We start from the raw sequence: 56,212 nt of genomic DNA, 5'->3' as shown, positions 1-56,212 counted from the left end.
GGCCCGAGCGGCAGCTTGTCGCCCGCCATGCCGTCCTGGCCGGTATTCCACACGTGCCATGTCTTTCCATAGCTGTTCATCTTTGATTTCATCAGCGACTTTTCCGCCGCTTCGGGAATGCCGGGCGCGACCAGTTGCCCGGACAGGATTTCGCCGTTGTGCGGGTGCCAGTACTTCCTTTCCTCTTCCGGCAGGCTCTCGAAGAGCTTCTCGGAGATGATGAACTCGATGCCGTTCAGGTTCGCATTCTTTTTGTTACTGTCGAACAAGGCACATTGTGCGAAATCCTCGTTCACCTGATGGCAGTAATGGTGCGCCGTCACCTGCATGTCGGGCTGATCCTTCATCGGATGAAAACCCGACAGGTACACGTCGAAGGGCTCCAGCGGCGCGTTGCCTTGCAACACTTTCGCGCCGGCCTCTAGTGCCTGCGTCTTGCCCGACTTCTCCTGTCCGGCGGGTGCTGTCTTGGGCGGTGTCTGCTGGGCCGGTACGGCGGGGACGAACAGGATCGCGGCCACCATACCCGCCCACGCGATGGCAAAGGCTGATTGTTTGCGGGGGAGCGTCATTTCGTACCTTTTCCTTTCCGGTGATCCGGGACAGGAACATTACGAGCCTGCCCCCTGTCGCAACAAATTTGGAGGTTGACATGAACAGCAACATGAAGCGCGGTACTGACACAAAGCAAGGCAAGGACGACGGCGTGCTGGAGAAGATTGCCAACACCATCGATCCTTCCGGCCAGGACGTCAGCGATGAGGAACTGAGCGATCCGGGCGCAAACATCAGGGATGAAACGCCCAAGCGCGAGCGCATCGAACGGAAGCCGCCCGATACACATTAAAGCTGCGACTAAAGCTGCGCAGCGAGTCTGCTCATCGAATCCCGGCCTGCAGCGCAGGCTTGCAGCACCTCGGCGTTGCAAGCCTGCATGCTTACATGACGAAAAAGATAAAACCCAGGCCGGTCAGCATCGCAATGACCAGTGCCGTGACAAGTACGGGAATCTTCACAGTGGCACCTCTACTGTAAAAGTGGCAATGCCTTTTTGAGGCAGGACGCGCGGATTTGTTCAACAGCAGAGAACACGAAACAGGCGCTGTCCCCTGTCGTGATTTGTCGTGACCTGTCGTAACTTGTCGTGACGATCGCCATGACGATCAATGCAGCTTCACGCGCGGCTCGCCGCGACGCATCAGGAGGCGTGCGAGCGCGAGCAGCATGGTGCGCGCCGTGCCGAGGAATGCCTGGTGGTGCAGCAGGTGCAGGCTCATGTACATCAGGCGCCCGACGATGCCATGCACAAAGAACTTCCTTCCCGACAGGACACCCATCAGGCTGCCGACACCCTGGCTGGTGCCGATCGATACCAGCGAGCCGCGGTCATGGAACTGGAAACGCCGCGGCGTCACCGGCCTGCCCTGTATGCGCTCGGCAAGCATCGGGACGAGGAATGATGCCTGCTGGTGCGCCACCTGCGCGCGTGCCGGCAGGGTCTTGCCCTCGTCGCCCCAGGGCGCGGCCGCACAGTCGCCGAATGCATACACGGCCGGGTCGTTCGTGCGCAGCGATGCATCCACCACCAGCTGGTTGACGCGGTTGGTCTCCAGCCCGAGCTGCGCCAATAATGCGGGCGCTTCGATGCCCGCGGCCCACACGCACAGGTCCGCCGGATAGCGATTGCCCTTGTCGTCGTACAGTGCCTCCCCGGTCACTTTCGCAACGCGCACCGACGTCCTGACCGCCACACCGCGCGCGGCAAGCAGGCCGTGCGCTGCAGCGGACAGCTTCTCCGGCAGCGGCGGCAGGATGCGCGGACCGCCTTCCAGGATCGTGATGCGGATGTCCTTCTTCGGGTCAAGATGCGTCAGGCCGTAATAAGCAAGGTCGACAAAAGCTTCCGTCAGTTCTGCGGCGAGCTCCACGCCGGTGGCGCCGCCGCCGACGATCGCCAGGTTCAGCACTCGCTCCGGACTGCCGGCTTTCTGCCGGTCCGCTTCCGACAGCTCGCGCAGCAGCTTCAGGCGAAAGCGCTCGGCCTGTTCGGTGGAATCGAGCGCAACGGCATGCTCGGCGGCACCGGGCGTGCCGAAGAAGTTCGCCTTGCTGCCGATCGCAAGCACCAGCGTGTCGTAACGCACGGTGCGCTTGGGCAGAATTTCCTCGCCGCCTTCGACGAGTGGCCCGAGCCGGATCAGTTTTTGCCCCCGGTCGATGTCATCGACCTCGCCGGGGATAAAGGTAAACCCGCTGTCCTTCGCCAGCATCGCGTAGGACAGGCCCTCGCGGTGCACGTCCAGCGTGCCGGCAGCGACCTCATGCAGCGAGGGCTTCCAGATGTGATACGTCTGCCTGTCCACCAGCGTGACATGCGCGGGTCCGAAGCGACGGCCGAGCTTGGCGGCGAGCTCCAGTCCGCCTGCGCCACCGCCGACAATGACCACCTTGTGAGAGGCGGGATCCATGTTCCGCTCCTTTCTGCTTGTTGTTATCGGGAATCTGATCAGGCACGCCAGTAAGCACTGCGGCATCGGCAGCAATGTGGCGTCGTTCTGTGAGTTGAGAATGCCTGGCACGCCGGAAATTGCATGCCCTATCAGGCTGGATACGCGGGGATGGGATTAGTTCCTGTCGCGGCGCGCGCCGATGTCGAGACGGCGGCTGCGCAATGAAGCTGGCTGTTCTCGTGGGGAGCAGCGATGTGATTACCCATCGGTACGACAACCGCGCCCGGGAGGATCTCCGGGGCGCGGCATGGTGATGCTTACGATGGTGTGGTTGCCGGCTCCGTCGGTGCCGGAATGTCGGACTCCGCAGGCGTCGTCGTGTCGGTTACCGGCGGTGTTGTGGGCGTCGTTGTACCGGTTGGCGTCGTCGTGTCGGTCGGCGTCGTCGTATCGGTCGGCGTCGTCGTGTCGGTCGCTGGCGGTGTCACCGGGGTTGTTGTACCGGTCGGTGGCGTGGTTCCTGTTCCTGTACCAAGGCTGTCCCGCAACTGCGTCGCCGATTGCAGGTGCGCCTCCAAGGTGGGTCGTGTCGCCGTTGCGAAGGCCCGGATCTCCGGATCCTGCTCGGACGTAGAGGCCGTCCGGAAGCGATCCACCGCTCTGGTATGCACCTCGACGTTGTGCTGCATGTAGGCGGCGTCGAACTCGGCGCCGGTCAGCTGTGCACCGGCCACATAGGCAAGCAGGTGTTCGGCAGCCACTTCGCGCGGGAGCACGATGTTCTCCGACTGCGCCAGCTGCGTGACCGTGGCATTGACAGCGGTGTGGTCGGTGATCATCTGCTGCGCGTACTGTTGCACGCTGGTGTTTGTCGATTGCTGCAGCGCCAGTTTCGACAGCATGATCTCGCCCGTGCCATCCTGGAAGGCAGCAAACAGCAGGCTCGGCTGCAATGCAGTGTAGATGTCGCCGGCATCCTCACGGTGCTCGACCAGTTCGGGAAGGACTCTTATCGCGAATAGTTGGATGTCGCTGTCGGAGGAATCGGTCGCCTGTTCCCTTGCCTGCTGCACGGCTGCTTCATGCACCAGCACATTGTGGTTCATGTAGGCCTTGTCGAAGTCTGCGCCCGACATGCGCGTGATGTCGTCCAGAACAGTCTGGTGTTCCGGCGGGAGCTGGCTCGGCAACGTGATGCTCTCGTCGGCGGCGAGACTGACAAGATCCTCATTGCTGTCCTCATGGTCATCGATCATGCGCTGTGCGAACGCCCGCACCTCGGGATTCGTCGACTTCTGCAAGGCCAGCGTCGACGTCTGGACCTCGGCCAGTCCGTCCAGATAGGCATTGACGACGTAGGCATCCGAATCAATCATGCCCTGGATCATCTTTGCCACGAGCAGATGTGTCTGCAGTGTGGGCAAGGCATTGGCGGCGAACGCGCTGATCTCGGGATCGACGGTTGCACCGGTACCGGCTGCCGGCGTCGTGCCTGGTGCTGCCGGTGTCGATCCGGGTGCCGTGCCCGGCGTCGTGCCGGTGGTACCGCCCGTGCCGGTACCGGTTCCTGTACCCGTGCCGGTCCCCGTTCCTGTTCCGGTGTCCGTTCCAGTACCAGTGCCAGTGCCCGTTCCGGTATCCGTTCCAGTTCCAGTTCCAGTTCCAGTTCCAGTTCCAGTGCCCGTACCTGTACCAGTGTCCGTACCTGTACCAGTGTCCGTTCCTGTACCAGTGCCAGTGCCGGTACCAGTACCCGTTCCCGTGCCTGTCCCGCTGGCTGTTGCCGGGAACGCCTGTCCTCGGAACAAAGTGAGCATGGCCCGGTGTGCCGTGACGTTATGCCCCATGTAAGCGCGGTCGAATTCTTCGCCGCTCAGGTTCGTCATGGTCGCCACGGCGGTGTTGTACTCCTCGGAAAGCCCCGAGGGCAACGTGACATTCTCCTGCGCGGCCAGCTGCGTGATCTCTGCATTGGCCTGTGTGTGGTGGTCAATGATTCTTTGTGCAAACTCTTTCACGTCATCGTCGTTGGCCCGTTGCAGTGCGAGCTGCGACAGTGCAATCTCGCCTGCGCCCCGCTGGTACGCACTCGCAAGGAAGGTCTGGCTGTCGACACCGGCGCCCGGGGCGTTCGGTTCAGCGCCAGGCGTCGTTGGTGTAGCACCAGGCGTTGTTGGCGTCGTCGGTGTAGCACCAGGCGTTGTTGGCGTCGTCGGGGTTGCACCAGGCGACTCCGCGCCGGGCGTGCCGGTATCGACTGCAACATTGTCGTCGTCTCCGTCGCCACCACCGCAGGCTGTCAGCAAGGCAATACAGGAAGCTACAAGGATTCTTTTCTTCATCGCATCACTCCAGTACAAAGCAGGTTGTTCATTGCCCGTGCACGCTTGAATTCCGGACGGGGAAGCCTGGATAGGGACGGCGCCCATGGAATGGCGCGTGCGCAGGCTGCAGGAAACGTCAGTAAAGAGGACGAACTGAACTGTCGGACGAAGTAGGAGCCACCTATGCACTGCCTCGTTCCATAAACGCCGTCTATTCGTTTTGATGCCCCTCAAAACCGGTGCGGGCTTTTTCGGGAACTTGCTTTTGCTTCGCGCTAAATCAAACGGGAAATGGCGGCCCGGGATCGGGCGGCTGCCGCTTGCAGGCAGGGCCTCCGTGACGGTAGAAAGACGATGGGAACCTCAACACAGCAAATGGAGACTTAGAGGTATTTCACTAGGTAAAAAGGAGAATGCGATGCCCAAATCCACCCTTGCCGGTCACCCGCTGCACCCGATACTCGTCGTCGCCCCTGCTGCGCTGATTCCTTTCGGCTTCATTCTTGACGCCATGCATCGTTCCACCGGCAAGGAGTCGTATGCGAATGCCGCCTACTACAGCATGGTGGGTGGACTGATTGGCGGCGTTGCTGCCGCAGCAGCGGGTGCGGCGGATTACCTGTCGATCGAGGCGGATACCGAGGTCAAGCGCACCGCCAACCTGCACGCCGCGCTCAACAGCGGCGTGCTGGCATTGACCACGGCCAACGTGCTGGCAAGGCGTCGCACGCCGGAGCACCATGGCGGTTCGATCGTCGCCTCGGCGCTTGCCGCGATCGGCGTGCTGGTATCCGGCTGGTTCGGCGGACGCATGGTGTATGAACAGGGCATGCGCGTGCGCGGCGTCAGCCCGGTCGAAGCTGCGCCGGAGCACAAGCTGCCCGGCGATGCGCGCCTCGAAAAGGCGATGCTGGAAGCCGAGAAGTTCATGCCGTCGCGCGGGCCGACGCTGCACTGATCATCCGTCGGCAAGCAGCCTGCTCCGAAACTGCAGCACGCGGATCAGGCCGATGCTGCAGGTTCGGTCGGCGCAATAGTTTTTCAACAGCCTGCCAAGACGTCGCGGCAAGCCTGCGCCAAGGCCTTACCAGGCTGCGTGCGCGTTGTTATGGCTGCGATAGACACCGGACACGTCCGTGCTGACCGGCCTGCGCCGCACGCGGCTCATCACGAACCGGCTCGCCGGTATGGCCGGCATCCGCGCCAGGTCGACTTGCAAGTCCTGCTGCGGCACGTCGTATTCCATTGCCGACACGAGCAGCCGCACCGCGGTTTTCATCACCTCGATCGTGAGCCATTCCCCGGCACAGCGATGGCCGAGCTCGAAATCGCCGCCGCCCTGCGGAATGAAGTTGAACGGGCTGCGTTTCCATCCGCGGAAACGCTCGGGCCGGAACACTTCCGGATCGCCCCAGATACGCGGGTCGTGGTTGGTACCGTACAGGTCGAGCAGCACCCACGTGCCGCGTGCGAAGTGCATGCCGCGCCAGTCGAATTCTTCCAGCACGCGCCCGCCGAGCATCGGGAAGAAGGGATAGAAGCGCCGCACCTCGTGCACAAACCATCCGAGGTAATCCTCTTCGCGGTCCTCCAGCTTTTCCCTGCATTCCGGATACTGGTGCAGCGCGAGCGCCGCAAACGTCACGTAGCGCGCGACCGCAACGGTCGGCCGTAACAGGTTCGTCAGTTCCACCCCGGCCACCCTCGTATCGAGCAAATGCCCGTTCTCATCCCGGTGCCAGGCGATCACGTGGATCGGGCTGTTCTCCGGCACGCTCATGTGCCCTGCGCGCACACCATCTATGATGCTGCGCACCCAGACCTCGGTATGCCGGCGCAGCAGCAGGCCGCGCCAGTTGCGCAGTCCGACGGAACCGGCGCCGTCGATCATCGCGGCAAACTCGTCGGCGCGCTGGCGCACGGCCGCCTCCGTCAGCGTCACGCCGGCCCATTGGCACACTGCGCTGCACAGCAGGCGTTCCATTTCCTCGTGCAGCGTCATTTCTCCCATATCCGTCCACTTGTTGATGCGTGCCAGCCACCGATCTTTCAGGATCGTCGTCATCTGCTGCAGGCGCTCCGGCGTCATCAGGGACATGAACATCCGCTTGCGCCAGTGATGTGCCGCGCCATCGAGCAGTTGCACGCTGCCAAAATCCTGCAGCAGCACCAGCGCGTTGGGTGGCAATGCCTTCACGCGGGTAAAGCGGCCCGGATGGAAAAACATTTCCGATGCCTCCTCGCCCATGGCGCAGATCGCCTTGCGCAACATCAGGCGGGTCTCGAAGACGTCGGTTTGCAGCTGCGCACAGCGCCTGGAAATGAAGGTGTAGCCGTCGTGCAGCAGCGCAAACGTGCTGTCGGCCGTCTTTTCATGTGGAATCGGGTTCATGGCAGAAGCGAGCATAAGCGGGCATAAGCGGACATAAGCGGTTGGTATCGCAGGCATCCTCGGCGCTTCAGAATGGGCTGCACAACAGGGCCGTACAACAGGGCCGTACAACAGGGCTGTACAACGGGGCTGCACAACGAACGGGGCGAACATGGCGCCGCATCATCATGCGATAGCACAATGCACCTAAAGTTCAGCATCCCTGGCTGACACTTGGTCACACGAGCCGTGGCGCTTTTCTTCCCATGCCATTGATTCTTGATGCGGGCTTGCCCTGCAAGCCGAGCCAGAAGTCTTCCGGCATGCTGGTGCGTTTCTGGTAAGCATCGATGGCGTTGTTTGCCGACTCGCAGCCCTGCTGCATCAGGCGCTCGATGTAGTGCGGCGAATAGTCGAAGTCACGCGAGATGTGCTCATACGCAAACGGCGTGCGGCCGATTTGCATGAACGCCATTTGCGCCGGGCGCCGGGCAAGCGTGCGGCGGTATTCCTCATCCACTGCCACGGAGAGCGGCGACCGTGCCTCGCCGTCGGACAGCGTCTTCAAGCGCTGCATGGCCCGCAGGTGCGCGTCGTCCGTTTCCGACGCACGCAAGTCATTCTTCAGCTTGCCGCCAAGAATAATGTTCAGGAAGCGGTACTGCGACTGCAGCGTGCTGGTCGGCAGGCGCTGCGCTTCCATGCGAAACATGTCCACCATGATGAACAGGAAGTCGTCGTCCTCCTCCAGCGGCAAGGTATTGCGGACCAGCGCCATGACGTCGGGCAGCAGACCATTGCTGCGCATCTCCCCATCCCAGTAGTAGCGGCCGTCAATCTCGACTGGAGAGAACAGGATGGGAATGGCAATGCTGGCGGAAAACATCTCCGGCGTGACCGCACCGCGCGCGCTGTCGAACAGCACCGCATCACCGCTTTGCACGTCTGTTGCGCACACTGCAAGCAGCGGCTGATATTCGCGGTATGTACCCACTGTGCGTGCCATGGTGTCGGTTGCGTTCCGCGTCAGGTACATCGGCATGTGGAAACGAAACATCTCGCCGACCGGATTCCAGTTCTGATAGGCAGGAGTAAACAGCGCGCGGTTGCCAAGCAGGAGACTGGTCAGCAAACCGTTCCATGCCCGCGCGTATTCGCCCGGCAGTGGCAGAAAAGCTGCAGGCGGCGTCGCAAGCGTGCACCGCCAGAATGCCTCGAGCGCACCCGCGCCGCCATCCTCGTCCTTGCAATGACGCACGATCACACCGGCGTTGATGGCGCCGATCGATGCCCCGACCACCGCCGCCAGCTCGAATCCGTTATCCCGGATAAACGGTGCCAGCACCTTCCACGCGCCGCACTGGAACGCACCCAGCGCACCGCCGCCCTGCAATATCACCACGACCTTTTTTGCCATTGCATATCCTCTGAATCCCGTGCGGAAATAGCCGCTGACTTCATTGGCCGCTGACTCCATTGCACCTGCCAAGTTGCAGCATGGAGCCGAACAATGCAGGCAACAGGAACCGGAAAGGAAGCAAGAATCGCTGCATCTTTTTGCGGCGCGCGTTTGAGCAGCGTCAAACCGGCGCCTGCAATGCTGTCCGAAAAAATCTGCCGAAGCTGAATCGGGTCCGCTTGTGCGGATTCGCCGCCACTTTCGCCACATTCCGGGAGCGTCAGATGGATACCGTTACGACCGCAGGGCATCCCCATGGTCATGGTCATGCGCACGACCATGGACATGCGCACCCGCATGGCTGGCAACGTTGGCTCTACGCAACCAACCACAAGGACATCGGCACCTTGTATCTGTGGTTCTCGTTCGTGATGTTCATGTCCGGCGGCGTGCTGGCGCTGCTGATCCGTGCCGAGCTGTTCCAGCCCGGGCTGCAACTGTTCCAGCCGGAGCTGTACAACCAGTTCGTCTCCATGCACGGCTTGATCATGGTGTTCGGCGCGATCATGCCGGCCTTCGTCGGCTTCGCCAACTGGATGATCCCGTTGCAGGTCGGCGCCTCCGACATGGCGTTCGCGCGCATGAACAACTTCTCGTTCTGGCTGCTGCCGCCGGCTGCGATCCTGCTGATCGGTTCCTTCTTCGTCGGCGGTGGCGCGGCAGCCGCAGGCTGGACGCTGTACCCGCCGCTGTCCACGCAGATGGGCATGGGGATGGACTTTGCGATCTTTGCGATCCACATCATGGGCGCGTCTTCCATCATGGGCGCGATCAACATCATCACGACCATCCTCAATATGCGCGCACCCGGCATGACGCTGATGAAGATGCCGATGTTCTGCTGGACCTGGCTGATTACCGCCTACCTGCTGATCGCAGTGATGCCGGTGCTCGCCAGCGCGGTGACGATGCTGCTCGCGGACCGGCATTTCGGCACATCCTTCTTCAATGCGGCCGGCGGCGGCGACCCGGTGATGTTCCAGCACATCTTCTGGTTCTTTGGCCATCCCGAGGTGTACATCATGATCCTGCCGGCCTTCGGCATCATTTCCCAGATCATCCCCGCCTTCTCGCGCAAGCCGCTGTTCGGTTATGCGTCGATGGTGTACGCGACCGCATCGATTGCGATCCTGTCCTTCATCGTCTGGGCCCACCACATGTTCACCACCGGCATGCCGGTCACCGCGCAGCTGTTCTTCATGTACGCAACGATGCTGATCTCGGTTCCCACCGGCGTGAAGGTGTTCAACTGGGTCGCGACGATGTGGAAAGGCGCGCTGAGTTTCGAAACGCCGATGCTGTTTGCGGTGGGTTTCATCCTCGTCTTCACCATCGGCGGTTTTTCCGGCCTGATCCTGGCCGTAGCCCCCATTGATATCCAGGTGCAGGACACCTATTACGTGATCGCGCATTTCCATTACGTGCTGGTGGCCGGCTCGCTGTTTGCACTGTTTGCCGGCTTCTATTACTGGGCACCGAAGTGGACCGGCTTCATGTACAACGAGCGGAACGGACAGATCCATTTCTGGGTGACGCTGATTTCCTTCAATGTCGCGTTCTTCCCGATGCACTTCCTCGGGCTGGCCGGCATGCCGCGGCGCTATGCGGACTATCCGGCGCAGTTCACCGACTTCAACATGATTGCGTCGGTATCGGCATTCGTGTTCGGGCTGGCGCAGGTCTACTTCCTGTTCGCCGTGCTGCTGCCCGTCATCAGGGGCGGCAAGCCCGCGCCGGCAAAACCCTGGGAAGGCGCGGAAGGCCTGGAATGGACCGTGCCGAGCCCCGCTCCCTTCCATACCTTCGAGACGCCGCCCATCCTCAAGTGAGCGACCGTACAGTGCGAGGCATGACATGTGCAGGCATGAATGGAACCTGAAGCGGAACTGCTCTCTTTCTCCATGCCAGCTGGCGATGGCCTATGCGGTTTTGTTCATCTTGTCGTTCGCGGTTGCCGCCGCGTTCATGGCGCTGGGTGCATGGCATGTGTTCGCCTTCACCATCCTGGAAATGGTCGCCGTCGCCCTCGCCTTCCTGCACTATGCGCGGCATGCGACCGATCACGAGCGCATCGCCTTGATGGACGATTGCCTGCTGGTGGAACAGGTCCTGGCCGGAGAAACCCGGCAGGTCCGGCTTGATCCGTATTGGACGCGCATTGCCTTGCCCAGGCATGCGCGGGAATTGATCGCCCTTGAGGCGCGCGGCGTCAAGGTCGAGGTCGGCGGCTTTGTCACGGAGGCGCGCCGCAGACAGTTTGCACAAGAACTGCGGCAAGAGCTGCACAGCAGCCGCGCACCGCCCGCCGCCGGTTAGCGTTGCGTCCATGCGGCGTCCATACACCGCCCGCAGAATTTAATGGGGTCGAAACCTCGCCTCCCCCACTGGACGACGCTCCCCCGTTCGTTCAACACACCATCCTGGAAACGCAGTCTGTGCCTTGAGTCGGCATGTTTTCCGGCGCGTTTTCGGGTGTCCGTTTCAGCGTTCATTTCGGCAGCACTAGCCGGATTAACTTGAGGATACAATCGCCGTACTGAAGAAAAAGTTCAGGTTTCTCTAGATTGGCGGTCGAAATATGCCGGGTCCCACTGTCATCCGTTGCCATGCTGCTGCATGCCACAGGCCGTTCCAGCTGAACCGCTTCCGGGAAGGCCTGGCGGCAGTGACCCGTGGCGTCATTACCTGCCCCCACTGCGGCGCCACGACATCCGGCGACCCCCACATCATCTACATCGCCCATTCCCTTCTTCCCGAGGAAGAAGAGAAGTTTGAAAGCGCGCTGCCGCGCTAGGCTGTGTATGACAAGCGTAGCGAGCGGTTCGGAGTGGTGTCGAGGAGCGCACGCGTACGACTGGTACGCCGAGCACCGCAGACATCAATCCGGGTCGCGCAGTAGCTTGTCAAACACGGCCTAGTGTCAGTACTTTTGAGGCTCACACTTGAGCCATTCCCTGTCTTCACTTCACAAGACGCTCTGCACAGATAGCCATTCCCCATCGCGTTGGCGGGATGCTCTTTCGCCCGACGTTCTCCGTCCGAGCCCGCTCCCCCAACGCCACACTGTTCGATACGGCTGATCCCTGGCCGCTTCTGCCGGGTTCGAGTTTCCTGACATCCGCTCACTTCCAGGGTGGAGGATGTGCACGAACACGTTTCAAACAATTATTTACAATAAATCTTATAATTCGTTTCCGTATCACACTTATCTGTCTTTTCAAATAACACAGATCAAGTAAATAGAAGTTCATCCAGGCGAGGACGTCCGTCCTTCCCGCCCACCTTTTCATTCTGTCTATGGATACTGTCAACATACTGCTGTCCTCTTTTGTCCTGTCCATCATCGGATTGTTCTTTTTCATCTGGTCGTTGAGGAAAAAACTATTCGATGAAAGTCCTTCGGCGGCCAATGTGATCTTTTCTCCCGGCGAGATCGGGCACGTGGAAGACCCTGCTGCGGAGCCTGCCCAGCGCGCGGGCCTGCAGCAGGCCGCCACACCGCCCGGCAAAGCGCCCCCCGGGGAGATCAGCGACAGCGTCCTCCTGCGTGAATTAAAGGAGCGCGTCGCCGCCGACAAATCGACCGCATTTGTCGCGTTCGTATTCCTGTCCTGCGCCGTCGTCTGGCTGCTGGTTGCTTCCGCGGCAGGACTGGTCAGCTCCATCAAGCTGCACGAACCCGACTGGCTGGTGAACCAGGCCTGGCTGACATTCGGCCGCATACGCACGATCCATTTGAATGCGGTGGCCTATGGCTGGGCACCGATGGCCGCGCTCGGCGTCGCCACCTGGATGCTTCCGCGCCTGCTGAAGACGCCGCTGATCGGCGCGCGTTTCGCGGTGCTCGGGGCGATGATCTGGAATGCGGGACTGATTGCCGGGCTTGGCTGCATTGCGGTAGGCCTGAACGACGGCATGGAGTGGCTCGAAATACCGTGGCAGGTGGATATCCTGCTGGTGATCGGAGGATTGCTCGTGGCGCTTCCGTTGGTGTTCACGCTGCAGAACCGGCGTGTCGAGCACCTTTATGTATCGATCTGGTACATGGGCGCAGCACTGTTCTGGTTCCCGACGCTGTTCTTGATCGGCAATGTCCCGGGGCTGCATATCGGCGTCGAGCAAGCCACGATGAACTGGTGGTTCGGCCATAACGTACTCGGCCTGTTCTACACGCCGATGGCGCTTGCGGCGGTGTATTACTTCCTGCCCAAGGTCATCGGCCGTCCGGTCCAGTCCTACAACCTGTCGCTGCTCGGCTTCTGGACGCTCGCGTTCTTCTACGGACAGGTCGGCGGACATCACCTGATCGGTGGTCCGGTGCCCGGCTGGCTAATCACGTTATCGATCGTGCAAAGCGTGATGATGGTCATCCCGGTCATTTCGTTTTCGGTCAACCAGCACCTGACCATGCGCGGGCACTTCAAGACCCTGCTGTACTCGCCGACGCTGCGCTTTGTCGTCCTTGGCGGGATGATGTACACCGTCAGCTCGATCCAGGGTTCGCTGGAAGCCCTGCGCACCGTCAATACGGTGACGCATTTCACGCATTACACGGTCGCCCATGCGCACCTCGGGCTGTACGGCTTCTTCAGCATGGTGATGTTTGGTGCGATCTATTTCCTGATGCCGCGCGTGATGTCCTGGGAATGGCCTTATCCGAAACTGATCGCCGCCCACTTCTGGCTGGTCGTTGCCGGTTTCTCGATCTATGTCGTCGGCCTGACGATCGGCGGCTGGCTGCAAGGCACCGCCATGCTTGATGCGGCGCGGCCGTTCATGGATTCAGTGGCCGTCACGCTGCCGTACCTGCAGAGCCGCTCGGTGGGCGGAGCGCTCATGACCCTCGGCCATGTCGTGTTTGCCGTTCACTTTATCGCGATGGCGCTGCGCCATGGCCCGCGCCGTGTCGGCGCCGCGCTGCTGCACACGCCTGCCCCCACTCCTTCGCTGCCACAGGAATACGCATGGAAAACGAACTGAAACTGTTATCGGGCGCAATGGTGACATTGGCTCTCGCCACGTCGGTACTGGTCGTGGTGCCGTACCTGCAACTGTCCGACGTGAAGCCGGCGGCAGGCCTGAAGGCTTACACATCGGCGCAATTGCGCGGGCGCGAGGAATACATCCGCAACGGCTGCCTCTACTGCCATTCGCAGCAGCCGCGCGACAAGGCCCAGGCGCCCGACTTCCAGCGTGGTTGGGGACGCGCCTCGGTGGCGGCGGATTACGTCTATGACAGTCCGCATCTGCTCGGCACGATGCGCACCGGCCCGGACCTCTTCAATATCGGTGCGCGGCAGCCGAGCGCCGACTGGCATCTCGGCCATCTCTACCAGCCACGGGCTTATGTACAAGGCAGCATCATGCCTTCCTATCCCTATCTTTTCGACATCAAGGACAAAGCCGATAGCGGCGACAAGGTTCTTGCATTGCCGCCGGGCGTCGCGCCGGCAGGAAAGGTCGTGGTGGCAAAGCCGGAAGCGCTTGACATGGTGGCGTACCTGCTCGGGCTCGACCATACCTATCCCGCGCTGACGGCTTCTGCCGTGGCCAAGTAAGAAACGTACTGCAAGGAAAACACATGATCGAGCATAGTCAACAACTCGACGCGCAGAAACGCGAGAACCCGGACCCGCATGAAAGCAGCACGCCGATTCCCCGCAGGGTCATCGCCCTCGTCAGCCTTGCGCTGTTATGGGCCGTCGGCTACATCTTCACTGCGCAACCCGACGATGCACCCGCGCTCGGCGACAACCGCACGCACGCGGATTTGCTTGCCACTGCGGGAAGCGCTGCCGGCGCCGTGGACGGTGCGCAGATTTATGCCGCACAGTGCGCTGCGTGCCATCAGGCGAGCGGCGCCGGTTTGCCCGGCGTCTTCCCTCCCTTGGCGGCATCGGAATGGGTGTTGGGCAAGGAGGCTCTGCTGGCCGACATCCTGCTGCATGGCATATCCGGCAAGCTCACCGTCAACGGCACGAGCTACAACGGGGCCATGCCGGCATTCGGAGAAAAACTGGGCGATGCCGAAATCGCCGCGGTGCTGAGCCATATCCGCACGAGCTTCGGCAATGCCGCCGGCAAGATCGATGCATCGATCGTGAAGGCCGCACGCGAGGCCAGCAAGGACCGCAAGTCTCCATGGAACGGGGACGAAGACCTGAGCAGCCGGAAATGACCCCGCACTGGCAAAGCGACCTGTGAAAACGCTGATTGCAATCGTACTGGTGTCCGTCATGGGCGTGGCGGCAGGCTGGGATCTGACAGCGGGTTTTCGTGCATTTACCACGGAAGATGCGCGCCGGCTCAGTATCGCAGAGCGCCCCCTGGCGCTGCCCGACGCCATGCTGGAACACGCGGACGGGCGCACCGTCTCGCTGGCCACGTCCCTGCGGGAGGACACCCGGGCGACCATCATGGTGTTCTTTTATGCGAGATGCAACAGCGTCTGCTCCGTCCTTGGATCGCAATTCCAGCAACTGCAGGACGCCATCCGGGCACGCGGCCTGCACACCCGGATCCGTCTTCTGGCAATCAGCTTCGACCACCGCGATGATCTGGGCGCGCTGCAGGAGTATGCCCAGCGCATGCATGCGGACCAAACAATCTGGCAAGTCGCGCGCTTTACCAATGACGCAGAAAGAGACCGGTTACTGGCTGCAAGCGGCATCACGGTCATTCCAGCCCCGCTGGGCGAGTTTGAACACAATGCGGCATTCCATATCGTTTCACCGGAGGGGCGATTGATGCGCATCGTCGACTACGATCAGCTCGAAGACGCGTTGGCACATGCGCTGGCCGTACTGCCCGGGGCCGTTGATGGCGATGGAGGTGCGATGTGATGACGGCATTGCTTCTGCGCCGGCAAGGCCTTGTGCCGGCAATCGCCGGCATGGCATTGGTCATGCTCGCCATGGCGGCACGGCAGCCTCTTGAGCTGACGATGGCTCGGCACATGCTCGTGCAGATCCCGATGCTGGTTGCCGGAGGCTTTTTATTGGGATGCTTCTGCCGTACTGCTGCCAGCCAGGAAACCGGACGCCGTTTCGCCGCCTTCAATGAAAACGGGCTTTCCGGCTTGTCTGTTTTCCTGCTCGTATCCGCCTACTGGATGATCCCCAAAGCGCTCGACGACGCGACTGCATCATCGTCGGTAGAACAAGCGAAGTTCCTTACACTCGTTCTTGCGGGATTTTTTCTCCCGCTGTCGCTGGCACGCGCAAATACCGTGATCCAGCTGTTCTTCGTCGGTAATTTCTCGTCGATGACGGCTGTCGTGGGGCTGCTTTACCAGGACGCCCCGGTTCGCCTCTGCAATGCCTACCTTCAGGACGACCAACAGCATGCCGGTGTCGGCCTTGTCATCATTGCCCTGACTGTTCCCGTGCTTTGGTATTTGTTTTACAAACGGAATCGATGACGCGATTGCACGAACATCCGCTTGAACGAAGCATTAATCGCAAACCAGCGACGGTGTGAACTGACTGCAATCAGTTCACACCTTGCGCAAGTCCGACTGCCGTCAGTCTAGAACTCTTCCCAGTCGTCACCGGTCACCGGCCGCGTGCCCGCAATCTGGCGCGGAGCGGGTGCGGCAACGGTGTTGCCGGCCTTGGGCAAGGTGCTCGGGGTTGCCGGGCTCCCGATTTTCGGCTCGCGCCGGGCGGGTGCCGTTGCTGCGGGCGCGGCTGCTCTCACTGTCGTCGCCCCGTCCAGCTTGAAGATGCTGACGGCGTCGGCGAGGTGGCTGGCTTGTTCCTGCATGGATGCCGCGGCGGATGCGGCCTCCTCCACCAGCGCGGCATTCTGCTGCGTGACCTGATCCATCTGCGTAATCGCCTGGTTGACCTGCTCGATGCCGGCGGTCTGTTCGGCGCTGGCGGCGGCGATCTCGCCCATGATGTCGGTCACGCGGCGGATGCTGTCGACGATTTCCTGCATCGTTGCGCCGGCCTGGTCCACCAGCTTGGCGCCGGTATCCACCTTGTCCACGGAATCGTCGATCAGTGCCTTGATTTCCTTGGCTGCCGCGGCCGAACGCTGGGCCAGGCTGCGCACCTCGGAGGCGACCACCGCAAAGCCGCGGCCCTGCTCGCCGGCGCGGGCGGCTTCTACCGCCGCATTCAATGCCAGGATGTTGGTCTGGAATGCGATGCCGTCGATGACGCCGATGATGTCGACGATCTTCCGCGACGAATCGTTGATCGCGCTCATCGTGTCAACCACCTGCGACACCACCATGCCGCCCTTGGTCGCGACTTCGGACGCCGAGCCGGCCAGCTGGTTGGCCTGGCGCGCGTTGTCGGCGTTCTGCTTGACGGTCGAGGTCAGTTCCTCCATCGACGACGCGGTTTCCTCCAGCGAGCTGGCCTGCTGTTCGGTACGTGAGGACAGATCCATGTTGCCGGCGGCGATCTCGCGCGACGCGGTGACCACGCTTTCCGCGCCGCCGCGCACCTGACCGACCACCTTGCTCAATTCGGCATTCATCTTCATGAGGGCGCGCATCATGTCGCCGAATTCATCCTTACGGTCCGTGTCCAGGCGGGTGGTCAGGTCGCCCTGCGCGATCCTATTCGCGACGTCGACTGCATGCTGCAGCGGCTCGCGGATCGAGCGGATCAGCGCGCCGGAGCCGCCGATCACGCACAGCACGATCAGGGCCACCAGTCCTGCGGCCATCTTCACCGTGTTCAGGCGCGCTTCCGACAGCTGCGTGCGCACCGTCTCGGCATTGGCTTCCTGCATGCTCACGAAGTCGCGCAGCGACTGCAGGTAGGTCTTCAGCGCCGGATTGAAATCGCGGTCGAAGACGGCGCGTGCGCCCTCGGCATCGCCGTTCGCGCGCAATTCCCGCAGTTTTGTCAGGTGCTGGATCGCTATCTTGCGTTCGCTCGCCACCTTTTCCATCTGCCGGCGCTCGTCATCCGCCAGCTGCATGTCCTCGAGGCTCTTCTGCAACTCGGTGATCCGGGCCTGGTCGGCACTGTTGGCTTCCTTGAAGATGGCGTCGACATCCGGATTATTGGCCAGTACCGAGGCCTGCGTGCGGGCGGTCACGGTCTCGGCCAGTCCGGACCATTGCGTCACGGCGCGTACCTTCGCATTGCTCACCGCGGTCAATGCGTCGCCTTTCGCCTGCCATTGCGACGATCGCCAGCCGGAAAACCCGACCACGGAGAACACCGCAACGATGAAAAGGAAAACCGACAACCAGAGCTTTGCGCCAATGCGCAGGTTTTGGAATTTCATAGTGAAAGGCTAGAAAAATTTAGGAAACGATGCATCAAGCAGAGATTGCAGTCCGAGCTTGGCGAACACCGCGACCGGCCACGCTGGCCGGCACATATGCCGCGGCGGACCCGCATTATATTGCTATACAGAAACAAATTCTAAAAAATAGAACACTTTCAAGATCGAATATTCATCGGCGCAACACCGAATTAACAGAATATTCATACCGTCACGTTGCCTTCCGCCTTCTGGAGCAGATTTTCAACCTGCCGAGCCGGCAGCGGCACGCTGAACAGGAAGCCCTGCATTTCCATGCAGCCGCATGCGCGCAGGAAAGCCTCCTGTCGCGGCGTCTCCACGCCTTCGCCGATCACGTCCAGACCGAGGTTGTGCGCGAGCGAGACGATCGCCTTGACGATCGGGCTGTCCGGCTCCTGTTCGGTGATGTCCTTGACGAAGGAACGATCGATCTTGAGCTTATTCACCGGAAAGTGACGCAGATAGCTGAGGCTGGAATAACCGGTGCCGAAATCGTCGATCGCCAGGCTGATGCCCAGGCCGCGCAGCTCGGACAGCGTCCCGATCACCGCTTCCTCGTTGTTCAACGCAATGTTCTCGGTGATCTCCAGCTCCAGGAAGCGCGGATCCAGCCCAGTCTCGACCAGCACCCGCCGCACCATGGGCACCAGTTCGGCCTGGCGGAACTGCACCGCGGACAGGTTGACCGCGACCCGGATCGGCGCATGGCCTGCCTGCTGCCACTGCAGGTTCTGCAGGCAGGCGGTGCGCAGCACCCACTCGCCGACCGGCACGATGAGGCCGGTTTCTTCCAGCACCGGAATGAAGGCGCCTGGCGACACCGGCGCGCCGCCCGGCGGCTGCCAGCGCAGCAGCGCCTCGACACCGACAAGGCGGCCGTTGCGCGCATCGTATTGCGGCTGGTAATGCAGCACGAATTCATCCTGCTTGAGCGCCCGGTGCAGCGCGTGCTCGAGGCGCAAGCGATCCTGTCCGTCTTCGCTCATGCCCGGCGCAAAGAAGTGATGGTTGCATGCGCCGCCGGCAGGCACATGGCTCATCGCGATCTCGGCATTGACCACCAGCCGGTGGAAGTCCCGCCCGTCGCGCGGATAGACGCTCAGCCCGATGCGATGCGTCAGGAACAGTTCATGCCCGGCAATCGGCAGCGGCCGCGCCACTTCCTCGTTCATCCGCTCGATGACATCCGCCGGTTCCGCGCCGGTACGGATGTCCGCCAGCAGCACGGCGAACCGGTCGCCGCCGAGACTGGCCACCAGCCCGTGTGCGCCGACGCTGCTGCTCAGCCGTTCACCCACCAGGCGCAGCGCCTGCTCGGCGGCTTCCATGCCAAGCGTGCGGGTCACCAGCGAGAAACGGCTGATATTGACAACCATGAGCACCAGCGTCTCGGCCGCATCCGGAGCGGCGGTCAGCTGCAGCATTCTCTCCGCAAGGAATTCCCGGTTCGGCAAGCCGGTCAGCGCATCGGTATAGGCCATCTGCCGCAGGTGCTCGCGCTCCTCGCGCAGGTTGGAGATGGTCGAGGATTTCAGCAGCTCGCGCCTGACGGCCGGCACCAGCCGGTTGAGGTGGTCCTTGCCGATCATGTCGGCCGCGCCGGCCATCATCATGGCGACCGCCATGTCGTCAGTGATGGAGCCCGACACGACGATGAACGGCGTATCGCTGCCGTTCTCCTGGGCGATGCGCAAGGCGGACGGCGCATCCAGCGACGGCAGAGTGTGGTCGCAGATGATCACGTCCCACCACTGCTGCAGCAGTGCATGGCGCAGCGTGGCACCGGTTTCGACCCGCTCGTGCACGATGTCGGCAAACTCGCCGCCGAGCGTATTGAGGAGAAGCTCCATGTCATCCTCGGAGTCTTCCACGAAGAGAACGCGCAGTGTCTTGTTGGTATGCATTTCCCGCTTTCGATACGTTCGTGGTTGCAAGCCGGCGCCACTGCACCGGCAAAAAATCCCGGCCCTCAGCAATGCGCAGTCGCGGGCCCGGCCACCCCCAGGGTGACCAGGCACTGCTTCAGGCGCTCGAAATCACGCGACTTGTCGAGAAAAAGGTCGGCACCCAGTCCCATGCACTTCCTGCGATACGGCTCCTCGCTGCGGTTGGTCAGCACGACCACCTTCACGTCCGGCTGCCGCTGCTTGACCTGCCGCAGGACCTCGATGCCGCTACCACTCGCGAGCGTCAGGTCCAGGATTGCGACATCGGGACGCAACGCGGCGATGCCCGCAATTGCCGCATCTTCGCTATTCGCTTCCGCCAGCACTTCAGCGCCGGCCATCTCCGCCACGACGCCGCGCAGATGCCCGAGGATGACTTCGCTGTCTTCGACAAGAAAGATTTTCATTACTGCAATTAATCCAGCCTCACTTCCATGGCTAGATGATGTTGCCTTGCCGAAAAAAACGAAATCGGCGCAGGCTTAATGTGACGTGGGAAGAGTGGAAAGCGTGGTAGGAGAATTCCCACCCGGGGAGGGTTCATCCTGGGGCGGTGCCGCAACTCGTCTGGTGCTGCACACGGACAGTTGCAAAATCAATGCGTTGCGGCGGGAACTGCCATTCAAATCTGGGTCCGCTGCGGCTTTATCTGCGCTTTTACGGATTCTGTTCACTTGTCTCTGAAACTTGGGGACGGTCGGTCGGATTTGATGAACGCCTGCAGTGCAGCGAACGTGGACAATGCCTACGGTGTCACCTTGAAAGTTCAAGGTTTACGGATGAACCGATTGCCTTCTATTGATAGCGCCCCGTCATCCTGCATCCGCCTGAGTGCACGGTAAAGAGCCTCGTGGGTCAGTCCAAGTTCGGCAGCCCATGATTTGCGCGACTGCTTGAGTGTTACTACTCCGTCCTCTCCCTCTGACTCTATGTAGTGCGTGATACGGTCAGCTGCGTTATGCAAGCTCAACCTCTCACACCGTGCGCGGAGCCTGCGGACTTCTTTGGCAAGTTGTGACTGCCATGCTTTACAAAATGCGGGGTCATTCTCCAACGCTGCGCGGAACGCTACGACAGGAAACAGCAACAACGTCGTAGGCTCGGCAGTGACCGCGTCACAGTGGTAAGTCTTGCTGTCAAGGCTGGCTTCGGCGATGAATCCACCGCGAGAGCGCTGCAATATGACTTCACCGCCACGACACTCCAATCGAACGAGACGCGCTTCCCCGCGAATTACCAGATAGATATGGCGAACCTGGTCACCAGTCCGAAAGAGCGTTCCACGGGAATCCGACTGGACCTGCGTTGCTACTTCTCGAAGATCTTTGGGGACAAGAGCAGCTGATGCCTGCATCCCGACAAGGGCGTTCCAGTCAAGAATATTTTTATCTTTGCTCATATGATCCGAATCATATCTCTTGGATCGCCGCTAGTCCTAGCATTTATGCGGCAACGTAACCGGAGAACAAGCATGCGCAAATTAATCGTCATTCCTTTCATTTTTTCTGCTTTGATCGCCTTCGCACAAGCCCAGAATATGGACCCGTCGATGATGGGCCACTCCAGAACGAACCATGCGGCTCACACGGAAAGGTTGTCTGATACACAACGGCAAGCGGAGGTTTCGCAGCGGAGCAAAGATGTAATGCCCTTCAGCTTGCCAGCCACGACCCATATCTTCACCAAGAGTGCGGAAGGGGGAGTTCAGCGTGTAGTGGCGAAGAATTCGTCCGATGCTGCCCAAGTCACACTGATCCGGCAGCACTTGCAGGAAATCCGAGAACAGTTTTTGAAGGGAGACTTCTCAGGCCCGAGCCACATCCATGGTCAAGACATGCCCGGCCTGCGTGAATTAACGCAAGCCAAGCCTGGGCAACTCGACATCGCCTACAAGGACGTTAAGGGTGGAGCGCAGCTGACTTACAAAACGAAAGAGACCGTCTTGGTGGCCGCGTTGCACAGGTGGTTTGACGCCCAGCTTTCTGACCATGGCAAGGATGCCGTCGAAGAGCATGAGGCTCATTAACTGACTGTTACCAGCTCGGCAGGCCGGAAATGCGGTAGAGCTGGTGACTCGATAGCACATGCGGCGGAAGGCGCTTCGCTTTTCCGCGCTACGACGCGGATCTACAGAGCATCTCGCGTGAAGCCAATACATCGACGGATCAGAACGTTGGCTGTCCGGATAGTGAATGGATGACGTTGGCACCGGCCCGCTTCATTGCCCACAGCCCGAATCGCTTCTTCCACGACGCGTTGCTGGCAACTGCGTTAGCCAGAACATGCACAACGTAGCCGCGACGTCGCGCATCTAGAACCGTGGATCGTACACAGCCCTCTGCATACACTCCCATTACATAGAGATCAGTAACTTTCTCCGTCTGAAGATAGCGGTCGAGTTCCGGGTTGGTGAATGCACTTGGGCTCGATTTTGCAAATACCCTGTATGCGTCATCGTTCCTGACTCGGTCGTCAAATTCTGCACCTGGCGTTCCCGCAACCGCTGCGCCTTTACGAAGCATATTTCCGATGCGGTCCGTTGCGGGAAAGCGATTGACGATCAGAACAGGCAGCGCATCTTCGAGAATTTCCTTGCTGAGGATGGCATTTGCAGTGTTGATGATTGGGTCAACACTAGTTGGCTCCACAGGCATTCGACTGCCCTCTGCACCAAGGAAATCTTTTTGAAGATCCATGAGTAGGACGGCGCTGCGGGTCATTGCTGTTTCCAATGGAGGGTAAAGGGAGTCTACCGGCATGTTGCCACGTCGATCATGCGATCACGATAACGAGGCGATGGTAAATGTGAGAGCACCAGTGAGACGTTGCGAGCAGAACTCGCGGGAAATCGCAGGGCTTGGCAACGTAGTTTACGCCAGTGCGCGGTCCGAAATCGAACGGGATTGCGGACTCACTCAACTATCACATACCGAGTTTTTCGGGGTTTCCCTGTGCCCAGTCGAGACCAAAGTCGCAATTGCTTGCACCTTCATCACATACTGCACCAATGCCATCCGCTTTGTACAAAGACCTGCAGACATCCTTCTTCAGGACGACGCTGTATTCGCAGACCATATCACGCTCAATGCGCCATGTGCTCTTATGTTCTTGCCCCCTGATCCTCACATATCTAGTCCCGTCCGGGAGATACAGAAGTGGTACACGAAAACCGTTCTTCGGGACGACATGGTAGAGGGTATTGTTGGTCAGGAGTTTTTTTAACTCTTCAGAGGATAGCGGTTTCGCCCCCATGGCTTCCAGCTCCGCGCGTGACGGGACTACGATGCTTTGCGCCAGTGCTGCGTGCGTTAGGCAAGCGGTCGCGCCCGTCAACAGAATGGTTCTAACAAAAGCCATGGACTCCTCCTTGCAGGATTGGTTTAGCGCGATGTTACCGGGAAATATGTCGTATAGGTTGGGTTGCGATCTCTTCCAGCGGAGGTCTTCGCCTGGTACAGCTCTTTAAGAGCCTGTTCAGTATCTTTTTGGCATGCGCGTTCGAGCGAGAAGGGATGCAGTGCAAGGCGCGGCGCGCCGCTCAAGGTGGCCCCTTGAGCAAGCGACGCAACGCCGCAATGCGCACTTCTCGCTCGAACCCTACGGGCAACCCCGGAAACCGGCCGCCTGCTGTGTTGCATCTCCTTGCCGTGGCCCCGCCACGACGCGTCGCCGCGCCTTGCATTCGACCGGTTTCCGGGGCTGCGCGCATGCCAAAAAGATACTGAACAGGCTCTAAGATCAAGTCGCCGATGATTTCAACCTACGGAAATCTGCGGGAACCCGGACCATGCCCGCTCCGCATGAGCTCGCGGTCGAGCGCATTGGCAAAGTTCTGGCGGTCAGCATGGCTAAACGCGGCCGGGCCGCCAGTGTCGACACCACTGCTGCGCAACTCTTCCATGAAAGAGCGCATCGTCAGTTGCTGGGCAATGGTGTCTTTGGTGTACCACTCGCCGCGTGGATTGAGCGGCAACCCGCCCTTGTCCAGCACCAGGGAGGCTAAAGGGATGTCACCGGTCACGACGATGTCGCCGGGGCTGACGCGGGCAACAATTTCGGCGTCGGCCGCGTCCGCACCAAACGGGACCTGGAGCGTGCGGATGAAGCGCGAGCCCGGCACACGGATCAACCGGTTGGCGACCAGCGTGACGTTGAGTTGCAGGCGTTCGGCCACCCGAAACAGGATGTCTTTAATGACGGCGGGACAGGCGTCGGCGTCGACCCAGATATGCATGGCAACTTGGATAAGATCAGCAGGAAGTCGCATTGTAAATGCAAGCTGCGTGGCAGATGCCCTACGGAACCGTTCCCTCTCCCACAAGCGGGAGAGGGGAGCGGGAGTGCGGTAGATCCATGCCGGATCAGTAACGCCGCAATCACGCTGCTGCTGCGCTAATCCAGCGGCTGCCCCGCTTCGTCGATCAGTCCGTGCGTGATCGCATAGCGGATCAGGTCGGTGGTGGTGGTGAAGTTCATCTTCTGCATGATGCGGGTCTTGTGCGTGCTGATGGTTTTCACGCTCAGGTGCAGGCTGTCGCCGATGGCGGTGATTCCCATGCCGGAGGCGATCAGCCGGAACACCTGGTATTCGCGGTCGGTGAGCAGCGTATGCGGCAGCGACTCGTTGTTGGTGGTCAGCCCCATCGCGAGATTTTCTGCCACGGCGGTGCTGATGAACATGCCGCCGGCGGCGACCTTGCGGATGGCCTTGACCAGGTCGGCAGAGGCGCTGTCCTTGCACAGGTAGCCGGCGGCGCCGGCCTTGAGCGTGCGCACTGCGTACTGGTTCTCCTTCTGCATGCTGAGGATCAGCACCGGCAGCTTCGGCTTCTCGCTCTTGACCTGCTTGAGCAGGTCGATGCCACTCTTGCCCGGCATTGCCATGTCCAGCACCAGCACATCCCAGTCCTGTTCACGCACCCTGGCCAGCACGTCGAAGCCGTTGTCGGCCTCGCCGGCGACCTGCATGTCGGCGCATTCCGACAGGATCTGCTTCAGCCCATCGCGCAGGATCGTGTGATCGTCCGCGATCAGTATCTTGATCATGCTTGTGTCTCCGCGTTAAATGGAATGCTCGCTTCGATGCGCGTACCCTTGCCCGGCGAGCTGGAAATGTCGAGCAAGCCGCCCAGCAGCTTGACGCGCTCGTGCATGCCCAAGAGGCCATAGGTTTTCTTGCGGCCGGCCGCCGGCTCCGGCAGGCCGCGGCCATCGTCCCTGACGATCAGCAGCATCTCGTCGCGCAGGTCCTGCAGCTGCACGGTCACCTTGCTCGCCTGCGCATGGCGCGCCACGTTCGTCAGCGACTCCTGCAGCACGCGGAACAGTGCTGTCGCCATCCGTTCGTCGAGCTCGTAGTGATCGCGGCTCATGGACAGCTCGCAGGCGATGCCGGTCTGCTCGGCGAACTTGCTGACATGGTGCTCGATCGCGGCCGCCAGGCCGAGGTCGTCCAGCATCCCCGGCCGCAGGTCTTCCGAGATGCGGCGCACCGCATCGACCGTCTTTTCGACCAGCGCAAGCATGGCTGCGAGCTTGTCGTCCACCTTCTTCTCGCGCTGTGGCAGCTTGTCGTTGAGCCAGACCAGGTCGATCCGCAGCGCCGTAAGCGCCTGGCCGAGCTCGTCATGCAGCTCGCGCGCGATGCGCGTGCGTTCGTCCTCACGCACCTGCTGCAGGAATGCGGAGAGCTCCTCCAGCCGGCGCCGCGACTCGCGCACCTCGTGCTCTGCCCGCTTGCGCTCGGTAATGTCCTGAAAGGCAGTGACGGTTCCGACTACCTCGCCATCTTCGAACACCGGTGATGCGACGTAGGTGACCGGGAACGTCGAGCCGTCCTTGCGCACCAGCACATCGTCTTCCGCGCGCCAGCTCTGGCCGGAGCAGACGGTGCGAAACACCTGGCATTCCTCGCGCGTCAGCGGCGAGCAGTCCGGATGCCGGCAATGGATGGTGTCGTGCACCGGCCGCTCGGCGAGCTCCTCGCGGGTCCAGCCGAGCAGGCGCTCGGCTTCCGCATTCATCATGAGCAGGCGGCTCTTGGTGTCCAGCACCAGCAAGCCCTCGCCGAGGGATTCGGTAATGTTTTCCAGCAGTCGGCGGTTTGCGGCCAGTTGCTGGTCTGCCAGCCGGCGCTGTGCGCGGCTGGCGGTTTCCTTGATCTCGCGCTCGATCGCCGGCACCAGGCGTACCAAGCTGTCCTTCATCACGTAGTCGTGGGCACCGGCCTTCATCAGCGCAACTGCGCCGACTTCGCCGATGAAGCCCGACACCACGATCAGCGGAATGTCCTGTCCGCTCGCCTGCAGCAGGCGCAGCGCGTCATAGGCATTGAATGCAGGCAGGTTGAAGTCGGACAGCACCACGTCCCAGCGGTCCTGTGCCAGCGCCGCCTGCATCTGCGCCGCCGTGTCCACGCGCAGGTAATGCAGCGCATAGCCGGCGGCTTCCAGCTCGAGACGGATCAGTGCTGCGTCATCCTCGGAGTCTTCGACGTGAAGGATGCGAAGAGACTGCATCAGCGCCGCTCCCACGTCGGCGGCGGCTCGTTGAGCATCAGCCAGTACATGCCGAGCTGGCGCACCGCGTCGATGAAATCGCCAAACACGACCGGCTTGCGGATATAGCTGTTGCAGCCGAGCTGGTAGCTGCTGATCAGGTCGCTTTCCTCTTTCGAGGTGGTCAGCACGACCACCGGCACCATGCGCGTGCGCGGTTCCTCGCGCATGCGCCTGAGCACTTCGAGCCCGTCGACCTTGGGCAGTTTCAGGTCGAGCAGGACCAGGTTCGGCACTTCATGCCCCTTGCCGTGGGGGTCGAGCAGGTAGTCGAGCGCTTCTGCGCCGTCGCGCGCCACCACGACCTCGTTGAGCAGCTTGCTCTCTTCGAAGGCGATCCGCGTCAGTTCCTCGTCGTCCGGATTGTCCTCGACCAGAAGGATCACCATTTTCTTCATCATGTCATGTCCCTGTCTGCATTTCGGCGGATTGCTGTGCCCCGCAAGAGAAATAAAATGTCGCGCCCTCACCCTCGACACCTTCCGCCCAGGCGCGGCCGCCATGCTGGTGCACGATGCGCTGCACAGTCGCCAGCCCGATGCCGGTGCCCTCGAACTCGCTGCTGGAATGCAGCCGCTGGAACGGGCTGAACAGCTTGTGCGCGTATTCCATGCTGAATCCGGCGCCGTTGTCACGCACGTGGACCGCCGGCACGCCGTCGTGCATGCTGCAGCCGACCTCGATCCTCGCCTGCGGTTTCTTTGCGGTGAACTTCCAGGCGTTGCCCATCAGGTTTTCCAGCACGATGCGGACCAGCTTGGCGTCGGCGTCGATCGTCATTCCCGGCGCGATCGATACCTCGACGTGGCGTGCGGGATCCGTCTGGCGCAATGCGGTGGCGACATCCTGCGCCAGCTGCGAAACGTCCACCTCGCCGCGCACCACCTGCCGCCGGCCGATCTGCGACAGATGCAGGATGTCGTCGATCAGTTCGCCCATGCGCTGGCTGGCGCGCCGCACCCGGCCCAGGTAGTCCTTGCCGCGCTCGTCGAACTGCTGCTCGTAGCTCCTGGCCAGGATCTGGCTGAAGCCGTCGATGGCGCGCAGCGGCGCGCGCAGGTCGTGCGACACCGAGTAACTGAACGCCTCCAGCTCCTTGTTGGCGCGCTCGAGCTGCTGCGTGCGCTGCGCCACGCGCTGCTCCAGCGTCTGGTTCAACTCCTGCAGCGCCTGTTCGGCGCGCTTGCGTTCAGCCACTTCGATGCGCAACTGGTGGAACGGCTCGCGCACGCTGGCCACGAACGCCGCACGGTAAAGGAAAAGGTAGGCGGCAACCTTGAGCAGGTGGCCGAGCAGGTTGAAGACGTCGGCCACGCGGACGTAGGCGGTAAAGCAGAGTTCGCTCAGGATGCTGATCGCGGCGACGGCAAAGAAACCGGCGCTCTCGTGGCTGCGGTCGTGATGCGCGCGCCGGTAATGCAGTACGGCGGCAACGACCAGCACGGCGATGATGCTCCATTCGGCGGCAACCTTGAAGCCGGTCAGCCCCTGGCCTTCGATGAAGGTCGCGGGCCACAGCTGAGGATGAAACAGGACCAGCCAGTAGATCAGCGCGCTGGCCGCGAGGCTCGCTCCGAGCAAGAGGTAGCGCGTGTGTCCGCCGGCCAGCGGCCTGCGCTCGCGCAGGGCAACTGCGAGCATCGCCAGCGCCGCGACGGTGCGCGCCGCCAGCCAGAAGTCAATGGCCTTCTCCGGGCCGGACGGCGTAATGAAATCCGGCATGCCCTGGTACGACAGCATGTGCGCGAGGTCGAGCAGTGCGACCGCAAGGAAGGCACAGCCGAGGATCACGAGATTGCCCGACCGCTCCTTGCTGTCGGCATTCCACACCACGCCAAACAGCAGCAGCGCCACGGCGACGGCGAACACTTCGACCATCGAATGCACCCACAACGGCATCAGGTCGACGCCTTGCAGGATTTTCAGTGCCGGCATCTGCCAGACGGCGATGCAGACTGCACCAAGGAAAAACAGCAGAAGCCGTACCGCCGCCAGCGGATGGGCCGGCACTCCAGCGAGACTTGATTCGGCACTCATCTAGAGGAAACACACTAAAAATTGCGTTGCGGAAATTCTACTCCTGATTCCCCTACTCGAGGTACTGATATAGAAAAAAGCGCGGCGTTTTTCAGTCTGACGCGATGCAAGTCAAGGTCGGGCGAGCGAGCCGGATTTGACAAGCGCAGGCACAAGGTTGCCCGCGTATGGTCAGGACGAAAACGCTCTGCCCCCCGGTTCCGGCTGTCAGCAAGGTAGGAGTCCTCCTACCCGTTTTTCATGTGTTCCCACCCCAAGATAAGCATCCGCTGATTCTTCAAATTGTTTCTCCACGGCATCATTCGTTCCAATCTCACGCATTCTGTGGAAGGAATCGCCATGCATCACACAGACACGTCCGGCGCAGCGCCGTCGGAATTTCTTGCCTTCACCCTCGGCACGGAGGAATACGGCATCGACATCCAGAAGGTGCAGGAACTGCGCGGCTATGAAACGCCGACCCAGATCGCCAACGCGCCCGACTTCATCAAGGGTGTGGTCAACCTGCGCGGCATCATCGTGCCGATCGTCGACATGCGCATCAAGCTCAAGCTCGGCACGCCGACCTACGACCAGTTCACCGTGGTCATCATCCTCAATGTCGCCGGCCGCACCATCGGCATGGTGGTCGACAGCGTGTCCGACGTGACCACCCTCGCGCCCGGGCAGATCAAGCCGGCGCCGGAGATGGGCACTGCGCTCAAGACCGATTACCTGATCGGCATCGGCACCATCGAGCAGCGCATGCTGATCCTCGTCGACATCGACAGGCTGATGGCCGGCGACGACATGGGGCTGATCGAACGCGCCGCCATGAATCGCGCCACGAATCGCGCCACGGCTGCCGCTTGAGTTGGCTTGCGTTGACCGGTGACCTGCCTGGGCACCAGCACCATTTTTAAAACGTTTTCAATGCATTGGAATAAACGAACATGTCTTTCGCAGATTTAAAAGTAGGAACCCGTCTGACAGCCGCATTCGGCCTGGTGGTCGCGCTGCTGGTCGGCATCACCATCCTCGGCGTCACCCGCTTAGCCGCGCTCGATCAGGCTACCGCCCTGATCGTCAGCGACAGCTATCCGAAGGTCGCGCTGTCGAACAAGGTCTTGGAAGGGATCAGCGAGGCGGCAATCCGCATGCGCAACCTGCTTGTAATCCACGACCCCGACAAGGTGGCACACGAACTCGCCGAGATCGCCCGGATCCGCAAGGATGTCGGCGGCTATATCGACGACATCGGCAAGCGGCTGTACTCGCCAAAGGGTCAAGCGATGTTCCGGGAAATTCAGGAAGCGCGCACGCAATACCGCGTGCAGCAGGATGAATTCCTGCGACTGATCGCCGAGGGCAAGCAAGAAGAAGCGGCGGTACATCTGCTCGACAATCTCATCCACGCCCAACAGGTGTACTTCGGCAAGGTGAAAGGCCTGGTGGACCTGGTCGCCACGATCATGGAGCAGAGCGGAGCCGACGCGAGCGCCCAGTACCACAGTGCCGCGACGCTCATGATCGGACTGGCCGCCCTCGCCTTCGCGCTGGCGACCGCGCTCGCCCTGTGGGTTACCCGCAGCATCACCCGCCCGCTCGACCAGGCAGTCCAGGTCGCACGCACGGTGGCGGCCGGCGACCTGACCAGCCGCATCGAGGTCAAGTCGAAGGATGAAACCGGACAGCTAATGCATTCGCTGAAAGACATGAACGACAGTTTGGTGAAGATCGTCGCCCAGGTGCGCGGCGGCACCGGCTCCATCGCCGCCGCCTCGAGCGAAATCGCCGCCGGCAACCTCGACCTGTCCTCGCGCACCGAAGAACAGGCCAGCTCGCTGGAAGAAACCGCGTCGTCGATGGAAGAGCTGACCTCGACCGTCAGGCAGAACGCCGACAATGCGCGCCAGGCCAACCAGCTGGCTGCATCGGCATCCGACGTCGCGGCCAAAGGCGGCGCGGTCGTGTCGCAGGTGGTCGATACGATGGGCGCGATCAATGCCTCGTCAAGCAAAATCGTCGACATCATCGGCGTGATTGACGGCATTGCGTTCCAGACCAACATCCTGGCGTTGAATGCGGCGGTGGAAGCCGCGCGCGCCGGCGAGCAGGGTCGCGGCTTTGCAGTGGTGGCAAGCGAGGTGCGCAGCCTGGCGCAGCGTTCGGCCGCAGCAGCCAAGGAAATCAAGTCGCTGATCGACGACTCGGTACACAAAGTGCATGTCGGCACCGATCTGGTCAACCAGGCCGGCGCGACGATGCAGGAAATCGTCGACAGCGTGCGGCGCGTGACCGACATCATGGCCGAGATCGCCGCTGCCAGCGCCGAGCAGACCGCCGGCATCGAGCAGGTCAACCAGGCAATCGCGCAGATGGACGAAGTCACGCAGCAGAACGCGTCGCTAGTCGAGGAAGCAGCAGCGGCGGCCGAATCGCTGAACGAGCAGGCAGGCAAGCTCAACGAGGTGGTGACGCTGTTCAAGCTGGACGCGACAGCGGCAATCCCAGCCGCGCAGCCACGGCCGGCCGTTGCCACCCGCGCGGCGAAGCCTGCCCTTTCACACGCCCAGCACGCCCAGCACGCCAAGCACGCCCAGCGCGCCGCCATCTCGCCGGAGCCGATGGAAAGAATCGTTGCCAGCAAACCGGATAGCAGCGACGACTGGGAACAGTTTTAAAGTGCGATCGAAGCCTCGCCGCAGAGCAGGCCTATTGAAATCAATAAAGGGGGAGCGACCATGCGCATCAACCAGCCGGTCAGCAATACTGAGTATCCATTGAGGGATGGCGAATCGATCGTCTCGAAAACCGACCTCAAGGGCAGGATCACCTACGTCAATCCCTGTTTCATCGAGGTCAGCGGCTTTACCGAGGAGGAGCTGATCGGCGCGCCGCACAATATCGTGCGGCACCCGGACATGCCGCCGGAGGCCTTCGCCGACCTGTGGCGCACGCTGAAGGAAGGCACGCCATGGACCGGCATGGTGAAGAACCGTCGCAAGAACGGCGACTACTACTGGGTGCTGGCGAATGTCACGCCGATCCGCGAAGGCGGCCGCGTGGTCGGCTACATGTCGGTGCGGATCAAGCCGGACCGCGCGCAGATCGACGCCGCCGACGCGCTTTACCGCTGCATGCGCGAAGGCCGCGCCAAGGGCATCCGGATCCGCTACGGTGCCGCGGTGCGCACCGGAATCGCCGGCTGGCTGCGCGCCGCGCAGGACATCCCGCTGTCCTGGCGGCTCGGCCTCAACCTCGGCCTTGTCAGCTTCCTGATGCTGGGGCTGGGCACATACGCCCTGCTCTCTTCTGCGGCGCCCGGCTGGACTGGCGCTTTTATGCTGGCCGGCGCCGTGCTGCTGCTCAAGCTCTGGCACTCGCTGCACAGCAACGTGGTGCGACCGCTGAAGGAAGCCATTGATTTCGCGCGCACCATCGCCAGCGGCGACCTGACGCGCCGCTGCACGTCCCAGCGCCATGACGAGGCAGGCCAACTGCTGCGCGCGCTGCAGCAGATGAACGTCAACCTCGTGGCCGCGATCGGCGACGTGCGGCGCAGCGTGGACACCATCCGCACCGGCACCCATGAAATCGCCGCGGGCAACCGCGACCTGTCGCGGCGCACGGAGTCGCAGGCGGCCAGTCTGGAAGAAACCGCCTCGAGCATGGAGGAGTTTGCCTCCACCGTAAAGCGCAATGCCGACAATGCGGAACAGGCGGACCGCTTTGCCGCCTCCACCAGCACCGTGGCTCTGCGCAGCGGCGACGTGGTGGCCAAAGTCGGCGAGACCATGTCGGACATCAGCGAGTCGGCAAGGCAGATTACCGAGATCATCGGCCTGATCGACGGCATTGCCTTCCAGACCAATATCCTGGCGCTCAATGCCGCCGTGGAAGCGGCACGCGCCGGCGAGCAAGGCAAGGGATTCGCCGTGGTCGCCGCGGAAGTGCGCCAGCTGGCGCAACGCTCTGCCGGCGCTGCCAAGGAGATCCGCACACTGATCGGCGAATCGGTGTCGAAAGTCGCCGCCGGCTGCGAGCTCGTCGAGCAGGCCACGGCGACCATGGACGAAGTGGTCGGTTCCGTGCGGCAGGTCACCTCCCTGATGGGCGAAATCCGCGTCGCCAGCGATGAACAGAACCTGGGCGTGAACCAGGTCAACAGCGCGATCTCGCACATCGACAAGATCACGCAGCAGAATGCCGCGCTGGTGGAACAAGCGGCAAAGGCTGCGGACGGCCTTGAGGAGCAGGTGATCAGGCTGTCGCAGGCGGTATCGGTCTTCGGGCTGCCCCGCGAAACGCAGCCGGTTGCGCTGCGCCCGGCTCCTGTCCCGGTCCCTGCCGCCGCGCGTGTATCGGACGCCGCGCCGGAGGACAGGCCCCAACCGGTGCTGCGGCTGGTGACGACGCCGCAGGTGTCAAAACATCCGTACCGGCTTCAGAAGAGCTGAATACCGGCATTCAGGCATGACAACAGCGCGACGACTTCGTTGAGGCCTGCCTGCATTGCACGGGGATCAAATCCTGGCGACCGGGCGTTCATATAGCCATGCCGTGTCCCCGGCATCACGACAGCATCAAGTCCCTGCGCGCGCAGGCGCGCCACCACCGGCGCCACATCGAAGGCTTTTTCCTGCTCGGCGAAGATCAGCTTTGTCGGCACCGTTGGCCTTAGGCTCAGGTAGTCGCGGATGCGCGATCCATAGAACAGGATGCCGAGCCCGGGTGACTGATCCGGTGTCGAGAGCGCGCGCCACGCAGCACTTGCCCCGGCGCTGAAGGCCACCAGCGCATCCGGGCGCAGCTCGGCAAGTGCGCTGGAAAGCTTCTGCGTGTACGCGTCCAATCCGCCGCATTGCAGAAACGATGCATACGCCTCTTCCTCGGTCGAGGCGTTAGCTTGCGACGCAGCATAGGGCGACATGATCTCTGCCTCTCCGGGAAGATGCCGCCCGAGCTCATGCAGCTCGGGCGTGGCACCGAAGATGTCGGACGCAATCAGGATTGTCATTTCCCGGGTCTTCATGACTTGGTCGACTGGAGGAGTTGATGCGCGGCTTGCATCAGGCAGCGCCGTCTTCGGTGTCGTATTCGATGCCGCCTGTGTACCGGGCCACCAGGTTGTAGATGGCACAGGCGATGGCGACCATGACGTAGCCCATCACGAGATAGACCAGCGGAAAAACCAGCAGCATGTAGATCGGCGGCCGCGCTTGCCCGTCTTCCGGCGGCACCAGCACGAACAGCAAGTACAGCGGCACGAACAGCACGAGCGAGCTGACGGCCATCAGTATCGAAATCACCTTGGCATTCTGGTGCGGCGAGAACCGCCTGATTTGAATTTTCATTGACTCCTCCCTGTTCCACCGTTTCACTTTGGCACACGGAAAAATCCGGACCCAGTGCCGCTTCTTGCGATGTGCTTTGCATCACGCATCCGGTCTCGTACCAACATCATCCCTTGCCCGGGCAGGATCGCTCAGACAGGGCCGGAATTATAGCGGGCACCCCACCCCTGCCCTGCGCTGGCCATACCGAGAAGCGAGGCGCGGTCGGACCATGACGATGCGTTCTTCCCCGCAGTATTGCGCAGCAATTGTGCTGGCAGACATCGCCGCACGATCGCCGCAGAAAGTGTTTGCCGACGGCACTCCAAGTCACAGGGCAATGCAAGAACAGACGTAACAGAAGAACCCACAGAAGCGTCACACATTGATACAACTTTGACACGAACTTCCCCTCTCCAGAACTTCTAACTCGTTCCAGCGAATGCCTGGTAATCCGGACACAAGGACAACTCTCCTTCTGTACGGAACTATCAATCGTGCAGTTCAACAGCAGTTCAATGATGGAGTCAGCCTATGAAAAAGCTTTTGATCGCAGTCCTTATTTCCGCACTCGGTTCCGGTGTTGCCATTGCCCAAAGTTCCGGCACCAGCGGTAGCACATCCGGCTCATCGGGCAGTAGCGGCATGACCGGCTCGTCCGGTTCTTCCAGCAGCGGCGGAATGAGCGATTCCTCGGGCGCTTCGGGGACCTCCGGCAGCAGCATGTCGGGTGCGTCGGGATCATCCGGTTCTTCGGATGACGCGTCCACGACAACCAAGAGCAAAAAAAAGGAGAAGGACAAGGCTTCGCGCTCGAAGTCCAAGTCTGATTCCGATACCAGCGGCACATCCGGCAGCAGCGGCGCCGGCTCGTCGGGCGCATCCGGCACAAGCGGCGCATCCGGTACTTCCGGCGCCTCGGGCGCGGGCATTGAAAGTGGCTCGCCCAACAGCCCAAGCAGCGGATATGGCGGCGGCTCCGACGGCTCCAGCGGCAGCTCGGGCGGTTCCTCGGGCTCGTCGGGTGGAAGCTCTGGTGGTTCGGGCGGTTCAGGCGGCTCCGGCAGCGGCAAATAATCACCCTGCATCTCCTGACCTGTCGGGCAGCACAACGACTGCCCGGCAGGGCATGAAGACGATCATGCCTGCCCGTGATCGTCTTCATGCCCTCCCCACCGTTCCGCACGCTGTTTCACACACCCGTTTCAGATTGCCTTGTCGGACGTGCCGTGATCAAGGTTCCGGAGTGTTTGCCCCTGCCTTGCATTCTGGCTGTCTCCCCCTTCTTTTATCCTCAGTCTGATCTCATCTTCTCATCGCGCCGGACGATGCAGGGTGTCCACCATCTCGATCCAGAAATTGCACTCGACGTCGACAAGCTGCCCCCTCAGCGAATCGCGGGGGAATGTCTTGCACTACTCAGCGCAACCAGCAACACAGGCATGTAGCTTGCGGGCCGATGACGCGCATACGACGCCACATCCCACTGTTCATTTGATGGAGGATTCATATGTGTACTACCAAGCGTAGCCACCTCGCCGTCCATGCCGCACTGGCGGCCTTCTTGCTGACATGGCAGCCTCTGCATGCGCAGACCCCTGGCGCACGGAGCAGCTACGAGTCGGCGGACTCCAGCGGCGACACAGGCCAGGCAACTGGCGCGAAACTGAGCAACGACGACCTGAAAATGATGCACGACATGGCGCATGCCAATCTTGCCGAGATCGAGACCGGGAAAATGGCACTGGAGAAATCGCAGAGTGACCAGGTCAGGAAATTTGCGGAGAAGATGGTCGACGACCATACCACTGCACTGAAAGAATTACAGAGCCTGGCGCAATCCAAGGGCGTCACGCTGCCGAAAGAAACCGACGTCCAGCACAAGGCCATCGCTACCGCACTCAAAGTCTTGCCCGGCGACACCTTTGACAAACAGTACATCGCCCGCGTGGGCGTCGGCGACCATGAGCGCACGCTGGACATGCTGCAGAAGGCCCAGAAGGAAGCCAAGGATCCCGACCTGAAAGCCTATGCGCAAAAGACGCAGAAAACAGTCAGCCAGCATCTGAACACCGCCAGACAGATGGAGGGCAGGAAGTAGTCACACCCGGGCAGTGGACGTTTCCTTGCAGGCGTTTGGCGTCGCGCCTGCACCGGGCGCGCCCCTGTATCTATTGCGTTAGCTGACGGCGTTGCGACCGAGGAATACAGCGTTCGCAGGGAGCACGTGCAAGCTTGCACAACAGGGCCTTGCTTGTTGTCGCTTCATTTCTCGTTTAGCATTTGGCAGCTTTCTTATTGCCAACCAGAAAATAAACCCCATTCATGAACGTCGCCGAGCTGTGCAGGAAGTACCAGGAAGCCCTGAGCCGCAAGGACTTGCCTGCAGTCCGCTCCCTCTTCACACCTGACGCGGTTGTCACCGCACCAGTCTCCGGCAAGGCGAACGTCGAGCAGTTTCACACCTACCTGTTTTCCAATACCAGAAAGACTGTCGCGAGGCTGCCCAACGTGCTGGCCGCACGGCAGGATCCGCCCTCGATCACGATGCAGTTCAGCTACACGCTCTCCGTCGCCAATGGCGACGTGGCAGTCATCGACGGCATTGCGGTGTTCGGCATCGACGAGGCGCTCGGCCAATTCCGGTCCCTCGACTTCATTTACGACCCGACCGAGATTCGACGCTTCATGGACGATGCCGGCATCGAGCCGCCGGCGACCGCAAGCGGCGCTGCCTGACCATCCTGCTATCGGTCGCCAGTCCATTTCCCGCGCATCAGCCACACGCGGCTCTGCCTGCCCTGCTGCAGGCTGCTGTTGATGATTGCGACGGTGCCGTTCCTGCTTGCCGCGATCTTCGACATCAGCAAGCCTTGGTGGCTGCCATTACTTCCTCCGGCGGGATCGCTGCTTTCCGGCACAACCCCTGGCGCACTGAAACTCCGTCCTCCGTCCGCCGACACAACCATGCCAAGACCACGCGGGCGCTTCGACGGGTCGGGGAACAGTTCGTAGCTGACATACAGACGCCCTACGCCATCCAATGCCAACGACGGGAAACTCGCACTGTCGATGGAGGAAGGCAGCGGCTTCGATACCTCGCGCGGCGCATCGAAGCTCTTCGCACCGTCGGTTGAGCGCGTGTAGAGGATCCGGTATTTCCCGAACGGGCCACTGCTGCTCTGCGCATAGACGAGATGCAGCACACCGTCCTGCCCGACTGCCAGTTTGGGTGCGTCGGAATAGGTATCGCCAGGCGCGACGACTATCGGCTTGCTGAAGCGCTCGCCGCCATCGGCGGATCGTGCGACATGGATGTCCGCGCCCGCATCTTCCCCTGTCCTCCACGCGAGATAGAGCGTGCCGTCCTTGCCCAACGCGAGCGAAGGTGCGCGCACCGGCTTCGCATTTGTTCCACCGCCGATCTGCTTGGGCCGGGAGAAACTCTTTCCGCCGTCAACGGATCGGCTGAACCACAGCGGCCCGTCGTATTCCGTCCACACGGCGTACAGCGCACCGTCCGGCCCGGCCAGAAGGTCGTAGCTGCCGTTATGCCAGACATCGCGGCTGATCCGGCCCTTGCCATCGCCGCCGATCGAGTTCGAAATATTGACCGGCTCGGAAAAACGCGCGCCGTTATCGGTTGAGCGTGCAAAGAACATGTCGCCGCCATGCGACCCGCCGGAAAAAATGATTTCCTGCCATAACAGGTAGATCGTGCCGGGTGCATCCGGTGCACCCGGTGCGTGGGCGATGCGCGGCAGCCAGGAAAACGTTGCGGGGCTCTGTGACACGTTCACCGGCGGTGCAAGAGGCATGGCACGGTCGGTGGAAAGGCGCTGGAAGAAAACATCCTTCTTTCCCTGCTCCACCCACGCAACATCGATGTTACCGTCGGCATCCAGCGCGACGGTGCCATCATCGACATAGTCATAGCGCGAGTCATTCTGCTGCCACGGCCCCTTTTCGCCACGGCCTGTGGCGATGTCGGTGCTGTCCAGCCAGCGCAGCGGTACAGGCGCCGCAGCTGCCACAGTGGCGGCGGCCGCAGCCAGCGTAATCAGGAACATACAGGCAGGCAGTCGGTTCATGACGGTAATGGCCCAGGAAAAAAACGGCCAAAGGAGCTTAGACTTCCGTCTCCCGATTGATTCCATGGCCCGGCCCGGTGGTGCACCACCGGCAACAGCATGGTGCGCGTCATCCATCGTGGCCGCGCATCGGCGAATCTGGCGAAGGACTTCCTGCTGGATGCAGTGCGCCTGCGGCTGCAAGCGTCGGTGAAGAACCGAAGGCGTCGCCGCTACGCTGATGCCGTTGCTCGCTGCTCGCTCTCCGGTGTGGCAATCGCCCGCCACAACATCTTGAACAGCACGTTGGCCTGGTCGGCCAGCGGTTCCTTCTCGCGGCGCAGGATGTGCATGTGCACCAGCCGTTCCATCACGCCGATGAAGTAATCCAGCAGGACCTTCTCGCTCACTTCATTGGTGAGGACGCCATTGGCGCGCCCCTCCGCCAGCGTATGCATCAGCACACCCATCAGCTTCGGCTGGCGGAAGGTCTGGTTCTTGCCCCAGGTATTGAGATAGACGGAGCTCATGATGAGCTGCGCCACCCGCGGGTTACGGTCGAAGAAGTCCAGCACCACCCAGAACACCTTGCGCAGGCGATCCTGATAGGTTTCGATGCCCTGCAGGTGATCGACCATGCGTGCCGCCAGCACGCCGAGCCAGGTTTCCAGACAGGAATACAGCAGGTCTTCCTTGCTGTTGTAGTACTTGTAGATCGTCTGCAAGGAAACATTCGCGGCACTGGCGATCTCGCCGAAACCGACACGATGGAACTCCCGCTCTGAGAACAATTGCAACACCGCCGCCTCGATACGCGAGCGGATGCCCGGATCCAGCCGCGACAGATCCAATACTTCCTGAGCCCGTTCCTTCTTCGCCATCATTGCTCCCTTGTGTAATTCTTTTTACCGCTCCATGATGCAGGCGGATTTAGAGTCAAACTTCTGTTGACCGCCGCCGGCGCACTCGTATAGTGTGGCGAGAGCTGCACAGTACCGGCGATGGACGCCGCAGTGTAACTTCCCTTACCTACAAAGACAAGCTGGAGAGAACATGACGGAAGCCTACATTTACGACACCGTGCGCACGCCGCGCGGCAAGGGCAAGAAGGACGGCAGCCTGCACCAGGTCACGCCGGTCCACCTGCTCGGCAACCTGCTGCAGGCGCTGCAGCAGCGCAATGCGCTCGATACCGCGCTGGTGGACGACGTCGTGCTCGGCTGCGTTACGCCGGTGGGCGAACAAGGCGCGGACATTGCGCGCACCGCCGTGCTCTATGCCGGCTGGGACGAGTCGGTGCCCGGCGTCACGCAGTCGCGCTTCTGCGCTTCCGGCCTGGAATCGATCAACCTCGCGGCAATGAAAGTCATGTCCGGCCAAGAGCAACTGGTCGTTGCCGGCGGTGTGGAAAGCATGTCGCGCTGGACGATGGGCTCCGACGGCGGCGCATGGTTCATGGATCCGCGCGTCAACCAGATGACCGGTTTTGCACCGCAGGGCATCGGTGCTGACCTGATCGCCACCCTTGAAGGCTTCTCCCGCACCGACGTCGACAACTTCGCGTTGCAGTCGCAGAAGAAAGCCGCACGCGCCCGCGACGAGGGCCGCTTCAGCAAATCGCTGGTACCGGTGAAGGACCTCAACGGCATGGTCGTCCTCGACCATGACGAGTACATCCGCCCCGAGACCACGATGGAAAACCTCGCCGGGCTGAAGCCTGCCTTCGAGCAGATGGGCCAGATGGGCTTCGATGCGACCGCGCTGCGCAAGTACACCACCATCGAAAAGATCAACCATGTGCACCACGCCGGCAACTCGTCCGGGATCGTCGATGGCGCGGCCTTGACGCTGATCGGCAGCCGCACGATGGGCGACAAACTTGGCGTAAAGCCGCGCGCGCGCATCGTCGCGACCGCCGTCACCGGCTCCGAGCCGACCATCATGTTGACCGGCATCGCCCCCGCCGCCCGCAAAGCGCTGGCCAAGGCTGGCATGGCAGCACGGGACATCGACCTGTTTGAAATCAACGAAGCATTCGCCGCCGTCGTCATGCGCGCGGCACGCGATCTCGACATTGATCATGAACGCATCAATGTGAACGGCGGCTCCATCGCCATGGGCCATCCGCTCGGCGCCACCGGCGCCATCATCCTCGGCACGGCGCTCGACGAACTGGAGCGCACCGGCAAGTCCACCGCGCTCATCTCCCTGTGCGTCGGCGGCGGCATGGGCATTGCCACCATCATCGAGCGTGTTTAACTCCATCGAGGACCGGAAACCATGAGCGTAAATTTCGAACAAGACAGCGACAACATCGTCACGCTGACGATCGACATGCCGGGCCGTTCGATGAACGTGCTCAATGAAGAACTGACCGCACCGTTCGCCGAGACGATCGCAAAGATCGAAGCGGACAAGACGATCAAGGGCATCATCATCACTTCTGGCAAAAAAGAATTTCTTGCCGGCGCGGACATTGAAAGACTGTTCCGCATCACCGAGCCGCAACAGGCATTCGACCTCGCACAGGAGTTCAAGGCCTTCCTGCGCCGCCTTGAGCAATGCGGCCGCCCAGTGGTCGCGGCGTTGAACGGCACCGCGCTCGGCGGCGGCCTTGAGCTGGCGCTTGCCTGCCATTACCGAATTGCAGTCAACGATCCGAAGGCAAAGTTCGGCCTGCCCGAGGTCAAGCTCGGCCTGCTGCCGGGCGGTGGCGGCACGCAGCGCCTGCCGCGCCTGATCGGCATCCAGCCTGCCCTGCCCCTGCTCCTCGAAGGCAAGGAACTGCGTGCGGAACAGGCCAAGGCACAAGGCATCCTGCATGAGCTCGCCACCGACCGCGGCGACATGATGGCCAAAGCAAAGGCATGGTGCCTCGCCAACCCGAACCCGGTGCAGCCGTGGGACGACAAGAAATTTCGCTGGCCGGGTGGCGACTCCAAGAGCCCGGCCAACGTGCAGGTGTGGTCGATCGCACCGTCGATGGCCAGTGCCAAGACCTGGGGCAACTACCCGGCCGCAACCAACATCATGAGCTGCGTCTTCGAAGGTGGCATCGTCGATTTCGACACCGCCTGCGAAGTCGAGTCGCGTTACTTCGCCAACTGCGCCCTGTCGCAGGTCGCGAAGAACATGATCGGCAGCCTGTGGTTCCAGCTCAATGCCATCAACAAGGGCAAGTCCCGCCCCGAAGGCATCGCGCCGTCCAAGGTCAAGCGCGTCGGCATCCTCGGCGCCGGCATGATGGGCGCCGGCATCGCCTATGTCTCGGCGAAGGCCGGCATCGATGTGGTGCTGCTCGACGTCAGCGTCGAGAATGCAGAAAAGGGCAAAGCCTATTCCGCCACCCTTCTGGACAAGGCGGTGAAGCGCGGCCGAGAGACGGAGCAAGGCAAACAGGCCTTCCTCGCAAAAATCCAGACCACCACCGAAGTGAGGGACCTCGCCGGCTGCGACCTCGTGATCGAAGCAGTGTTCGAAGACCGCAAGATCAAGGCCGACATGACGAAGAAAACCGAAGCCGTCATCGCCAACGGCGCCGTCTTCGCGTCCAACACATCAACGTTGCCGATCACCGGTCTGGCACAGGCCAGCGAACGCCCTGCCAACTTCATTGGCCTGCACTTCTTCTCCCCGGTCGACAAGATGCCGCTGGTCGAAATCATCGTCGGCGAAAAGACCAGCGAGGAAACGCTCGCCCGCGGCTTCGACTATGTGCAGCAGATCAAGAAGACGCCGATTGTCGTCAACGACTCGCGCGGTTTCTACACTTCACGCGTGTTCGCCACCTACATCATGGAAGGCATGAAGCTGCTGATGGAGGGCCAGCACCCGCGCTCCATCGAAGTCGCCGGCCTGCAGGCAGGCATGCCCGTCGGCCCGCTCGCGCTGCACGACGAAGTCAGCCTGTCGCTGTCCTGGCACATCATGGAACAGACCCGCAAGGACTTCGAAGCTGAAGGCAAGCCGTATACGCCGCATCCCGCTACGGCAGGACTGAAAAAGATGGTGGTCGACCTCGACCGCCCCGGCAAGAAAGCCGGCAAAGGCTTCTACGACTATCCGGCAAATGAACAGAAGCACCTGTGGGCAGGCCTGAAGGACGCCTTCCCCCTCGCCGCGCAGCAGCTACCGCAGAAAGACCTGATCGAACGCCTGATGTTCGTGCAGGCGAACGAAGCGGCCAAGTGCTACGAAGAGAAGGTCGTGCTGACAGTTGCCGACGCCAACATCGGCAGCATCTTCGGCTGGGGTTTCGCCCCGTTCCAAGGCGGTGCGCTGCAGTACATCAATGCGTATGGCGTGGATAACTTTGTGCGTCGGTCGAAGGAACTGGCGGAGCGGTATGGGGATTATTTTGCGCCGGCGGGGATTCTTGTAAGTATGGCGCGGGACGGCAGGAACTTCGAGTAAACAGCCACGAAGCGGTGATTTCCTTCTTCCTCGGATGAAGGAAATCACGATGCATATGTGTTCGTGATGCACGCTCGCTCACTATGTGAGCTCATCCCTGTTTCGATTCGCCAAGAGGTTAACAGCGACGCCGGCGATGACGCCAATGAGAAGAACGGAAGAGCCAGACGGTGCAAGGACTATCGTGGCACCAAAGGCAGCCATGAGTGCTCCCTCTTTAGAACCCGGCGCAACAGCGAAGGCGACAATCACCAAAGAGGTCAAAACAGTTGCCACGGCTACGCCAAGACCAGCAAACGCACCGGCCACCTTCGAACGACCGACAAGCAGCCGATAGGAAAGCGCGGCCAGCAAAGCAGCTATTGCAGCCGCAGGAATTCCGGACAATAGAAAAACAAAGGTGGCGAAATCCTTTCCTGTGTCTCTCAAGATCAAAGCTACTCCAAGAAGAGCCGCCAAGCCAAACATCAGGCTCACGCTTCCTTTTCCAAGTGACGGTTGAAGTTTATCTGGCAGGTTGGCTACTCGCTCGGACTTCGTAGCGATAACCGTGATCATCACGACAGCAATTGGAATGGCCACGACAGCAAGGAACATAAGAAGCAGACCGGTCATGATTTGATTGGCCTTAACGTTGATACGACATAGGGCTCTTCATCTTTTGGGGTGGGCTGACGAGGTAACCCAACACTTGTCACTCAAGAATATCGGTTCATTCCCGACATCAAATTCTTTATTTCGCGTCCCACGCTTGCGTGCTCTGGCGCGAAAGTTAATTAACGTCCGACACCGCTGAACGTCGGGCCTTGCACGTTCGCCTACCGCGTTAATTTGTAAGCCAGACCACTGCGAGCACGCCACATGCCAACACCGAAACATGTGCGGCCTTTTTCGCCTTCACCCATAATCGGTCTTCAAGTTCACTTCTCCGGACTTGGCGCATATCTGCCACAAAAATGATCAGGCGTCTCTCGATTCGCCAGAGTTCCCAGGTACATCTCAAGGGATAGAGAACCGCGCCCCACAAGATCAGAACCAGACATAACGCTTGAATCGCCAACCAGACGTGATCCGCATCTGCTATTCGCATTGTTTCGTCTTCATATTTGGCGGCAGAGTCGACTAGCAATCTTTTTATATTCTGCTTCACTTTTGATTTGGTAGTTCATCGCTTATGCTCCCTAAAAATTGCAGAGTTCTTCAAATTGTTCTTGCACAAAAAAATAAATTGAAACGCCTTTTAACGTTCTCCAACTATCCGTAGTATGGCCTCCGACTAGATAAGTCTTGTTATCCACAATAATTGGGCGCAAGCGCTCGATAAAGCTCTGGAAATACTTTCCTCCATCCTGAAATTCGATCTCCACGGAGGTTTCCTGAGAGCCAGAGCTGATAATGGCCTTCTCCTTATTTCCGTCATTGTTAATATCAATTTGGTAAATGACGGTTACACCGTTTTGCATCTCTACAGGTCGAACCGCAATTCCCTTCAGATCAGGAGTGGCAATTTTCTTTGCTATTTTTTTGCAGCGCGTCTGCTTAGTGGTGTCAGTTGCGATGGCAACTTCAGCTCTTATTGAATTTTTTGGGACCGAATTAGAATTTTGCGCATGCAAATCGGAACTTATGCCTCCACATATCAGAAAGCATAATGCTAAAGTAGCGTTTAATCGTCTGATCATTTTCACTCCTTTAGGGCCGTAGCCCGTAGGTTGGGCTGACGAAGGAAGCCCAACATTCTCTCCCCGAACATCGCTCATTCCCCATATCCCGTCTCCGTTACGTTACTGCTCTCGGGCATAGCCGGCCGAAGAAAAATACGTATTTCTGGACAAGCTGATCGTTGGGCTTTGCAGCCCAACCTACCGTGTTCCCCGCGCCTGCATGCGGATTATCGCGCGACCAATTGAAGGTGTTTCATTACAAGTGTCGCGAGATCTTCGGACTGCCGGTAGTACTTGGTATCGAGTCGGTCCGACTCTGCCTCCGCGCGCCCTACCTGCAATGCCTGCTCGAGCAAAGTAGCTGTCCGTTCGGCGCCTACGGCTCGCAGGGCGTCGAGCGCCTGCCGGGCGCGACGGCGTCCTTTGTTCAGCAGGTACTGCGAGAAGCCGCCGTTATTGACTTCTGCTTCCAGTTCTCCGGCAAGAACGATAATTCTCTCGGCACGGCTGAGGCGTTTCCGGCCACTGGTACTGCATGCGTTTTTTGCAATGCCATCGTAGCGCTCGTAAAACGCTGACTGCGCCCCCATCCGGCGCTTTTGGGCTTGGGTTAGCACCTCCGGCTTTTCGACGCGATAAGTTACACTCGTGCTCTGTACGCTGGATGCGGAGTAAACACTGAATTCAATCACGCGATCGCCGCCGATCCGTGCCTCCCAGCGGCGACGGCCATCCTCGTTTTCGACTAGCTCAAGTCGCTGGCCGTTGACTGAGACCTCCTTCAGCTCGTAGGTTGGGCTGACGAAGGAAGCCCAACATTCTCTCCCCGAACATCGCTCATTCCCCATATCCCATCTCCGTTACGTTACCGCTCTCGGGCATGGCCGGCCGAAGAAAAATACGTATTTCTGGACAAGTTGATCGTTGGGCTTTGCAGCCCAACCTACCGTGCGCCCCGCGCCTGCATGCGGATTATCGCGCGACCAATTGAAGGTGTTTCATTACAAGTGTCGCGAGATCTTCGGACTGCCGGTAGTACTTGGTATCGAGTCGGTCCAACTCTGCCTCGTCTCTCCCTGCTTGCAATGCCTGCTCGAGTAAAGTCGCTGTTCGTTCGGCGCCTACAACTCTCAGGGTGTCGAGCGCCTGCCGGGCGCGACGGCGTCCTTTGTTCAGCAGGTACTGCGAGAAGCCGCCGTTATTCACCTCCGCTTCCAGTTCTCCGGCGAGAACGATAATTCTCTCGTCACGGCCGAGGCGTTTCCGGCCAGTGGTTCTGGATGCGTTTTTTGCAATGTCATCGTAGCGCTCGTAGAACGCTGACTGCGTCTCCGTCCGGCGCTTTTGGGCCTGGGTCAGCACTTCCGGCTTTTCGGCGCGATAAGTCACACTCGTGCTCTGTACGCTGGATGCGGAGTAAACACTGAATTCAATCACGCGATCGCCGCCGATCCGTGCCTCCCAGCGGCGACGGCCATCCTCGTTTTCGACTAGCTCAAGTCGCTGGCCGTTGACTGAGACCTCCTTCAGGGCGGCTCGGATTCCCCGAATGCCACCGGACTTCAACAGAGCCATCAACAGGCTCTCGATGGCCCAACGCGCGTTGTCTGCCAGCCGCGTTCCGGGCTTCTGCGCTGTCAGAACCTGTAATTCTTTCTGAATATTCGCAACAGACATAATCACCTCAGCCAGCACGCCCGGCTGACCAAGAAAGCCCAATGTAATTAGCCCATCTCCATCGATTCATTCCGCTCCCTCTCCGCTCGCAAAAAAGGCCAGCGAAAAATTCGGCTGGCCTTGAAATCATGACTTGCTGGTAAGTCCCACTAGTTGCGAGCGCGAGGACAAACCATGGCGCTCCCCTTACTTCTTCCGCACCACCACACACCCAATCGAATACCCCGCACCGAACGAGCAGATCACGCCATGCGCGCCCGCCGGCATATCGTCCTGATACTTGTGGAATGCGATGATCGACCCTGCGGACGAGGTGTTGGCGTAGGTATCGAGGATCACCGGGGCTTCCTGCGGTTCTGCGTCGCGGCCGAGCAGCGTGCGGGCGATGAGCAGGTTCATGTTGAGGTTGGCCTGATGCAGCCAGTAGCGCTTGACCTGCGGGAGTTCGAGGCCGACGTTGGTGACGGTTTCCTTGATCATGTCGGCCGCCATTGGGCAGACTTCCTTGAAGACCTTGCGGCCCTGCTGGCGGAACAGCTTGTCCGGCTTGCCGATGCCCGATTCGTCGAAGCGGTTCATGAAGCCGAAGTTGTTGCGGATGTTGTTGGAGAACTTGGTCTTGAGCTTGGTGCCGAGGATCTCGAACTGGTGCTTGGAGGTGGCGGTGTCGGCGGCTTCGATAACGACCGCGGTGCAGGCGTCGCCGAAGATGAAGTGGCTGTCGCGGTCGCGGAAGTTGAGGTGACCGCTGGTGATTTCCGGGTTCAGCATCAGCACGGCGCGGGCCTGGCCGCTCTGGATGGCGGCGACGGCGGTCTGGATGCCGAAGGTGGCGGACGAGCAGGCGACGTTCATGTCGAAGCCGTAGCCGTCGATACCGAGCGCTTCCTGCACTTCGACGGCCATCGCGGGATAGGCGCGCTGCATGTTGCTGCAGGCAACCAGCACCATGTCGATGTCGGCCGGGGTGCGTTGTGCGCGGTCCAGTGCTTCGCGTGCGGCGGCAACGCAGATTTCTGCTTGCAGGGAGAGTTCGTCGTCGGAGCGTTCCGGGATGCGTGCCACCATGCGGTCCGGATCGAGGATGCCGGTCTTTTCCATCACGTAGCGCGACTTGATGCCGGAAGCCTTCTCGATGAATCCGACGCTGGAGGGCTCGATCGCTGCGACTTCGCCGGCAGCGATGGCAGCGGCGTTGGCGGCGTTGAATTTTTCGGCGTAGGCGTTGAACGCGACAACGAGTTCTTCGTTGGAGATGGAATACGGGGGCGTGAAGAGTCCGGTACCGCTGATGACGACTTGTTTCATTGGCAATCTTTCAAATGGGGAGGCTGCTTGCTAAGCGCGGGAATCCGCGCAATTTTTACACGAAGAACGTTGCCGCCCTGCAAAATATATTAGTGCGGTCAATCTAATCGCACATTTTGCAATGACAACGAAATGGTTCTGTGCTTACGACCCAATTTGGAAGATTTCGTTCAAGCAATGAAAATGACAACTTTATGTCGCTTGTTACATCATCCCCATACCGTTGCAGCGGGATGCTGCGCCCTTACCGCCCTCATGACAGGCAAGCGAGGCCTCTGAAGACAAGACGGGCTTGCGTGCAGTTTGCGCCCGCAAGTCCGTAGCCCAAGACCATGCCAATCCGTCACTCCCAGCTGATCACGTTGCGTGTTTGCCTCTCAATCACGTGGCTGTAGCGCTGCTCGACCACGCTGCGCCGGACCTTCATCGTCGGTGTCATCAGGCCGTTGTCGATGCTCCATGTGTCCTGCAGGATGACGGATTTGGCAATCCGTTCATGCGGCTCCAACGTCGCATTCACCGCCTCCATATCGGCATTGAGCCTGCGCTCAACGTCGGCTCGCGGCTTGCGGCGCGCATCCTCGGTGAGGGTGACGATCATGATCGGCTGGGTAAGGCCGGAGCCGACCAGCATCAACTGGTCGACATCGGTGTTGCGGGCGAACGCGCATTCGATCGGGGCCGGGGCGACATATTTGCCCTTCGCCGTTTTGAACAAGTCTTTCACGCGGCCGGTGATGTAGAGGAAACCATCCTCGTCCACCCTGCCCTTATCGCCGGTGCGCAAGTAGCCATCCGCTGTGAACGCCGCCTGCGTGAGGTCCGGCGCCTTGTAATAGCCGGCCATCAGGCCGCCGTGCTTGAACAGGATTTCGCCCTCTTCCGAGAGCTTGAAACCGGAGTCAGGCAGTGGCTTGCCGACCGAGCCGACGCGGTTCTTGCCCGGCAGGCAAGCGGTCGGGTAGACCGAGGCTTCCGTCATGCCGTAGCCCTGGTAGATGTCGATGCCAAGCTTGCGGTACCAGTCCATCAGCGGCACCGGCATCGGCGCAGCGCCGACCACGCACATGCGCAAATTCTGCAAGCCGATACCGGACAGGATCTTGCGTCGCACGATATTGCGCAGGATGGGAATCATCATCATCCGGTCCAGTTTCTTCTGCGGCACCTTCTTCAGCACGCCGGCCTGGATGCGGCTGTAGACCAGCGGCACACCAAAGAAGCGCGTCGGCGCGGCCTGCGGCAATTGCTCGGCGAGCTTGTCGACGTGCTCCAGGAAGTAGACTTCCGCACCGGTGTAGAAACTACCCATTTCGATGGCAACGCGCTCGAAGGCATGCGCCAGCGGCATGTACGAAAAATAACGTTCACCCTCCTCCGGTGGCAGCATCGTGAGCGCGCCGCGCGCAGTGAAGAGGACATTGCTGTAGGTGATCATCACGCCCTTTGGCGCGCCTGTGGTACCGGAGGTGTAGACCAGCGTCATCAACGTTTCCGGTGATGGGGGCTGGTAAGCGCTGAACGGAGCATGCCGCGTGGTCAAGTCGTCCCATTGCATCTCGCCGGCAGGTGTTTCGGGATATGGAAAGGCAATGGTCTTGATACCCTTCGGCACGGCGGCCATGAACATGTCGGCATCCGGCATGGGGCCGAGGAACAGTGCCTTGGCCTCGCAATGTTCCAGGATGTAGCGCGTATTTTCCTGTGACTGCTTCGGATACAGGCCTACGCTGACATAACCGGCCATTGCGATGGCGAGGTCCGCCATGAACCAGTGCGCGGTATTGCGGCCGGATATCGCGATGCGGCTGCCGGGTTCCCAGCCCATCGCCTGCAGCGCGGTGGCCATGCGTGCCACCTGCTCTGCCGCCTGGCCCCAGGTGAAGGATTGCCATTTGCCGCGTATCGGCTGGAACAGCCATGGTTTGTCCGGCTGCTTCGATGCCCAGTGCTGCAGCATCTGTACCGGATACTTGTCTACGTTCATTCGTCGTCTCCTCGTTCCTCGCTCTTGCGATGGGTTTGTTATGAATGAAGCTAATCGACGATGATCCAGTCCTTGCCGCGACCTGCCGCCCGCCTTCCAGAGCGTTTAGCAAAATCCCGCTGGCAGCGTTGTGTCTGTCGCAAGTACATCATTTGATGCCTACGTCGGCAGACTATGCAACCGGCATTTTGTTAAACGTTCTGAGAATGATCCGCCGCTAGATCGCACCGATGGCAGACAGCGCCGACAGTTCGGCCTCGCTGATGCCGGCGGCACGCAATACCTCCTGCGTGTCCGCCCCGAGTGCGGGACTGCTGCATGTTGCCGGCAGCTCGCCGGAGAACTGCACCGGCATGCGGAATGCCGGCTTTCCATCGACGGTTTCGACAAGACCACGGGCGCGCACCTGTTCATTGTTGATTGCCTCTTCCGGAGTGTAGATCGCGGAAACGCAGCAATCTTTGTCGCCTAACAAATCCTCCCATGCATCGCGCGGACGCGATTTGAACAGCGCGGACAGCGCGGCGCGCAATGCTGCGCCGCTCTCGCCCGGACCCAGCGGCATGCCGGCCAGGTCGGGGCGATCTACCGCAGCGCAAAAATTGCGGAAGAACTTCGGCTCCAGCGCTGCCATCGCGACATGCTTACCGTCAGCGCATTCATAAACACTGTAATTGGGCAGCGCACCGGTCAGCATGTCGCTGCCGCGCGCATTGGCACGGTCGAGCGTGCGCATCGTGGCCAGTGCCATCACCTGCATCGCGAGCGTGCCGTCGAGCATGGCGGCATCCACGAAGCAACCCTTGCCGGAGGTGTTGGCACCGATCACCGCGGCAAGGATGCCCAGCGCGCAGGTAAGCGCTCCGCCGGCAAGATCGGCCATCTGGAAATTGGACAATGCGGGCGGACCATCCTGCGTGCCGCTCTGCTCCAGTGCGCCGGCATAGCCGCAGTAGTTCATGTCGTGGCCGGCGCGGTTCTTGTACGGGCCGGTCTGGCCGTAGCCGGTCAGTGCAGCATAGACGATGCGCGGGTTGATCTCGCGAAGCGTTTCATAGCCGCATCCCAGCTTGTCCATCACACCGGGGCGGAAGGATTCGATCACCACGTCGGCGTCTTCCACCAGCGTCATGAACACGGCGACGCCTTCCGGCTTGCGCAGGTCGAGCGTGAGCGACTTCTTGCCACGGTTGACCAGCTTGAACAATTCGGGCGACAGCATGCGCGCATAGTCGCCGCCATACGGTTCTTCGATCTTGATGACCTCGGCGCCCATCTGCGCGAGGTAGAGCGTGCAGAACGGGCCCGGCAGCAGCCGGGTCAGGTCGAGGATACGAATGCCTTGCAGGAGCGGATTGGTCATGGGAAGGACTCAGGATGAGGGCCATCCGGGCGCGGCAGCGGCAATGGCCGCGGTATCCGGATGGCCGGGACTGTCAGATGCCGCGCGAGATGATTTCTTTCATGATCTCGTTCGTGCCGCCGTAGATGCGCTGCGCGCGGGCGTCGACATAGGCGCGTGCGACCGGGTATTCGAGCATGAAGCCGTAACCGCCATGCAGCTGCACGCACTGGTCGAGCACCTTGCCTTGCAGGTCAGAGCACCAGTACTTTGCCGCGGCGGCGGCATCGACCTGCAACTTTCCCTGCAATTCCAGCTCGATGCAACGATCGACGAACACGCGCGCGATCTGCAGTTCGGTCTTCATTTCGGCAAGGGCGAAGCGCGTGTTCTGGAAACTCGATACCGGCCGGCCGAATGCCTGGCGATCCTTGGTGTAGGCAATCGTGGATTCGAGCATCGCTTCCGCATTGGCAACCGACGTGACGGCGATGAACAGCCGCTCCCATGCCAGTTCCTGCATCAGCATCATGAAGCCCATGCCGGGGTGCCCGACAATATTAGTCCTCGGCACGCGCACGTTGTCGAAGAACAGCTCGCAGGTGTCCTGCGCTTTCATGCCCGCCTTCTTCAGCGGCTTGCCTTTGGTGAAGCCGGGGCGGTCTGCCTCGATCACGAGCAGGCTCACGTTCTTTGCGCCGCGCGAGGCGTCGCCGGTCTTGACGGCCACGATCGCCATGTCGCAGTTGTAGCCGTTGGTGATGAAGATTTTCGAGCCGCTGACGAGATAGTCGTCGCCATCCTCCACGGCCACTGTCTTGATCGCCTGCAGGTCCGATCCGCCGCCCGGCTCGGACATCGCAATCGCCGAAATCACCTCGCCGGATGCGAGCTTCGGCAGCCATGCCTGTTTCAGCCGCTCGCTGCCATAGCGCAGCAGATAAGGCGCGACGATGTCCGAGTGCAGCGGCCAGCCGATGCCGGACGCATTCGCGCGTGCCAGTTCTTCCAGCAAGATGACGCTGAACAGCCGGTCCGCGCCGGCACCGCCATATTCCTCCGGCATGTTGGTGCAGAGGTAGCCCAGCTCGCCGGCGCGCTTCCAGATGTCGCGGTCGACGAAGCCTTGCTCTTCCCATTTTTCGTGACGCGGCATCACTTCCGCGTTCAGGAACTTGCGGAATCCCGAGCGGAATTCTTCATGGTCGGCATTGAACAGCTGGCGGGGAATCATGCTGTCCTCCCGGCATCAACGCTCGAACAGGTTTCGAGATGAGGCGTTTGCATGGCGATTGTCTCCTCTATCGTTAGTGTAATCATTCTTACATACCTGTCTTGCGTTACGGCTTTTCCGGCAAGACGGCTTTTGGTCGATATTGATTGAAAACACGCTCCATGCAAAGAGACGATCGATAGAGACCTCGCTCTAGATCAAAGGTAATTTTCATTACCTGTTAATGCGCCTTGGCATCCTCCCCTGGAGGAAACGATACGGGGGCGGCCACGGTGGACTGCGGCACCATAACCACAGCTGGCGCACGAAGTCGGTTGCTTTCCTGCCACACCGGATTTTCTGCCGCAGCTCGTTGGAGTTTGTTGGAGTTTGATGGAACCAGCAGCGAGCAGCGGATACATTCCCGATAAACGTGCTCAAACAGACAAGTGCGCGGTCCTCAGCCAGAAGTAAAAAACTGTTTCTACTGCCTGCAAGCTTTGATGGCGCCGGTCGCAGCCCGTATACTCCTCGGCATCAAACAACATCCCAACAACGAAGGAAACTTCCATGATTCGACGTCATCTCGCAGTTGCTGCCGGCCTGTGCGCCGTCATGTTGCCGGTCCATGCTGCCGACAACATCGACAACCTCTTCAGCCTGAGCCAGTCGGAATTCCGGCTGCTGTCCGAGGACCTCGGCTCGGCGCTGAGCTACAAACCGCTGACGCCGGCCGAGTCCACCGGTGTCCTCGGATTTGACCTCGGCGTCGAAGTCACTGCAACCGAGCTCGCCCACCCGGAAGTGTTTGACCGCGCCGTCTCCGGCAGTGCGCCGAGCACGCTCTACGTGCCGAAACTGCATTTGCACAAGGGCTTGCCGCTGGGGCTCGACGTCGGCGTCTCCTACGCGCAGGTACCGGGCAGCAATATCGAGCTGCTGGGTGCCGAAGTCCGTTATGCCATCCTCGAAGGCGGCATCGCCACACCGGCGCTCGGCCTGCGCGCCAGCTATACGTCGCTGCGTGGCGTGGACCAACTGGATCTGAACACGACGGGCATCGACCTCGCCATCTCCAAGGGCTTTGCCTTCATTACGCCGTATGCGGGTGTCGGCGCGGTGCGCGTAAGCAGCAAGCCGAACGATGTGCCGGGACTGAGCAAGACCAGCTTCACGCAGAACAAGGTCTTTGTCGGTGCCAACATCAACTTCGCACTGCTGAATGTCGCGGTCGAAGCGGACCGGACGGGTGACGCCACCACTGTGGGTGCAAAGCTCGGCTGGCGCTTCTAGTTTTTTGGGGATTCATCCACCCCCTGATTCCGCCGGCAGCGCCGAGTTTCATCGGACTGCTTCGGCGGATGTACCGCCCAAGGCGCTTGTCGCAGCGCCTGAACGGCAGGCCGTAGCGGGTCGCGGCGATCAGGACTCGCTTGCCGCTTCAACGCGATTCCGCCCCCGGCTTTTTGCGAGATACAGCGCCTTGTCCGCCTTGTCGATGGATTCTTCCACGGAGCAGGATGCGCCGAGCGGAGCCACTCCGAACGAGGCGGTCACTGCCAGCGAGCGGCCGTCGTCGGTGTCGACCTCATTCGATGCAATTGCCTTGCGCAGGCGCTTGGCGAGATGGATTGCATCATTGACGGTGATGTTCGGCATGCAGAGAAGGAATTCCTCGCCGCCGTAACGATAGATGCGGTCGTAGGGACGAATCATCGACTCGATCATCCGGATGGCATAGGTGAGAACGGCGTCACCGGTCTGGTGGCCGTACCTGTCATTGACTTCCTTGAAGTAATCAAAATCGATCAGGGCGATCGCGCATTGCTGTGCGCCGCGCAGCACCAGCGAATGCTGGAGCCGCAGGTAGGACAGCATCGTCACGCGGTTGCGCGCGCCAGTGAGCGGGTCCCTGTTCTGCACCACGTCCAGCAGTTCCTGGCGCAGGGACTGCAACTGCAGCTTCATGCGGTCCCGCGCATTGGTGAATTCGTCGATTTCCTCGGGCAGGATGGGACTGTTCTCGACCATGCGGTGCAGCAGCTTCCCAGCCTTGCGATGCATCGCTTGATGCGCCTCGCCGAGCGCGACGAAGGACGGGTGCTCTTTCATGATCCATGTCTGCGCGGAGTCATACCATTCGCCGAACGCGCAGTGCCGGTATGCGTCGGGTGAAAGATCAACCGGATCCGGCGCGATGCGGGCGATGAAGGTACGCATCATGCCGTTGTGCCATTGCTCATGCTCGTCCAGCGCATGATCAATCTGCGCAATCGCGTTCAACAGCTGCTCGTTGGTGTAGCGGATCATGTCCGACTCGTTTCGCAGTAGCGGCAATCACCGGCCGCCCTGCTTACCCGACCTAGCAAATCATGCAGGCTGCATTCCTGCAATCCCCTTGCCGTCGATGATCTTGATATGGCGGCCTTGTACTTCAATCAGCCCCTGCTCGGAGAAGCTGTGCAGCAGGCGCGAGAAGGTTTCGCTGCTGATCCCCAGCTTGGAGGCAATCACTGTCTTGCTGGCGTTCAGCTCGACGGTATTGTTGGCCTGGTACGCACACTGGCGCAGCAGGTACCCGGCAAGCCGCTCGGTCGCGGTGTTGAGCGTTTGGCGCTTGGCGTCGTGCATCAGGTGATACAACTGATGGGCGACACAAGAGAGCAGGCGCTCGCTGAAGGCCGCGTTTTCATGCGCCAGTTCGAACAGCGTCTCCCTCGGCGTGAGCACGACCATCGCATCGGAGAGCACCTCCACGGAGGCAAGATGCTGCCGACCGAGAATCGCCTCGGGCATGCCGAAACAATTGTCATGTCCGAGGATCGCGATCGTCCTCTCCGCACCGTCCTTGCGATCGAAGTAGATCCGGACCTGCCCGTAGACCACCAGGTAGATACCCTTCGTCGGTTCGTCCTTCAGCACGATCTGCTTGCCGCTGCATGGCCGGAGAATGCGCGAGGACCGGACCACCACGTCAAGCTGGTCTGAGTCGAGCGTCCGGTACAACGATGTATTGGCAAGAATATTTTTCAGCAGGCGTGACTCGTTATGCGAAAGGGGAATCTCTGCTCTCATGTAATCGTCCGCGACAAGGTTGAAAAATTGATCAGCGAAGCCCTCTACCCGGCTTCGATGTTGCCCATTACTACCCGTTGTCGCATTTGCATTTTCCATGCCAAGCAGTGACCGACGCGATCTGCCATGCGAGCAAATCTGGCCTGATTGACGGATTGCGTGAGAGGCGGATCGCGTGCGGGGCAGGCGTAACAGGGCGTTACAGCAGGATCGGCGTCCCGCATAGGGCAAGGACACGCAGCGCCCTGCCGTGGCCAAGGAGGCCGTCATCATCGGTGCAGTCAGGCCGGCACTGCAGCACCTGATGTCTGCACTATCGAGCGCAAACCTCTCAATTCTGAGAAACCAAGTCTCCCAAGTTTGAGAAGGAATTGTGAGAGTTGGTCATTGAAAACAGTGAAGTTGAGGAAGTCACGGCGATCAGACTTCACCGGGTAAATCTCTTTCGGCAGTAATAGCCGCAAAATCTCCCTCGGAGCTTGTCGAACCACTGGATGCAGGCGACGAAGAGAATCCGTGAACATCGATCTCGTCGACGCTTGCTGCCAAATGTTTCTCCAGAGCATCAAAACCGGCAGTGAATCCGGAGCGCCAACGGATCGCATTGTCGCGTGACAATCGACTCAGCATTTGGATCGAACAAGCATCGGAAATGCCGGGAAATGCCGGGAAATGCTGTGAATGCTTTAGCGGGCAGCGTAAAAACAAAGCGACGCAGCTGAAGAATTGAGTGAAAAGCGCTTGCGCATGAGCGGCACGCAGAGCTCCGCATGGTTCACGATCGCCCCACGCAACAGCTTTTCACCACTCCTCAGGCTGCAAGCTTGTGCGGCGCGTAATGTGCTGCGATTCTGCCGATTGCCTGCAAGGCGCGCGCAATCCCTCGGGATGCAGATTCGCGCAGGCATTCTGCTTCGGCGGCGTTCAGCATCTGTTTGCGCAGTGCTTGCGCGGTCGCTTCGACGATGTCGCGCTGGGCGAGCCGCAACGCGCTGCGGTGCTTTTCCGCCTCGCTGAGGATTTGCTCATACAGGACAGTACGCGTACAGCTGGCCGATGCGGCCGCCAGCTGTCGTGCCTGGTATGCGAATGCCTGAACAATCAAATCGGTGTCAATGTGCGTCACACTTTTCATGAAAGGTCCTCGATGGGTGGACTTGCATGAGATATAACGCAACATACCCGCATTCGGTGGACAAGGTCACAATTGCTTACAAAGCTATCTGGCCGCTCGGCAAGCATTCGCCCTTTCGACAGCGGCCGCAACGGTGGGACGGGCCGCGATTCTTGCTGTTCGACATTGGCCGCGTCATACCGACTCCCGAGAAGGCGTTCTCGTCAAAACTCTTCCCAGTCGTCAGGCGCAGATGTCTTGACGACCTCAAGCCTTCTCTGCGTTCCCTGCGCTACGTGCGCCGCTTTGGAAGGACGTTCCATCTGCGTGACGGGCGCCTTGGCAGCGCGGGCATTCGAAATCGCTGTCACGGCCTGTTCGCGTGCGCGCTCCGCCGCATCCAGCTTGAAGAAGCCGACCGTCTCCGCCAGTTTGGCCGCCTGTTCCTGCATCGCCTCGGATGCGGCGGACGCCTGCTCGACGAGTGCCGCGTTCTGCTGTGTGACCTCGTCCATCTGCGCAACCGCATGATTGATCTGCTCGATGCCGGAAGTCTGCTCCTGGCTGGCTGCAGTAATTTCCGCCATGATGTCTGTCACACGCTTGACGCTGGTTAC

Annotated in this window: 53 protein-coding genes (2 of these 53 cut by a window edge); 19 read left to right on the top strand and 34 right to left on the bottom strand. The window is 60.7% G+C overall.

What is annotated here, in order from left to right; all coding sequences use genetic code 11:
• A protein-coding gene (locus ACYVIA_RS01405; RefSeq protein WP_460837160.1) for an OBAP family protein crosses the window boundary here: on the bottom strand, nt 1–572 show its 5' portion. It extends 268 nt beyond the left edge of the window; only the first 572 of its 840 coding nucleotides appear in the window; its start codon is at nt 570–572; its stop codon lies off the left edge, out of view.
• Nucleotides 573–652: 80 nt separating this feature from the next.
• On the opposite strand from ACYVIA_RS01405, the gene ACYVIA_RS01400 reads away from it, so the two are divergent.
• Nucleotides 653–847, top strand: a complete 195-nt coding sequence (locus tag ACYVIA_RS01400) for a hypothetical protein (protein ID WP_460837158.1) — start codon at nt 653–655, stop codon at nt 845–847.
• A 316-nt stretch (nt 848–1,163) separates the two neighbouring features.
• On the opposite strand, the gene ACYVIA_RS01395 is transcribed toward ACYVIA_RS01400, so the two are convergent.
• Nucleotides 1,164–2,468, bottom strand: coding sequence for an NAD(P)/FAD-dependent oxidoreductase (locus tag ACYVIA_RS01395; protein WP_460837155.1), 1,305 nt, complete (start codon nt 2,466–2,468; stop codon nt 1,164–1,166).
• Between the two features lie 299 nt (nt 2,469–2,767).
• On the bottom strand, nt 2,768–4,792 hold the full coding sequence (locus ACYVIA_RS01390) for a DUF4142 domain-containing protein (protein WP_460837154.1): 2,025 nt from the start codon (nt 4,790–4,792) through the stop codon (nt 2,768–2,770).
• Nucleotides 4,793–5,192: 400 nt separating this feature from the next.
• On the opposite strand from ACYVIA_RS01390, the gene ACYVIA_RS01385 reads away from it, so the two are divergent.
• The gene (locus ACYVIA_RS01385) at nt 5,193–5,732 is read left to right on the top strand and encodes a DUF2231 domain-containing protein (RefSeq protein ID WP_460837153.1); all 540 of its coding nucleotides are present in this window, start codon (nt 5,193–5,195) and stop codon (nt 5,730–5,732) included.
• A 126-nt stretch (nt 5,733–5,858) separates the two neighbouring features.
• On the opposite strand, the gene ACYVIA_RS01380 is transcribed toward ACYVIA_RS01385, so the two are convergent.
• The 3 genes from ACYVIA_RS01380 to ACYVIA_RS01370 form a co-directional block, all read right to left on the bottom strand.
• On the bottom strand, nt 5,859–7,166 hold the full coding sequence (locus tag ACYVIA_RS01380; RefSeq protein WP_460837151.1) for a cytochrome P450: 1,308 nt from the start codon (nt 7,164–7,166) through the stop codon (nt 5,859–5,861).
• A 217-nt stretch (nt 7,167–7,383) separates the two neighbouring features.
• Entirely contained in the window at nt 7,384–8,562 is a 1,179-nt protein-coding gene (locus tag ACYVIA_RS01375; protein ID WP_460837150.1) for a patatin-like phospholipase family protein, read from the bottom strand.
• Complete coding sequence (locus ACYVIA_RS01370) at nt 8,541–8,873, bottom strand: hypothetical protein (RefSeq protein ID WP_460837148.1); 333 nt, start codon at nt 8,871–8,873, stop codon at nt 8,541–8,543. Before ACYVIA_RS01370 ends, ACYVIA_RS01375 begins: the two co-directional genes overlap by 22 nt.
• Between ACYVIA_RS01370 and ctaD the strand changes: the two genes are divergently transcribed.
• From ctaD to ACYVIA_RS01330, 8 genes are all read left to right on the top strand, one after another.
• A complete protein-coding gene (gene ctaD, locus ACYVIA_RS01365) occupies nt 8,829–10,433 on the top strand; it encodes a cytochrome c oxidase subunit I (protein WP_460837147.1) in 1,605 nt (534 codons plus the stop codon). The genes ACYVIA_RS01370 and ctaD overlap by 45 nt on opposite strands.
• Before the next feature lie 25 nt (nt 10,434–10,458).
• Complete coding sequence (locus ACYVIA_RS01360; protein WP_460837145.1) at nt 10,459–10,920, top strand: DUF2244 domain-containing protein; 462 nt, start codon at nt 10,459–10,461, stop codon at nt 10,918–10,920.
• Between the two features lie 262 nt (nt 10,921–11,182).
• A complete protein-coding gene (locus ACYVIA_RS01355) occupies nt 11,183–11,398 on the top strand; it encodes a hypothetical protein (protein WP_460837144.1) in 216 nt (71 codons plus the stop codon).
• Between the two features lie 503 nt (nt 11,399–11,901).
• Nucleotides 11,902–13,584, top strand: a complete 1,683-nt coding sequence (locus ACYVIA_RS01350; protein WP_460837143.1) for a cbb3-type cytochrome c oxidase subunit I — start codon at nt 11,902–11,904, stop codon at nt 13,582–13,584.
• Nucleotides 13,569–14,162, top strand: a complete 594-nt coding sequence (locus ACYVIA_RS01345) for a cbb3-type cytochrome c oxidase subunit II (protein ID WP_460837141.1) — start codon at nt 13,569–13,571, stop codon at nt 14,160–14,162. The genes ACYVIA_RS01350 and ACYVIA_RS01345 overlap by 16 nt, the downstream gene beginning before the upstream one ends.
• 23 nt (nt 14,163–14,185) lie before the next feature.
• Nucleotides 14,186–14,782, top strand: coding sequence for a c-type cytochrome (locus ACYVIA_RS01340; protein ID WP_460837140.1), 597 nt, complete (start codon nt 14,186–14,188; stop codon nt 14,780–14,782).
• A 22-nt stretch (nt 14,783–14,804) separates the two neighbouring features.
• Nucleotides 14,805–15,446, top strand: coding sequence for an SCO family protein (locus ACYVIA_RS01335; RefSeq protein WP_460837138.1), 642 nt, complete (start codon nt 14,805–14,807; stop codon nt 15,444–15,446).
• Nucleotides 15,447–15,508: 62 nt separating this feature from the next.
• Complete coding sequence (locus tag ACYVIA_RS01330) at nt 15,509–16,024, top strand: hypothetical protein (protein ID WP_460837136.1); 516 nt, start codon at nt 15,509–15,511, stop codon at nt 16,022–16,024.
• A 107-nt stretch (nt 16,025–16,131) separates the two neighbouring features.
• On the opposite strand, the gene ACYVIA_RS01325 is transcribed toward ACYVIA_RS01330, so the two are convergent.
• The 4 genes from ACYVIA_RS01325 to ACYVIA_RS01310 form a co-directional block, all read right to left on the bottom strand.
• Nucleotides 16,132–17,856, bottom strand: a complete 1,725-nt coding sequence (locus ACYVIA_RS01325) for a methyl-accepting chemotaxis protein (RefSeq protein ID WP_460837134.1) — start codon at nt 17,854–17,856, stop codon at nt 16,132–16,134.
• Between the two features lie 203 nt (nt 17,857–18,059).
• Nucleotides 18,060–19,781, bottom strand: coding sequence for a putative bifunctional diguanylate cyclase/phosphodiesterase (locus ACYVIA_RS01320; protein ID WP_460837133.1), 1,722 nt, complete (start codon nt 19,779–19,781; stop codon nt 18,060–18,062).
• A 65-nt stretch (nt 19,782–19,846) separates the two neighbouring features.
• Entirely contained in the window at nt 19,847–20,230 is a 384-nt protein-coding gene (locus ACYVIA_RS01315) for a response regulator (protein WP_460837131.1), read from the bottom strand.
• Between the two features lie 359 nt (nt 20,231–20,589).
• Nucleotides 20,590–21,222, bottom strand: coding sequence for a Crp/Fnr family transcriptional regulator (locus tag ACYVIA_RS01310; protein ID WP_460837130.1), 633 nt, complete (start codon nt 21,220–21,222; stop codon nt 20,590–20,592).
• A gap of 72 nt (nt 21,223–21,294) precedes the next feature.
• Here ACYVIA_RS01310 and ACYVIA_RS01305 point away from each other — a divergent pair, with 72 nt between their 5' ends.
• Nucleotides 21,295–21,849 carry an aspartate carbamoyltransferase gene (locus ACYVIA_RS01305; protein ID WP_460837128.1) on the top strand — a complete coding sequence of 185 codons (555 nt, stop codon included), beginning with the start codon at nt 21,295–21,297 and terminating at the stop codon, nt 21,847–21,849.
• Nucleotides 21,850–21,988: 139 nt separating this feature from the next.
• Here ACYVIA_RS01305 and ACYVIA_RS01300 read toward each other — a convergent pair whose 3' ends face one another.
• The 7 genes from ACYVIA_RS01300 to ACYVIA_RS01270 all read right to left on the bottom strand — a co-directional run bounded on the left by ACYVIA_RS01300 (nt 21,989) and on the right by ACYVIA_RS01270 (nt 28,417).
• Nucleotides 21,989–22,543 (bottom strand): cysteine hydrolase family protein, encoded by a 555-nt coding sequence (locus tag ACYVIA_RS01300; protein ID WP_460837125.1) that lies wholly within the window; start codon nt 22,541–22,543, stop codon nt 21,989–21,991.
• 202 nt (nt 22,544–22,745) lie between these two features.
• A complete protein-coding gene (locus tag ACYVIA_RS01295) occupies nt 22,746–23,180 on the bottom strand; it encodes a hypothetical protein (protein WP_460837123.1) in 435 nt (144 codons plus the stop codon).
• 403 nt (nt 23,181–23,583) lie between these two features.
• A complete protein-coding gene (locus ACYVIA_RS01290; protein WP_460837121.1) occupies nt 23,584–24,057 on the bottom strand; it encodes a YaiI/YqxD family protein in 474 nt (157 codons plus the stop codon).
• A 158-nt stretch (nt 24,058–24,215) separates the two neighbouring features.
• Nucleotides 24,216–24,869 carry a response regulator gene (locus ACYVIA_RS01285; RefSeq protein WP_460837119.1) on the bottom strand — a complete coding sequence of 218 codons (654 nt, stop codon included), beginning with the start codon at nt 24,867–24,869 and terminating at the stop codon, nt 24,216–24,218.
• On the bottom strand, nt 24,866–26,341 hold the full coding sequence (locus tag ACYVIA_RS01280; protein ID WP_460837116.1) for a sensor histidine kinase: 1,476 nt from the start codon (nt 26,339–26,341) through the stop codon (nt 24,866–24,868). The genes ACYVIA_RS01285 and ACYVIA_RS01280 overlap by 4 nt, the downstream gene beginning before the upstream one ends.
• Nucleotides 26,341–26,781 (bottom strand): response regulator, encoded by a 441-nt coding sequence (locus ACYVIA_RS01275; protein ID WP_460837114.1) that lies wholly within the window; start codon nt 26,779–26,781, stop codon nt 26,341–26,343. The genes ACYVIA_RS01280 and ACYVIA_RS01275 overlap by 1 nt, the downstream gene beginning before the upstream one ends.
• Before the next feature lies 1 nt (nt 26,782).
• Entirely contained in the window at nt 26,783–28,417 is a 1,635-nt protein-coding gene (locus ACYVIA_RS01270; protein WP_460837112.1) for a sensor histidine kinase, read from the bottom strand.
• A gap of 339 nt (nt 28,418–28,756) precedes the next feature.
• Here ACYVIA_RS01270 and ACYVIA_RS01265 point away from each other — a divergent pair, with 339 nt between their 5' ends.
• The 3 genes from ACYVIA_RS01265 to ACYVIA_RS01255 all read left to right on the top strand — a co-directional run bounded on the left by ACYVIA_RS01265 (nt 28,757) and on the right by ACYVIA_RS01255 (nt 32,856).
• Nucleotides 28,757–29,269, top strand: a complete 513-nt coding sequence (locus ACYVIA_RS01265) for a chemotaxis protein CheW (RefSeq protein ID WP_460837111.1) — start codon at nt 28,757–28,759, stop codon at nt 29,267–29,269.
• 80 nt (nt 29,270–29,349) lie between these two features.
• Nucleotides 29,350–31,080, top strand: a complete 1,731-nt coding sequence (locus ACYVIA_RS01260) for a methyl-accepting chemotaxis protein (RefSeq protein WP_460837109.1) — start codon at nt 29,350–29,352, stop codon at nt 31,078–31,080.
• A 60-nt stretch (nt 31,081–31,140) separates the two neighbouring features.
• Nucleotides 31,141–32,856: a methyl-accepting chemotaxis protein gene (locus tag ACYVIA_RS01255; protein WP_460837108.1), complete on the top strand. Its 1,716-nt coding sequence runs from the start codon at nt 31,141–31,143 to the stop codon at nt 32,854–32,856.
• Here ACYVIA_RS01255 and ACYVIA_RS01250 read toward each other — a convergent pair.
• From ACYVIA_RS01250 to ACYVIA_RS01240, 3 genes are all read right to left on the bottom strand, one after another.
• The gene (locus ACYVIA_RS01250; RefSeq protein WP_460837106.1) at nt 32,844–33,416 is read right to left on the bottom strand and encodes a hypothetical protein; all 573 of its coding nucleotides are present in this window, start codon (nt 33,414–33,416) and stop codon (nt 32,844–32,846) included. The two genes, ACYVIA_RS01255 and ACYVIA_RS01250, sit on opposite strands and share 13 nt — an antisense overlap.
• A 52-nt stretch (nt 33,417–33,468) precedes the next feature.
• Nucleotides 33,469–33,753 (bottom strand): hypothetical protein, encoded by a 285-nt coding sequence (locus tag ACYVIA_RS01245; protein WP_460837105.1) that lies wholly within the window; start codon nt 33,751–33,753, stop codon nt 33,469–33,471.
• A 506-nt stretch (nt 33,754–34,259) separates the two neighbouring features.
• Nucleotides 34,260–34,820, bottom strand: a complete 561-nt coding sequence (locus ACYVIA_RS01240) for a hypothetical protein (protein WP_460837104.1) — start codon at nt 34,818–34,820, stop codon at nt 34,260–34,262.
• Between the two features lie 422 nt (nt 34,821–35,242).
• Here ACYVIA_RS01240 and ACYVIA_RS01235 point away from each other — a divergent pair, with 422 nt between their 5' ends.
• Nucleotides 35,243–35,833: a DUF4142 domain-containing protein gene (locus tag ACYVIA_RS01235; RefSeq protein ID WP_460837102.1), complete on the top strand. Its 591-nt coding sequence runs from the start codon at nt 35,243–35,245 to the stop codon at nt 35,831–35,833.
• Between the two features lie 224 nt (nt 35,834–36,057).
• Nucleotides 36,058–36,471 carry a nuclear transport factor 2 family protein gene (locus tag ACYVIA_RS01230; protein ID WP_460837100.1) on the top strand — a complete coding sequence of 138 codons (414 nt, stop codon included), beginning with the start codon at nt 36,058–36,060 and terminating at the stop codon, nt 36,469–36,471.
• An 8-nt stretch (nt 36,472–36,479) separates the two neighbouring features.
• On the opposite strand, the gene ACYVIA_RS01225 is transcribed toward ACYVIA_RS01230, so the two are convergent.
• Nucleotides 36,480–37,823, bottom strand: a complete 1,344-nt coding sequence (locus tag ACYVIA_RS01225) for a sialidase family protein (RefSeq protein ID WP_460837098.1) — start codon at nt 37,821–37,823, stop codon at nt 36,480–36,482.
• A gap of 212 nt (nt 37,824–38,035) precedes the next feature.
• A complete protein-coding gene (locus ACYVIA_RS01220; RefSeq protein ID WP_460837096.1) occupies nt 38,036–38,686 on the bottom strand; it encodes a TetR/AcrR family transcriptional regulator in 651 nt (216 codons plus the stop codon).
• 169 nt (nt 38,687–38,855) lie between these two features.
• On the opposite strand from ACYVIA_RS01220, the gene ACYVIA_RS01215 reads away from it, so the two are divergent.
• Nucleotides 38,856–40,061 (top strand): acetyl-CoA C-acetyltransferase, encoded by a 1,206-nt coding sequence (locus tag ACYVIA_RS01215; protein ID WP_460837095.1) that lies wholly within the window; start codon nt 38,856–38,858, stop codon nt 40,059–40,061.
• A gap of 21 nt (nt 40,062–40,082) precedes the next feature.
• Nucleotides 40,083–42,215 carry a 3-hydroxyacyl-CoA dehydrogenase NAD-binding domain-containing protein gene (locus ACYVIA_RS01210; protein ID WP_460837093.1) on the top strand — a complete coding sequence of 711 codons (2,133 nt, stop codon included), beginning with the start codon at nt 40,083–40,085 and terminating at the stop codon, nt 42,213–42,215.
• An 81-nt stretch (nt 42,216–42,296) separates the two neighbouring features.
• Here the strand turns inward: ACYVIA_RS01210 and ACYVIA_RS01205 are convergent, their stop codons facing one another.
• The 8 genes from ACYVIA_RS01205 to ACYVIA_RS01170 all read right to left on the bottom strand — a co-directional run bounded on the left by ACYVIA_RS01205 (nt 42,297) and on the right by ACYVIA_RS01170 (nt 51,427).
• Nucleotides 42,297–42,830 carry a hypothetical protein gene (locus ACYVIA_RS01205; protein WP_460837090.1) on the bottom strand — a complete coding sequence of 178 codons (534 nt, stop codon included), beginning with the start codon at nt 42,828–42,830 and terminating at the stop codon, nt 42,297–42,299.
• A gap of 566 nt (nt 42,831–43,396) precedes the next feature.
• The gene (locus ACYVIA_RS01200) at nt 43,397–43,975 is read right to left on the bottom strand and encodes a hypothetical protein (RefSeq protein WP_460837089.1); all 579 of its coding nucleotides are present in this window, start codon (nt 43,973–43,975) and stop codon (nt 43,397–43,399) included.
• A 131-nt stretch (nt 43,976–44,106) separates the two neighbouring features.
• Nucleotides 44,107–44,727: a DMP19 family protein gene (locus tag ACYVIA_RS01195; protein ID WP_460837087.1), complete on the bottom strand. Its 621-nt coding sequence runs from the start codon at nt 44,725–44,727 to the stop codon at nt 44,107–44,109.
• 124 nt (nt 44,728–44,851) lie between these two features.
• A complete protein-coding gene (locus ACYVIA_RS01190) occupies nt 44,852–45,598 on the bottom strand; it encodes a DMP19 family protein (protein WP_460837085.1) in 747 nt (248 codons plus the stop codon).
• A 144-nt stretch (nt 45,599–45,742) separates the two neighbouring features.
• Nucleotides 45,743–46,864, bottom strand: a complete 1,122-nt coding sequence (locus ACYVIA_RS01185) for a beta-ketoacyl-ACP synthase III (RefSeq protein WP_460837083.1) — start codon at nt 46,862–46,864, stop codon at nt 45,743–45,745.
• A 343-nt stretch (nt 46,865–47,207) separates the two neighbouring features.
• Complete coding sequence (locus ACYVIA_RS01180; protein ID WP_460837081.1) at nt 47,208–48,851, bottom strand: AMP-binding protein; 1,644 nt, start codon at nt 48,849–48,851, stop codon at nt 47,208–47,210.
• Between the two features lie 217 nt (nt 48,852–49,068).
• Nucleotides 49,069–50,214, bottom strand: a complete 1,146-nt coding sequence (locus ACYVIA_RS01175) for a CaiB/BaiF CoA transferase family protein (RefSeq protein WP_460837079.1) — start codon at nt 50,212–50,214, stop codon at nt 49,069–49,071.
• 73 nt (nt 50,215–50,287) lie between these two features.
• Nucleotides 50,288–51,427: an acyl-CoA dehydrogenase family protein gene (locus tag ACYVIA_RS01170; protein WP_460837076.1), complete on the bottom strand. Its 1,140-nt coding sequence runs from the start codon at nt 51,425–51,427 to the stop codon at nt 50,288–50,290.
• Nucleotides 51,428–51,976: 549 nt separating this feature from the next.
• Between ACYVIA_RS01170 and ACYVIA_RS01165 the strand changes: the two genes are divergently transcribed.
• On the top strand, nt 51,977–52,699 hold the full coding sequence (locus ACYVIA_RS01165; RefSeq protein WP_460837074.1) for a hypothetical protein: 723 nt from the start codon (nt 51,977–51,979) through the stop codon (nt 52,697–52,699).
• A gap of 129 nt (nt 52,700–52,828) precedes the next feature.
• Here the strand turns inward: ACYVIA_RS01165 and ACYVIA_RS01160 are convergent, their stop codons facing one another.
• From ACYVIA_RS01160 to ACYVIA_RS01145, 4 genes are all read right to left on the bottom strand, one after another.
• A complete protein-coding gene (locus ACYVIA_RS01160; RefSeq protein ID WP_460837073.1) occupies nt 52,829–53,716 on the bottom strand; it encodes a diguanylate cyclase in 888 nt (295 codons plus the stop codon).
• A 60-nt stretch (nt 53,717–53,776) separates the two neighbouring features.
• Nucleotides 53,777–54,481: a Crp/Fnr family transcriptional regulator gene (locus ACYVIA_RS01155; protein ID WP_460837071.1), complete on the bottom strand. Its 705-nt coding sequence runs from the start codon at nt 54,479–54,481 to the stop codon at nt 53,777–53,779.
• 811 nt (nt 54,482–55,292) lie between these two features.
• Nucleotides 55,293–55,616 carry a hypothetical protein gene (locus ACYVIA_RS01150; RefSeq protein ID WP_460837069.1) on the bottom strand — a complete coding sequence of 108 codons (324 nt, stop codon included), beginning with the start codon at nt 55,614–55,616 and terminating at the stop codon, nt 55,293–55,295.
• A 203-nt stretch (nt 55,617–55,819) separates the two neighbouring features.
• Nucleotides 55,820–56,212, bottom strand: partial view of a methyl-accepting chemotaxis protein gene (locus ACYVIA_RS01145; RefSeq protein WP_460837068.1) — the end only. The gene runs 1,323 nt beyond the window's last position; 393 of the gene's 1,716 nt are visible here — the last part of the coding sequence; its start codon lies off the right edge, out of view; its stop codon occupies nt 55,820–55,822.

Source organism: Noviherbaspirillum agri (assembly GCF_054780595.1).
Note: the sequence above shows the minus strand (reverse complement) of the source record. Positions and strands in the feature narration are given on the sequence as shown.

Excerpts from the sequence above, each read along its gene's own strand:
- ACYVIA_RS01320 (WP_460837133.1), bottom strand. The coding sequence starts at position 19,781 with ATGCATACCAACAAGACACTGCGCGTTCTCTTCGTGGAAGACTCCGAG.
- ACYVIA_RS01195 (WP_460837087.1), bottom strand. The coding sequence starts at position 44,727 with ATGGGGAATGAGCGATGTTCGGGGAGAGAATGTTGGGCTTCCTTCGTC.
- ACYVIA_RS01375 (WP_460837150.1), bottom strand. The coding sequence starts at position 8,562 with ATGGCAAAAAAGGTCGTGGTGATATTGCAGGGCGGCGGTGCGCTGGGT.
- ACYVIA_RS01395 (WP_460837155.1), bottom strand. The coding sequence starts at position 2,468 with ATGGATCCCGCCTCTCACAAGGTGGTCATTGTCGGCGGTGGCGCAGGC.
- ACYVIA_RS01370 (WP_460837148.1), bottom strand. The coding sequence starts at position 8,873 with ATGACCATGACCATGGGGATGCCCTGCGGTCGTAACGGTATCCATCTG.
- ACYVIA_RS01210 (WP_460837093.1), top strand. The coding sequence starts at position 40,083 with ATGAGCGTAAATTTCGAACAAGACAGCGACAACATCGTCACGCTGACG.
- ACYVIA_RS01220 (WP_460837096.1), bottom strand. The coding sequence starts at position 38,686 with ATGATGGCGAAGAAGGAACGGGCTCAGGAAGTATTGGATCTGTCGCGG.
- ACYVIA_RS01285 (WP_460837119.1), bottom strand. The coding sequence starts at position 24,869 with ATGATCAAGATACTGATCGCGGACGATCACACGATCCTGCGCGATGGG.
- ACYVIA_RS01350 (WP_460837143.1), top strand. The coding sequence starts at position 11,902 with ATGGATACTGTCAACATACTGCTGTCCTCTTTTGTCCTGTCCATCATC.
- ACYVIA_RS01275 (WP_460837114.1), bottom strand. The coding sequence starts at position 26,781 with ATGATGAAGAAAATGGTGATCCTTCTGGTCGAGGACAATCCGGACGAC.
- ACYVIA_RS01295 (WP_460837123.1), bottom strand. The coding sequence starts at position 23,180 with ATGGCTTTTGTTAGAACCATTCTGTTGACGGGCGCGACCGCTTGCCTA.
- ACYVIA_RS01240 (WP_460837104.1), bottom strand. The coding sequence starts at position 34,820 with ATGCAGGGTGATTATTTGCCGCTGCCGGAGCCGCCTGAACCGCCCGAA.
- ACYVIA_RS01325 (WP_460837134.1), bottom strand. The coding sequence starts at position 17,856 with ATGAAATTCCAAAACCTGCGCATTGGCGCAAAGCTCTGGTTGTCGGTT.
- ACYVIA_RS01165 (WP_460837074.1), top strand. The coding sequence starts at position 51,977 with ATGATTCGACGTCATCTCGCAGTTGCTGCCGGCCTGTGCGCCGTCATG.
- ACYVIA_RS01340 (WP_460837140.1), top strand. The coding sequence starts at position 14,186 with ATGATCGAGCATAGTCAACAACTCGACGCGCAGAAACGCGAGAACCCG.
- ACYVIA_RS01215 (WP_460837095.1), top strand. The coding sequence starts at position 38,856 with ATGACGGAAGCCTACATTTACGACACCGTGCGCACGCCGCGCGGCAAG.
- ACYVIA_RS01355 (WP_460837144.1), top strand. The coding sequence starts at position 11,183 with ATGCCGGGTCCCACTGTCATCCGTTGCCATGCTGCTGCATGCCACAGG.
- ACYVIA_RS01200 (WP_460837089.1), bottom strand. The coding sequence starts at position 43,975 with ATGAGCGATGTTCGGGGAGAGAATGTTGGGCTTCCTTCGTCAGCCCAA.
- ACYVIA_RS01250 (WP_460837106.1), bottom strand. The coding sequence starts at position 33,416 with ATGACAATCCTGATTGCGTCCGACATCTTCGGTGCCACGCCCGAGCTG.
- ACYVIA_RS01185 (WP_460837083.1), bottom strand. The coding sequence starts at position 46,864 with ATGAAACAAGTCGTCATCAGCGGTACCGGACTCTTCACGCCCCCGTAT.
- ACYVIA_RS01155 (WP_460837071.1), bottom strand. The coding sequence starts at position 54,481 with ATGAGAGCAGAGATTCCCCTTTCGCATAACGAGTCACGCCTGCTGAAA.
- ctaD (WP_460837147.1), top strand. The coding sequence starts at position 8,829 with ATGGATACCGTTACGACCGCAGGGCATCCCCATGGTCATGGTCATGCG.
- ACYVIA_RS01280 (WP_460837116.1), bottom strand. The coding sequence starts at position 26,341 with ATGCAGTCTCTTCGCATCCTTCACGTCGAAGACTCCGAGGATGACGCA.
- ACYVIA_RS01170 (WP_460837076.1), bottom strand. The coding sequence starts at position 51,427 with ATGATTCCCCGCCAGCTGTTCAATGCCGACCATGAAGAATTCCGCTCG.
- ACYVIA_RS01310 (WP_460837130.1), bottom strand. The coding sequence starts at position 21,222 with ATGAGCAAAGATAAAAATATTCTTGACTGGAACGCCCTTGTCGGGATG.
- ACYVIA_RS01360 (WP_460837145.1), top strand. The coding sequence starts at position 10,459 with ATGTGCAGGCATGAATGGAACCTGAAGCGGAACTGCTCTCTTTCTCCA.
- ACYVIA_RS01205 (WP_460837090.1), bottom strand. The coding sequence starts at position 42,830 with ATGACCGGTCTGCTTCTTATGTTCCTTGCTGTCGTGGCCATTCCAATT.
- ACYVIA_RS01300 (WP_460837125.1), bottom strand. The coding sequence starts at position 22,543 with ATGACCCGCAGCGCCGTCCTACTCATGGATCTTCAAAAAGATTTCCTT.
- ACYVIA_RS01175 (WP_460837079.1), bottom strand. The coding sequence starts at position 50,214 with ATGACCAATCCGCTCCTGCAAGGCATTCGTATCCTCGACCTGACCCGG.
- ACYVIA_RS01160 (WP_460837073.1), bottom strand. The coding sequence starts at position 53,716 with ATGATCCGCTACACCAACGAGCAGCTGTTGAACGCGATTGCGCAGATT.
- ACYVIA_RS01245 (WP_460837105.1), bottom strand. The coding sequence starts at position 33,753 with ATGAAAATTCAAATCAGGCGGTTCTCGCCGCACCAGAATGCCAAGGTG.
- ACYVIA_RS01150 (WP_460837069.1), bottom strand. The coding sequence starts at position 55,616 with ATGAAAAGTGTGACGCACATTGACACCGATTTGATTGTTCAGGCATTC.
- ACYVIA_RS01225 (WP_460837098.1), bottom strand. The coding sequence starts at position 37,823 with ATGAACCGACTGCCTGCCTGTATGTTCCTGATTACGCTGGCTGCGGCC.
- ACYVIA_RS01255 (WP_460837108.1), top strand. The coding sequence starts at position 31,141 with ATGCGCATCAACCAGCCGGTCAGCAATACTGAGTATCCATTGAGGGAT.
- ACYVIA_RS01270 (WP_460837112.1), bottom strand. The coding sequence starts at position 28,417 with ATGAGTGCCGAATCAAGTCTCGCTGGAGTGCCGGCCCATCCGCTGGCG.
- ACYVIA_RS01345 (WP_460837141.1), top strand. The coding sequence starts at position 13,569 with ATGGAAAACGAACTGAAACTGTTATCGGGCGCAATGGTGACATTGGCT.
- ACYVIA_RS01330 (WP_460837136.1), top strand. The coding sequence starts at position 15,509 with ATGCTCGCCATGGCGGCACGGCAGCCTCTTGAGCTGACGATGGCTCGG.
- ACYVIA_RS01390 (WP_460837154.1), bottom strand. The coding sequence starts at position 4,792 with ATGAAGAAAAGAATCCTTGTAGCTTCCTGTATTGCCTTGCTGACAGCC.
- ACYVIA_RS01385 (WP_460837153.1), top strand. The coding sequence starts at position 5,193 with ATGCCCAAATCCACCCTTGCCGGTCACCCGCTGCACCCGATACTCGTC.
- ACYVIA_RS01235 (WP_460837102.1), top strand. The coding sequence starts at position 35,243 with ATGTGTACTACCAAGCGTAGCCACCTCGCCGTCCATGCCGCACTGGCG.
- ACYVIA_RS01230 (WP_460837100.1), top strand. The coding sequence starts at position 36,058 with ATGAACGTCGCCGAGCTGTGCAGGAAGTACCAGGAAGCCCTGAGCCGC.
- ACYVIA_RS01400 (WP_460837158.1), top strand. The coding sequence starts at position 653 with ATGAACAGCAACATGAAGCGCGGTACTGACACAAAGCAAGGCAAGGAC.
- ACYVIA_RS01260 (WP_460837109.1), top strand. The coding sequence starts at position 29,350 with ATGTCTTTCGCAGATTTAAAAGTAGGAACCCGTCTGACAGCCGCATTC.
- ACYVIA_RS01305 (WP_460837128.1), top strand. The coding sequence starts at position 21,295 with ATGCGCAAATTAATCGTCATTCCTTTCATTTTTTCTGCTTTGATCGCC.
- ACYVIA_RS01290 (WP_460837121.1), bottom strand. The coding sequence starts at position 24,057 with ATGCATATCTGGGTCGACGCCGACGCCTGTCCCGCCGTCATTAAAGAC.
- ACYVIA_RS01180 (WP_460837081.1), bottom strand. The coding sequence starts at position 48,851 with ATGAACGTAGACAAGTATCCGGTACAGATGCTGCAGCACTGGGCATCG.
- ACYVIA_RS01315 (WP_460837131.1), bottom strand. The coding sequence starts at position 20,230 with ATGAAAATCTTTCTTGTCGAAGACAGCGAAGTCATCCTCGGGCATCTG.
- ACYVIA_RS01380 (WP_460837151.1), bottom strand. The coding sequence starts at position 7,166 with ATGAACCCGATTCCACATGAAAAGACGGCCGACAGCACGTTTGCGCTG.
- ACYVIA_RS01265 (WP_460837111.1), top strand. The coding sequence starts at position 28,757 with ATGCATCACACAGACACGTCCGGCGCAGCGCCGTCGGAATTTCTTGCC.